Origin of the sequence: Vibrio sp. Vb1755, from assembly GCF_033338635.1 — a bacterium.
Classification (GTDB): domain Bacteria; phylum Pseudomonadota; class Gammaproteobacteria; order Enterobacterales; family Vibrionaceae; genus Vibrio; species Vibrio alginolyticus.
The window spans coordinates 115,343-173,013 of record NZ_JAWOTA010000007.1; the positions used below are offsets into that span (position 1 = coordinate 115,343).

Here is a 57,671-nt window from a genome sequence, read left to right on the forward strand (position 1 = left end):
GAATTACATGTGATGACAATGAGCTTCGTGAGACTCTTAACTTAGAAGATGCATCCAAACTTCAATCTAGTGATCTGGATTTTAGTGTTTTATTCGATAATGTCCGTGGGTTGGTTAAAAGGTCTAAATACAATGAAAATATAGCGGATTCTTTAAAGACTGGGCCTAAAAAATTCTTTATGTATAACAATGGCATTACTTTAATTGCAGAGGATATAAAGTCAAAACCGCTCCCAGGAAATAAGAGTATAAAACTTGAACTATCCGGCATACAAATTGTTAATGGGGGGCAAACCCTAAGAACTATTCATAAATTCAATCAAGATGATGAAGATAATTTAGAGAGTTATCTTTATGATGCTGAAGTTTTAGTCAGAATGTTCATGCCAGATAATGAGTTAAATGAATCACATAAAATAGCAGAATATACGAATAGTCAGAACCCAATTAAATCAATTGACTTAAAATCGCTAGCCTCTGAACAAATAGAGATTGAACGTTACTTAGATGAGTTCAATATAGCATATGCTAGAAAGTCTGGCGATACAGGGCCTAAAGAAGACAAAGACTATAAATACACTGTAAATATGGAGCTTCTCGGTAAACTGCTAAAAGCTAAGTCTGGTAACCCAGATAAAACAACAAGTAGTGTGAAAGATATGTTTGAAGGAGGATATAAAAAATTATTTATAACTGACTTCGAGATGACCGAAATACCTATGCTTATAGAATGTTATTTTAATATTGTAAAAGAATTTAAACTTCTTAAGATTAAGGGTAATCAGCTTAAATATTACTATGTTATATATTTGAAATATCTAATGCCAGAGTTATCAATCTCTGAACTTATTGATAAGTTAGAAAGTTCTTTGGCTAAGTATTTGGAGGATCAACCAGAAATTACTCCCGTAAAAGCACTGGGCTCAGCTCTATTTAAAAAGTCACTACTTAATAGTTTAGAGTTACAACCTTAATTCTTCATTTAAGAAAATAAGCTCCTCAGGGGAGGAGCTTATTATTATTTACTACACTGAAGATGCAACACCAGTTAAGCTGCGATGATTTCTAATGGACGCTATTCCATCCTCAACATGTGCAGCCCAAGCTTGTTGATACGCTTTCGTATCTAGCTTTGGGTAGTACATCTTCAGCATTAGTTCAGTTACATCACTAGTCTCACCAAGCCAAGTGTACTTATCTAGTACAAGTGAGCCATCTAACTTAGCTTCTTGGCCTTGGTATCGAAAATCACTTTCAATTGAACGGAAGAAAGCAATACGTGCCGATACGTTTGGAGTGATACCAGTATAGCCCTTCAACTTTTTAAGCTGTTCTTCAGTAGTGCGAGTCAGGTTCATACGATTAGGTAGCATTACACAGCCTCCTTAGTTGTTTCTCTCCAGAAGTAACCTTCCTTCAAGGTTGAAGACTTAGTTATACCGTCAAAGCAGATTTCGTAAGTGCGCGCAATATCGTCTTGAATAAGGCTGGTGTAGTTTCTATCGATCTCTGTATCTGTCGATAGGATCACAACTTGGTGGCTTGCTGTTGGGAAGTAGTTCTCAACCAGCTTATCACGGTGGTGAGAGTCTAAGCGACCTAGTGGTGTATCAATAATAATTGGCAGCCTACGACCAGATGTACGGCCTAGTGCTTCCAGAATCGAGATTGCGTAGATCTGTTTTTCGCCCGCAGACATTGCTTTGCGATTGATCTTGATACCGTATTCATCGACTAGTTCAACATCAAATGACGCAGGGTTAATTGAAGCGGATAGCTGCAAATCTTCTTTACGAGCTAGCTTCTTGTAGGACTTGACGAACTCGTTTTCTAACTGCTTGACGCGAGCTTTAGTTAGTTGCTCACCAAATTTCTCAAGCAATAAGATTGAGTTTTGGGCATTGCTAATACTCTGATCTTTATTGGATTGATCTTTATTCTTATCGTGTAGCTTCTGAATTTGACGAGCTGTCTCTAGTGCTTGGCGCAATTCACGTTTTGCTTCTTCGAGCAAAGCATGGTATTCGATAATCAGCTTTTCTTTTTTCTTATCTAATGCGCGGACGTCCGAAAAAAGCTCTTGCACCTGCTCTTGCTCAGGGGCTCGTGCAATATTGTTTGAAGCGTTGTCTATCTCTTCTTCGACTTTTTGAAGACGCACTCGTGCTTCATCGAAACGTGAAAAAGATTCTCGAGCCAGATTTGAGAGTTGATAGTCAATAGTATTTGCTTGACGGTCGGAGATATCCAAAAGCAGCTCGGCAGAATCAAACTCACCTACGTGTGCTTTAAAGCTATCAGCAATCGCACTTTGAGCCATCTCTGTATCAAAACTTGGGTACTTTGAACGCAGTGTTTCTAAGAATGAGTCCAGTTCATTACCAAAGTTCTGTTTCTTCTTAATCTGTTGTTCTTGCTTGATCTGAGTTTGAAGGCGCTGCATTGCACTAGGTGCTAGCGCGAATGGAAGACTTGTCTCCATCTCCATACGGATTTGCTTTTCAAGCTCTACTTTCTCTTTAAGCAAGCTATCTACTTTTTGCTGCTCATCTTCTCTGGTTTTTGCCCAAGCCCCACCATTCTGTGACAGCTTGTTCTCTAGACTAAGAATATCGCGTGATACGAGCTCAATTTGTGCGTCAACGATGTCCGCTTCACCGCGAAGTTTCTCTGCATTGCGCTCGTGGCTGATACGTTTCTCATCAAGAGAATCCATTTCCTTTTTTAACGATTGACTTAGTGCGCTAGAACCTTGTTTTTTCAAGAAGATATTTAAGTCACTCTTGAGCTTTGCGATAACATCTAAGCCCAATAGACGACGAACTGCAGTCTTTAGCACCGTGCCAGACTCATCTTCAGCAAGTTCTGCGATTTTTTCGCCGTCGAAAAAGAATAAGTCAGCGATGCCTGTTGGGATTAATTCGTTTAGAAAGCCCTGACACTGATCGTAATTGAGCTCGGGAATTTGAACTCCGTCTTTTTCAAGGCATAGATTATCTTTCTTACCGCGTTTCCAGCCGCGAATCACTTTATAAGTGTTTTCTTCGCCGTTTTGGCTGTATTTAAACTCAAGTTCAATCGATGCGTTATCTTGAACTCCACCATGACCGACGCCTTTATGGATAAGGTCGGAAAGCGCATCAACGTACTCACCATTTGACAACACTTGGCTAAATGATTGACGGCCAAAAAGAGCAAGTCGTACAGCTGTCAGAATTGATGTTTTACCAGCACCGTTAAGGCCACCAAACAGAATGATTGGTCGTTCGGTTCCTTCAATAGGGCCATTTTTACTCAGACGAGCAGGAGCAGGGCGCAAGTCGATTTCATGTACGCCACGGAACACTCGAAAGTTGTTTAGAGTTAGTTTTGTAATTAACATTTCAGTATTTAAAACTCTTTTTGGAGCAGCTTATCTAGCTCGGCAAGTTGGTCGTTGTAGCGCTCGATCTCTTTTTGGTGAATATCAAACTCAGCTTTACTCTGCAGAGAAGCATGCTTTTGTTTGATCTCTTCCAAGCTACCCCAGTCTCGCTTCAATAGTGACGCGATTTTATTTGAAATACCGCTACGACGGCTTAACCCTTCCATCGAGACTTCTAGCTCGATAAGCTTCATGATCATCTCTGGTTCAATATCAAAGTTGTCACAAAGCTCATGAATGAGCTGTGCGTCATCTTTACCAAAACTTGCGTTATCGTCATATACCCAATCAAGGTCGTAACCATAAACTTCTTTGAAAATAGTAGGCAGAGAGTCGTCCCAGTCTGGCTCATTTGGATCGTGAATCCACTCTTGGCGAATAGCATGAAGTTCAGGTACTGTGATCAGCTCTATCTCTCTTCCTTCAGCTTTAAACTTCTTATCCAGTTCTAGCAACTCGCGCAACCACTGACGACGATATTTCAGCCAGTAAGGTCCCGGAACGTGCTTACGTTCGGTTGCGATGTCCTCGCCTTCTTTTGCGTATTGGTAGCTAACTTTACCTGTGCGACGCTTATGATTTCGGTATTCTTCTTTGTTCGCAGGATCGGTTGTCATTGACAGCTTATTACGAAACTCAAGAAGAGGGGCCATCCATTGCTCACCATTTTGGATAAGACTTTCCATTGCACGGTCTTTCGTTACGACAGTACAGGTCCAGCAACCAAAGCGAGAGTTACCACAAGATGGTGTTGTCTCATCAATGACCATTGGGCATTCGCCTTGACCAGAAGAGTCTTTGTAGAGATTCCACAGCACAAGGTTTTTGCCACCCCACGGATTTTCCCATTCAAGATCATACTCATCGATCCAAATGTTCTTAGGTCCGTACGGGGTTTGTTTAGTTTCTAGGTGGCAAAGACGCAGTAGCTTCCAAACATCATCTACACCCCATGTATCGATAGGGGTAAAAATAAACGCATTTGCAAGTGTTGTGTGGCGGGCTAATCGTGAGCCATCAATTTTGTGTTTCGCGATGACCTGCGCACGTGAGGCACTTTCTTGGCTACGAGAGCCAAGTACTACAATCACTTCATCAAACTGTGAGACTTTAGACTTGATAAAGTCGCTCACAGGATCAATTTTCATTCGTTCTGTACACCAACGGAAAGAACGTGTTGGCGCTGGGTAGCCTTTACCAAGCAAGTTTGCCCAAAATGTTTGATTGTCTTTAGGGACGACTTTATGGCAAGTGATAGGTAGGTTATCGCGCTTCGCGCCTTTCTCGATAGCAGCCAACGAGTCTTTGATGTGGTTAACAACAACAGGTGTTTCAACAAGTGTGTCTGAAGATACAACAAAAACCGGTTTCTGGCGGTCTTTTGGCTCTAAGCCAAGTAGTGCCAAGTAAACTAACGACATTACTGCTGATGAGTCTTTACCACCGCTGTAGCCAATTACCCATGGGCGTTTGTCTGCACAGTAGACACGCTGCACATCTGCAATGTAGTGGCTTAGTTTGTTATTTGCGAAGTCTTCTGCGTTGATAAAGTCTTCGTATTCGGCTAGGTCTTCTGCCAGTTTTAGCTCGTGTATCATGATAACTGCTTCTCTAGAGCTTTCTCTTCTGGGGTTAGTGGTAACCCAAGTTCAATTTTTAGTGCGTTGGCAGTAAGTTGAATGTTCTGTGTCGACTTACTTAGTTTGCCGTGGTTCATGCTTCGTTTGATCCAGTCCGGATTGGTTTTTAACCAGTTAACTTTGCCCAACTGCTGAAGCTTTTCTTTCCATTGTTTCGGTTCTTGGCACAGTAGGTGTTTACCTAGGACACCGATGGCATGTAACCCGACGCCATGCGCATGTATATATTCTTGGCGAAGTTGTGCTGGTGATACTTCTTTATCAATAACCAATTGCCAATCTTTTATGTGGCGAGTCACTTCTTCCCAGAATTCAGCTGCAAGTTGCTTTTCTTCTTCGTTAAAGCCGTCCTTGGGACCTTTGCTCAAGAGTGCGCGAGTCGATTGTTTGATGCTACTTAAAGTAAATAGCTTGTTCGACTTAGGGCTAATATTGGATTTCTCCATTTCAGTTAAACCGATGAAAGGCTTAACTTTAGTTGCCAATTCGCGAGCAAGCTCGGAGCTTTCATCTCTATGGTCATACAGCGTACCCAGAGACGGGCTAGGCTTTACCGCGTATTTGTTGAGATCAGCAAACATCTGTTGGCTGCGTGTAAGTCCTTCATCAATGAAGAACAACACAGGGATATTGTCCTGACCTAAGTCCGGGTTTTCCCTTAAGGCTTCTTCGATTGCTTTACGACGATGTTGCCCATCATTGATCAAGATTTGGGCATCCATAGGAACTTTTAGAGTTCCTAAATTCGGTGCACCATCATGATCTTCAAATGATATATCGACACCTACAGATACTGTTAGTGCAGAAAAAACATAATCTTTTGGGTTATCAAGAAGGTACTTAACCATTTCTGGAATACGAGTTTTATTCAACGTTCGTTGAGCTCTTAGCTCAGGCGGAACGTCGTCTTCGTTGTAACTGAAAATTTTAGGAATGATCCTAAGAGGGCACGTTGCAATGTAAAAGGGACGTCCTGCTTGAATACCTCTAACAGCAGGAAAGGAGTAGCAATAGCCTGAATCTTGATTTTGCATGTGAAACCTTAGTTAGTTTGTTATTTTTTGACGTAAAAACTAAAAGTAAGCAAAGTTAATAGTTTTTAGTTTGTCAAAAAATGACATACTTTCGATCTAGTTTGTTATGCAGTCATTTCAAATTTGCGAAATATTGCATTGGTTTGCCAAAATAGGTCGAGTATTTTACAGGGATAGACGTTAGATTTCCATGGCAAGGTCTGTTTTTTCTGAAGGTTTAAGTGGATGCTTTCTTATTTACTTTAAACCCTCTGATTTCCTTATTGTGTTTGCCTAAAAGCACCTCAAATTCTGCTCGAACCATCTGAGTCTCTTCAGTTGGTTCAAACTCCATTAACTTCCCTAATCGCTTATCAAAGCTCTGCTGCTTTTTGTAGTTCTCGTGTTCGGATGGCATATAAAGATGCTTGTTGAGCAGTGGTGGTCTGCGCTTCTCATCTACGTAGTCAAAGAAGTCTATATCTTGTTCAGCCATTTTTATTTTGATGCGCTCGACCAGAAATGGTACAGAGTGCTCGAAGTTGTCATAAGCAGTTAAGGTTAGCTTGCCTGACGTGATATGGATTTTGATTAAATCGATTTCTTCATCCAGTTCGCCATACATTTGTAAACCCGCACCTACGTATGTGCGCAGTAAGAGTGGTAAATCATCGATGTAGTCACGATGTAGGATAAGAGAGTGTCCCTCATTCAATAAACTTGCAGGTAATTGCTTGTGGGCCTTTTCACATTGCGTGTTGATTAGGTCTGTATCGGCTATCGCAAACAGCAATTCTGCAGCGAGATTAAGTGCGGTTTTATAATCATCAAATAGAGCTTTAATATCGCGCTTGAGTGATTCTGGTTGTTGCGTATAAGGCTTTCTCTTCTCAAACAGTCCCATCGTAAAGTAAAGCAACAGGTCTTCTTTACGGCGCTTTTCTGCTTTTTCGAATTCTTTGGTGTCGAACATTTCTTGCAACAGACCAAACACTTTTTTGTGTGAGCCGATAAGTGCTCTTGTTTTGTCTGATTGCTCAAACTCTTCGTTAGCGGGTATGCGACCTAGCGTTAAGCATGTGTTCCAAAATGCGTCGAAAAGTTCTTGGTTTTGAGTGATCAGAAGCTTGGCTTTGTCTTTTGCTTCGACAGGCTCTGGAGAGGTGAGTTGCTGCCATTTATGGTGGCGCTTGTATTTGCTTTGTAAGTACTGCTGCTCTTCGAGCTTATCTTTGAATATGTAAAAAATGCCGGGTGCAACGGTAATGGCATCCTCTTGCAAGCTGCGTTCAATATAAGCCTTTATCTCAGACTGAGCGTAATACTTTTGAAAGGTATTACGGGAAGTAATCACTCCATCTTTATAGGGTTTGAATTGAGCGATATAGCTTTCGTTAGCAAGCATGACAGAAACAACAAGAAACTTATCCGCTAGCTCCCAAGCACCTAACAAAGCATCTAAACGTTCATCTTGGTCTTCAATCACGTTCAGAACAAAGCCAAGGTTGACGATGTCAGAACTCACTTTGTCGTTATCGGGCTGAAAGTTTGGATCCCACCCAAGAGCATCTAATCCATGAGCTTCCAACTCTCTTAAGTCATCACCACGCCCACAGCCATAATCAAAAATAGAATGATTGCCTTCTAAATATCCATATTTTACGAGACTTCTCATAGGAGCAGACAACGCATGCCTGACTAAAGCTGTTCGGTGTCGTTCTACTCCTATCTCGGCTAACTGCGGCACAGCTGAGCAACGAAACAAACGACCATCAACTAGCGCATAACCATGACGTTTAATTATATTCTCCCATGATCGTTTGAAACCAATAATACGACTGTTTACATAAAGGCCTGCATTTTCACCTTCTTGCGTGAGGGAAAAAAAGTGTTCGTAATATTTGCTTTCAGGCAAGACCATGGTTTCTTTACGATGTAAAATCGGCGGGTTATCGGAGTCATTGTAACTCATGGTTTTATGGCTGAGTTTTGATAAGTCGACATTCATGCTTTGCTGTAGCGCAGGGTAGGAGTCGCTATAGAAATCAGGATAGTAAAGTAAGGACAAGCGGAACTCTTTTTTAAACAATTTAACTAGATTCCAACTTTCGTCATCAAGGCTTACCGCTTTTGCTACCGCAGGGATAAACTGAGCTAAGGTGTTAGGCAAAGCACTGAATGCGTCTCTATGAAGGTAAACCGCGTTTGGAAGCTGTTTTCCTATTTTGATTTGTGACACTAGTTTTAAAAAAATTTTTTCATTCATAGCATTGCTCTAGCTGCGTTTTATGAGGGGTAAGTATATGCCATGTGATTTTACTCAGCCGCTTCAACTAACAAAAAAGCGCTGGTTAACCAGCGCTTTTGCATTTATTAAGGGCATTACATCTTTTTAAAGATGATGGAGGTGTTGATGCCGCCAAAGGCGAAGTTGTTACTCATCAAATATTTCACGTCCAGTTCTCGGCCTTGTCCGGCGATGTAGTCTAAATCGCCACATTGCTCGTCGAGGTTTTCTAGGTTGAGCGTTGGGTTAAACCAACCTGTGTGCATCATTTCTAAACCTAGCCACGCTTCAATCGCGCCACAGGCGCCTAGTGTGTGGCCAAAGTAGCTCTTGAGTGAACTTATTGGCACTTTGCCCAGAGCATTCGCTGTTGCGTTGCTTTCCGCAATATCGCCGCGGTCGGTGGCAGTGCCGTGAGCAGATACATAGTCGATCTTCTCAGCAGGAATGCCCGCGTTTTGCAAAGCCATTTCCATACAGATTTGCATGGTTTCCATCTGTGGTTGAGTGACGTGTGCGGCATCACAGTTGCTGGCAAAACCGATGATTTCTGCATAGATTTTCGCGCCACGAGCGACGGCGTGTTCGTACTCTTCCAGAACTAGCGTTCCCGCACCTTCACCAATCACCAAACCATCGCGATCGGAGTCATAAGGTCTTGGTGTGCTTTTCGGGTCTTCATTCTTCAGACTGGTGGCAAAAAGGGTATCGAAGACAGCGGATTCCGTTGGGCACAATTCTTCAGCGCCACCAGCAACCATGACCGTTTGGTAGCCATGTTTGATCGCTTCGTAGGCGTAGCCGATTGCTTGGCTGCCAGAGGTACATGCACTGCTGGTTGGGATCACTCGGCCTTTCAAACCAAAAAATAGACCAACGTTCACTGCTGTGGTATGCGGCATCATCTGCACGTAAGTCGTTGCGGTGATCGCTTTGGTGGTTTTCTCATTCAGCATGACACCAAATGCACCGATTGCGTCAGTACTGCCTGTTGATGAGCCGTATGCGATACCCGTTTGACCATTGGTGAGTACGTCGTTACCAATCAAACCTGCTTGGCTCAGTGCGTTTTCTGTTGCGACGGTCGCCAATTTAGAAACACGCCCCATGCCGCGTACTTGCTTGCGCTTGTAGTGCTTTGGCAGTTCAAAATCTAAAATTGGTGCCGCGAGCTTGGTGTTCAAACCATCATACTGTTCGTAAGAAGGCATGTATTGCGTCGCGTTCTGGCAGTCACGCAGTTTTGGTTCGACAGATTGCCAATCGTTACCAAACGCAGTCACGCCCGACATTCCGGTTACAACGACTCGACGGTTCATACTAGGCCTCCGTTTACCGAAATGACTTGGCGAGTTACATAGCCTGCGATGTCAGACATAAGGTAACTGACTAAACCAGCGACTTCTTCTGGTTCTCCCATGCGGCGCAAAGGAATTTGCGGCATCGCGTGTTCTTTTACGTGTTCGTCTACCATGCCTGTGTCGATAAGTCCCGGTGCAACGCAGTTAACGGTGATTTTGCGTTTTGCCAGTTCAAGTGCGAGTGATTTTGTCGCACCAATTACACCCGCTTTTGCTGCGCTGTAGTTGGTTTGACCACGGTTACCCATCAGGCCAGAGACTGATGCAAGGGTAACAATTCGACCACCTTTACGCCTTTGCACCATTGGCATAACACAAGGGTGAAGAACGTTGTAGAAGCTATCTAGGTTGGTATGAATCACGCCATCCCATTCTTCTTCGGTCATCGCAGGGAAAGCGGTATCTTTTGTGATGCCAGCGTTGTTTACGACGCCATAGTAAGCGCCGTGTTCGGCGATATCGGCTTCGAGCTTCTCACGACAATCTGCACGGTCACTGATGTCGAATTGGATAAGACGACCGCTACCACCATGCTGTTCGATGGTGTTTAGGGTGTCTTGCGCGCCTTGTTGATCGCCCATGTAATGGACAATGATTTGGAAACCATCTTTGGCTAATTGAACGGCAATGGCTTTACCGATGCCTTTGCTGGCACCTGTAACGAGGACTTGTCGGGTCATTGTTGACTCCTGATTTTCATTTCTTGTAATTTTTCTTCTGATGGAACGTAAACGTTCAATTGGCAAGTCGCTACAACAGTTCCTTGTAGCTCAATACGGGCTGAAAAAACCGCCATACCGTTATCTTCCATGATTTTTTCGGCATACACATCGAGCATTTGTCCGCGAGAAAACGTATCGCATTCAGACGTGTATCGACGGCTACCAAGCAAAAAGCCAATCGGTGGCGCTTGTTCTTTCATTAATGCGTGGTAACCAGACCACGCCGCGACAGATTGCGCCATAAACTCAATGCCAACGTAAGCTGGCACAGTTTGAGAGGCCGAGTCGAAGAACGGGTTGTGTTCTCCGATATCAACCTGGCAGTGAATCGTATCTTGTTGAACATCCAAAGCACGATCAACCAAGATCATTGGTTTGTCGTGTGGCAAAAGTTGTTCGATGGGAGGAAGTTTAGTCATGAGCGTAACCAAAAATAAGACTAATATTATTGCCACCAAAAGCAAAAGAGTTGCTGAGAATCGCTTTGTTATCCAGTTTGGTTGGCGTCTCAACTAACGATATATGGATATCGTCTGCTTTGGTTTCGCAGTGTTGTATTGGCAAATCAAGGTTGTACTTGAGAATATGCCAAGCGATCGCGGCTTCCGTTGCACTTGCTGCGCCTAATGTGTGTCCGGTAAGTGGCTTTGTCGAGCTTACGGGAACGGAGTCACCAAAGCAGCGATGAATGGCTTTGCTTTCCATCGCATCGTTTAACGGCGTTGCTGTGCCATGCGCGTTGATGTAACCAATGTCTTGCGCTGTAAGTCCTGCATTGGCCAACGCTTTTTTCATCGCTTCTTCTGCGCCTAACCCTTCTGGATGTGGTGCGGAAATATGGTGTGCGTCTGAGCTGTCGCCAGCTCCGAGAAGAGCAACGGGCGCAGGTGTTTTGCTTAGCAACATTAATGCTGCGGCTTCACCGATATTGATGCCGTTGCGATGTTGGTCAAACGGCTTACAAAGGCTATCGGATAGAGCTTCTAAACCGTTAAAGCCGTTTAGTGTGAGGCGACAAATGGTATCCACACCACCCACAATAACCGCATCAACAATGCCAGAGCGAATCAGGCGTTGCGCGGTTAAAAAGACACGGCCACTAGAAGAACAGGCGGTTGAAACTGAGTAATGTGGGCCGCTCAAATCAAAGTAGGCGGCAATAAAATCGCTGCAGTTGCCAAGCTCTTGTTTGGTGTAATGGTAGTCGGCAGGAAAATTACCCTTTGCCAGCTTTTCACCAAATGCGATTTCGCCATCTGAAATGCCAGATGTGCTGGTGCCGATCACGACTGCGATACGGTCACGACCATATTTAGCAATGGCGTCACGCACGTCGCCTTCGATTTGCTGCAAAGCCGAAAGTGCGAGGCGGTTGTTTCTCGTATCAAACTGGCTGAGTGCGGGTGGTAATTGCGGTAACGTCTGTGCGATTCGACCGATTACTGTTTGGCGGCCTGAATTTAAAATATCTCGGTCAACCACCATGTTGGATGGCTTCGCTCCCGATAAACACTGGTGGATGAGCGCATCATCTTGTCCCATGGCAGAGTGAAAGCCACAGGCCTGAATATACAAAGGTTGAGAAGAGCGAATAGGCATATTGTTATTCTAAATTGTTCTTAATTAATCTGATGTTGCAGTGTTTGAATAGAAATTGAAAACTGATGTTTGAGGTGATGAAAATCAATCTTACCCTCTAACTTGTTAGAAGAGCTGTATTGAATCTCAATGATCTTTTCACCGTCGCTATCAAAGATGGCGCGAGAATTATTTTTATCAATAATTCGCCACCTTACCTCATTTAACGATCCTTCCCAAGCGGAACTCGGCCAGAGCGTGATCATCAGGTTAAATAATACCTGTTCTGGCTGCGGTAGCGAACCTTGTAAACCGTTGAGCACTTCGGTTTGAATTTGTTCTCCATCGTAAGACAGTGAGAGTACTCTTGTCCCCCAGGATGAAAAGCCTGCCAACACCACTTCGTTGTTGGTCACTTGCAGTTGTACCGGAAGTTGCTCAGATGTGGTTTTACCATCTATTGCCCAAGAAGCCGTAATTAACTGACTGGCAGACAACTGATAGCCCAAGCTTGCGGGAGTGGGTAAGCTAACTTGGGTGTGCTCGTCAATGTCGACCTGAGGCGTCGATTGGTGAGGTACCAAGCTGCATGCACTTAATAACAGACTCAGTGCGAATAACGTCGCGCAGCGAAAGGCGTGATTGAAAATCATGACGTCGTTTCCTCTGTTTTAATTGCAATCGGAGAGAGCAGCCAAGCGACAAAAATACCACTTAATACCGTAATGCCGAAACTATGAATCGCGTGAGTTTGGCTGAGTGACAGCAACCCAAATGACAACACAGTGGTCATTGCCGAAAGGGTGATCGCCAATAGTGTACTCACACTGCGGGCTTTCTCGGCAAAGAACAGAGTGTAATCGATCCCGATACCAAGAATGAGCACCAAGCCAAGCAAGTTGAACAGGTTTAATGTTGTTCCCATCGCGACAGCAGTTGCCAGACCGCAGGCGCAAGCAATCAATGATGGCAGTAAAACTCGCCAACTGTGTTGCAGACCGTACCGCTTGATTAACACCAGAAAGATCACAGTACTGGCGGCTGCCAACAGCTCCATGATTTTGATTCGGTATTCACCAAATAGGGCGGAAATTTCTTCTGCTTTGTTTAGGTAGACAACGTCAGGCTGCGATTTGGCAAAAGACTTAACAACGGCGGAGTCTTGCAATTGGTTTAACACCACTACCGTTGCCGATTTTCCTTTAATTTTACCCAAATGGAGAAAACGCACAGGCGCTGATACTGGGTTTTGCAAGTACTGATCAACCGTGACAGGGATAAAGTCGGCGTCCATTTTCGGCTTTTTATTTAAGCCCAGTCCGGATGCAAGTGGGCTGGATTGTGTCGCGTAAAGGTCGTGAATCAATTGATAGTCGTGTTGCTGACGTTCAACTGAGCTCAAGTAGCGGCTCAGACTCTGGTAGCTTTCGATGGTGCTGTCCGCTTTCCACGCTTCTAATGTTGGCGTCAAAGACTCCAGTTTTTTCATTAGGTTTTCGTCATCGTCGGCGGTAACGACCAACATTTGCTGCGAAGATTGCATGCCACTGAGCGTCGTAATCAAGGTTTCTTGCTGCTTGAGATCGTTCGGCATCGTTTGCAGCAGACGAATGTCGTCATCGTAGTTCAATTGCAGCAAGAAAAAGCCACTCGCAACCACACATAACATCGGTAATCCGACTTTAATTCGAGGTTGATTCCAAAGCGTTAACCATTTCGCCAACAGTGATTGTCCCGGTAAATTCGAAATGGAGCGCGATGGGTTACGAGCCAGTATCGGATACCAAGCCACCACTGTGATGTAAGCGGCAATCAGACCAATGGATGAAAACAGCGCAAGCTGCTGCAAACCAGGAAACGGTGCCACTAACATGCCCAAATAGCCGATCAAACTGGTGATTAAGCCCAGTGTGATAGCGATGAAAATATGCTTTAACCCTTGCTCGCTATCCCATTCATTTCCCGCCGCAAGACGTTCCGTTAGGTAGTGGAATGCGTAGTCGATAGACACACCGATTAAACTTGCGCCAAACACTAAGCTGAACAGATGGACTTTTCCAAAAATCCACGTCGTAACGGACAGCGCAACGAGCAAACCAATGGTGATGGAAAGCAGTGCCAGAGACAGTGGCATCACACTACGAAAGACCAATACGAACAATGCAATGATACCGAGCAGAGAGAACACACCGATGGTACTGATCTCCGATTTGGCACTTTGCGTACCAAAGTCGGCGTAAAATAGAACGCCAGTATGTGCGACTTCAGCGCCATATTTCTGCGCGACGCTTTGTTCTAGCGCTTGAATATCAGGGACGGCAAGCTGCCCAGTTAGGCTATAAGGCGAGTCTTTTAGCTCGGCAGTAATAAGCAAGTATTGAGCACCGTCTTTTTCGACGGATAGATAGCCGTTATCCAATCGGAAAGAGGACGATTGCTGAGTAACTTGGCTTAAATAATCACGAAATAGCAAGAACGGGTCATTTTGTAACTCTTGCCCAGTCACCCCAGAAAACGGGTTGTACAGAGACTGAATCACATGCTGCACTTGCTGTTCTGGATTTTGGCTTAAACGCTCTCGTTGTTCAGGCGTCAGCAATTGGAAGCGGTGCTTAAAGTAGTAACTCGCCCAAGCTTGCTGTTCTTGAGGTGAGATTTTCCCCACCACATCGCGAAAATGATTACTCTGACGCAAACCCTTATCAAATTCAGCGGCCGTTGCAAAAAGGGCGTTTTTGTCTGGCGCTGTGATCACGAAAATGACTTTGTCGCTCATACTTGCCGAGACCGACTCAAAGGCTTGCTCAGCCACCGGGTTTTGTTGGTTCTTAGGCAGCAGTTTTAAAATGTTGGTCTCAATCGGAGACTCTGCACTCCAAACCCATTGTTTGAGTAGCAACGCGCCCGCTAAAACAACGAGATTGAGCCAAACAATAGCAAAGGTGTGAGTGCCGAGACTGAGTTTAGAAACGGAATTGAGCGTCTTCGGCATCCGTGAGTTCCTGAGGTAGAGAGGTCTGGTTCGTAAACGTGATTTCGGTCTTATCGCCACGCAGCTCTTGTAGGGTTAGGCGATCAATGTGCGTTTTACCGGAAAGAGTGATGGATTGAAACACCGCATTTAATGGCGACTGTTTGGGCACTAAAACGAGCTGCCACTGATTGTTCTCAACTGAAAAATCGAGTGTGAATTGTTCTTGCAGTGCAGAAGTATCCCCGTGGAACACGGATAAAAACACATGGCTAAAGTAGAACGCCATTGGGTTTTCTTGTGCAGAAATCGTTTTCGGAGCTTGGTCGGCAAAAGTCTGACGAAGTTTGTTTTCCGTCAATACCAAATTGACTGCGAAAGGTTCAGTTTGTTGCCACAACAAGCCATATGTTTTGCTCAGTGTGAACTGACCTTTAGAGGTTAAAGGTTGACTAAACATTTCCAGATGACGCTGCTGCGTAAAATCTCCGCGTACGATTTCATGCTGAGACAACTGCTGTTGAAGCGATGCCAAATCCGTTACATTTGCTGTAGGTGTGGCCAGTGCTGGAACAGAAAATATCAGCAAAAAAGAGAGTAACCACTTTTGCATTAGTTCAGGCTCCCATGGTTGTGCCATTGCTCTACTTTATCTAAAAAGACTGCTGGAGACACAAAGCACATCTCTTGCTTTTCAATGGATACGGCGACTTGCGTTGTATGCGCTTTGCACATACGTTGATTCGTTTCGGCGTCGTAAATCACGTAATCCACACGTAAGCGGTTTTCCCACTCAGTGAGTTGCGCGGTAATACGAATGGTGTGATTAAACGGAATCGCCTTCACGTATTTAACGCGCGTGTCGATGATCGGCCACATGAACCCAGAGTCTTGCATATCGCGATAGCTGTATTGGATCTTCTCCATCAGCACACGACGCGCTTCTTCAAAATACCGAAAGAAGTTGCCGTGATAAATCACGCCCATCGGGTCAGCATCTTGAAAAGAGGTGACCATAGTCACCTCCGCTTCTAATGGGTAGAGAACCTGCTCTTGCATTATACCTCCACGTAGAGTGGCCAATGACGTTGCTGAATGCGTTCAATGAAATGACGCAAATCTTGTTCCAATGGGCGATCTTCAATCACAACTTCAAACTCGCTCAGTACGGCGTCACGAATTACTCGCAAACTCTGACTCATGTGGTGTTCGTCCAATTCGTTATGACGGCGACGAATCTCAACCGCTTGAACGCTTGCTAGGAGTGAAGCCGCAGCAACTTGCTCTGTTAACTCAAGTACGCGTAAGCAATCACGAGCCGCAATGGTGCCCATGCTCACTTTGTCTTGGTTGTGACACTCGGTTGAGCGAGAAAAAACGCTCGCTGGCATGGTGTTTTTCAACGCTTCTGCCGTCCAAGCTGAGATACCAATCTGAACCGCTTTAAAGCCGTGGTTGATCGGTTTACGCTCGCCTTCTGCACCGGTTAAGTTAAACGGCAGGCCGTTATTGAACTTGTAATCCATCAATTGCGCCATCTGACGATCCAGCAAATCAGCTAAGTTGGCAATGTTCACTTTCAACGTATCCATCGCCATTGCGATATGACCACCGTAGAAGTGACCGCCGTGCAGAACGCGCTCGTTGTCGCCATCGATAATTGGATTGTCGTTGGCACTATTTAGTTCATTCTCAATCAATTGACGTAGCCAAGGCAGTGAGTCTTGCACCATGCCAATTACGTGTGGCGCACAACGCAGCGAGTAACGATCTTGCAGTCGGTCGCTATTGCGTGGCGGACGTTCAGCATTGAGATCATCACGCAGCCAAGCCGCAACTTGCTGTTGACCAGGGTGAGGTTTTACCGCAAACAACGCTTCATCAAAGTGGAAGTCATTACCTTGCATACCCACAGAGACCATCGCGGTAATCTTGGTGCAAAGCTGCGCTAGGTATTCTGCGCGTTTGTAGGCAAGACAGGCGAGGGCAGTCATCACGGATGTACCGTTCATTAACGCCAAACCTTCTTTTGGTTTTAGGCGAATTGGCTCAATGCCCAGCTCTGCAAACACTTCTTGTGTTGGTCGCACATCGCCTTTGTAAAGCACTTCACGCTCGCCAATTAAGGTCGCCGCTAGGTAAGACAGAGGCGTTAAATCGCCACTTGCACCCACCGAGCCTTCTTGTGGAATACGCGGCGCAATGTCGTGGTTGATAAGCGTAACGATTTGGTTCAACAGATCGTGAGACACGCCAGATACGCCTTGCGACAATGAACATAAACGTGTCGCCAACACCGCACGAGCTTGCTCATGAGAAAGGATTTGACCTAAGCCACAGCCATGGAAGCGCGTAAGGTGCAACGGAAGTTCATCCACAAGAGCAGGTGGAATCGCCACAGTACATGAATCGCCGTAACCCGTAGTCACGCCGTAAATAACGCCTTCTTCTTTCAGTAATCGTTCCAGAAACGCCACGCCACGATCAATTTTCGCGGTAAATTCTGGCGAGGTGTTCATGTTTGCCTTTGCACCTTGAGCAATGGCAACGACATCTTCGATGGTTAAAGATTGGGCACCAAAAGTGATGTTGTGATTATTGTTGTTTGTCATGTGGCTGATTACTTAAAGTCCAGAAGTTAAAAAAGTTGTACCACTGTAACGGCGCTTGCAGTGTGTGGTGTTCTAATCTTTGTGCGTACTGTTGAACAACGTGTTCTAGTGCCTGCTGACGCTCCTTGCGCGGTAGCGTGATTTGGTCACTAAAGTGTTCAAAGTACACATTAAAATGCGGAGTGTTCGCTTCATCGTCGCGTAGGCCGAAGAGTAGATAGACCGGCGCTTTTAATACCGAGGCCAGCATGAATGGGCCTTGCGGGAATGGTGCAGGTTTACCAAGAAAATCTGCCCAAACGACACGATTTTCTTTGCTGGTAGAAGTGCGATCGCCAACGATCACCACCCATTCGCCTTGCTCGATTTTTTGTTGAAGCAGAATCGCGGTGTCTGGTCCCATTGAGCTGACTTGAATCAGATTCAGTTCCGAATTTGGGTTTACCGCCTTCATTACCGCATTAAATTGTTCAGCGTGTTGGGTAAATACCAAGGCATTGATTTTGACATGAGAGTGTCGACGACCAAGCGCACGGCAGAGTTCGATATTGCCAAGGTGCGAGCCTAAAATGAGTACGCCTTGTTTTTTCTGCGCCATCTCTTCGAAATGATGCTGGCCGTGAATGGTTAGGTTATCGACGTTAAAGTCACCTTGCCATGCTGCCAGTTTGTCGAGCATGGTTCGCCCAAAAGAAAGCAGATGATGATAGCTGTCCAACTGTTTTGGTAGTGCGATGCTCTGCTGCGTTGCGTAGTACTGCAAGTTTTGCAGGTAAATCTCAGACGCTTCACGGGCAGATTTACCCGTGAAGTGGTAGTAGCGCATGACTAATTTTAAAATCAGGTCAAACGCTTTTCTGCCGAACAAGCGGTAAACCGCGAGTAAGGTTTTGATGCCTAAAATCGTGCCTTGTTCTTTTCGTTTCGACCAGTGGGCATTACTGTCATCTGTGTTTTGGCGCTTTCTGGCGAGTAGCGAAGGAATGCGCGGCAACATGCCAAAAAATAGGCGAGTGTGCATCCAGCTTATCTTGACGTTATCCCACAATGCGTCGAAGTGGGAAATGCCACCTTCAGGGTAGATCACGCGCGTTGGAACAAAATCAATGTCGACGCCTTCCCAGTACATTCGCACTAGAATTTCGATATCAAAATCCATGCGTTTGCCGATACTGTACTTGTTCAACACGGCGACCGTTTTCGCCACTGGGTAGGCGCGAAAACCGCACATGCTGTCTTTGATAGACAGTGACAAGGTTTCTATCCACACCCACACGTGCGTAGCGTAGCGACCATACAAACGGGATTTAGGTACGCTCTCGTCGTATATCGGTTGGCCCGAAATCAGGTTATCTGGTTTTGTTTCGCTGGCGCTGAGCAATTTCGGCAATGCTTCTAGGTCGTGTTGACCGTCTGCGTCGATTTGAATGGTGTGCGTAAAACCAAGTTGGTGAGCTTGATGTAGGCCTGCCATCACCGCGCCACCTTTGCCTTGGTTTTCACTCAAACTAATCAGTTTTATCAGCCCTTGTTCACTCAAAGCAGAAAGCGCTTGTTTGGTGTCTTCATTGCTGCCGTCGTCCACGACCAGCACTGGCAAAGCGAAAGAGGATAACGATGCCACCACGTCTGCAATTGTGCTGCCGTGGTTGTAGCAAGGAATTAAAAAGCAGGGGCGATAATCACTCACGTGACTCACCCAGTTTCATTTTTCCTGACGAGTGAGTCACCAAGGTTTCACCGTTTGTCGATGTGTACTTAAAGGTCAATTTCTCGCGCTCATTGTCCCAAGAGAGTGAGAGGCAAACGTCGGCGTTTGGCAGAATCGGCTCTTGAAATTTGATGACTTCCATTCCTTTAAATACCTTGGGAGTATTCAAATGTTGAAGGGCGTAGAACAGCGCCCAATCAATTTGAGTGACGCCGGGTAAAAGAGGGAAGTGATTGAAATGACCTTGGAAATCTAAGATGTCAGCATCCACTCGCAGCGACAGCTCTGTGGTGTGGTCACTCACTTCAATATTCTGAATAGTTGGTTTTCTTTTTTCCATGTTACTAGCTTTATTGGAATAGTTTTTCAATTTCAGCAACTTGGCGTTTGCCTTGGCTGTTCAATGGAATTTCGTCGACCACTCGGAATTTTCTCGGGATAGCGATCGGTTCTAGCCAATTACGCAGTGCCTTGCGAAGCTCAAGCCAAAATTTGCCTTTACCAAGTTCATTAAGCACATCGCTGCCTTGATCGTTAAGTACGATGATCGAGACTAACGTGAGGCGACCAGATTCTTCCATTGGGATCACCACGCTTTCTTGAACCCACGGCAATTGCTCTAAACGTTTTTCCACCTCGACAAGGGAAATACGCTTTTCTTCGACTTTGACGATTCGGTCAGTGCGTCCACGCAATTCAAAAGAAATACTATCATGGAAATAGCATTCATCCGCAGTTTGGTACCAAGTGTTTTCATCAATGTGTGGCGAGCGGAGCTTTAAACAATTTTCATGGTTAAGCTCGGCTTCAACACCAGGGAATAACGTCCAGGGAGTACTGGCTTCGTGCTGCTGACGGTAAGCGATGCCGCCGGTTTCTGTGCTGCCAAAAACTTCAATAGGAAGTGACCCAAACAACTGCTGGCTGTGCTGCGCCGCTTGGTTTGGCAAGGGGCCACCAGAAGAAAATACACACCGAATCGCAACCGGATCGTGCTCTTCACTGAGTCGTTTAAGTAACGCAGGGCTACTTACTAGCGTGGTGTCAGCATCGGCGTGATGGACAATTTGCTCTGGGAACTCTAGGTTGTGTGCTGAAAATGGACGTGCAGAGCACAAAGGCCACAATACGCGGAACAGCAAGCCGTAAATGTGTTGATGAGAAACGGTGCTTTCAACGCGTGTGTTGGCAACTGTGTCGCCCCATAGGTTATCTAGAATAGAAACTTCGATATCGAGCTGTTTAAGCGTTTTTGCAATGGCTTTTGGTGTGCCGCTTGAACCCGAAGTGAATAGCGTTACCGGTATTTCCGCTAGGTTTAATTCTCGCCAAAAATAAGGTTGTTTGGCCTCTGGCTCGTTAATCACGGTGGTTTCTAGCAATGATTGAGCTTCGATCAAAAGCGAGCTCACCAGTTCTGGAACCGAGACATCGGCATCATGCAGCAACAAATCGTAGTGCTCACTGAGCTCTTTGAGTGCTTCTGGTTGGTAATTACCAGGTAATACAATGGATTTTCCTGCATAACAACAAGCAAAAAAGCCAACGGCAAACAGGTAGCTGTTGCCAAAACACAACGCAATGTTTTGCGTTGGTTGGGTTTCTAACTGCTGAGCAAGTGTTGCGACGTGCTGCTGGAAATCACCCCACGTGATAACCGTGTCGCGCTCGTAAGAGACAGGGGATTGCTCAGACCTCTCTGCGATGAACAAGGTCGCTAGGGAGGTAAAGCTCGAATACGTTGTATTCATACGATTAGTGTTCCTTTCGAACAAATTGACGCACGATCCATTCTCCAGCGAACAAGCCACCAGCAAGTAAGTAGCTGATGAGGCCGTTATAAAGCGTCCATATTTTTACTGGTAGGAAACTGGTATAGAGTGCAACAGCAGCGTTGAGCGTAAAAAAGGCGCACCAAACCATCGTCACTTTGCGAGTGTAAGTCACGCCACTAGCCGGAAGGTCGGGTTCTTGCAAGCGAGCAAGCCTCTCTATGATCGATTGCGGCTGTTTTAAGCTCAGTCCAAATACACACAGCATACATACATTGACAACGACAGGGTAAAACTGAAGCCACCCATGTTGTTTAAACACCATGCCAAGCGTAATTAGGACAATGCCAACAGCGCCCGTAACGAGCGCCAAGAACTTAAACTCTTTTAGTGGGGTCTTATTTGCGACGAAAACACGCAAAAGTAACGCAGCAATTAACAAGCCCCCAACTAAGTTCAAGCCAAATTTATCTATACCGAAATAGACGGCGAAGGGGTAGGCAAACAGTACAATTGCAGACAGACCAGTCAGCAATTGGCGCATTAACTTTCCTTCAATAACTCAGTAACAGCGTTAACCACATCGTCGACGGTTCTTACTGTACTAAACTCTGCCGGCTTGATTTTTTTGCCAGTGACATTCTGTAGGTGTACGACCAAATCAACGGCGTCAATGCTATCAAGATCGAGATCTTGGTATAAGTGCGCATCTGATTGAATGTCGGCTGCATCAATTTCGAACAGCTCAACAAGCGCATCTTTAACTTGTTCAAATACTTGATCTTTATTTACATCAGTCATGAATATACCTACAACTTATTCATTAGTTTGAGAAGAAACGTATTTCGCTAGATTTGCTACAGACGCAAAGTGTTCGCGCGTATTTGAGTCGTCGGCATCAATAACGATGTTGTATTGTTTTTTTATTGCGAGTCCAAGCTCAAGCGCGTCGATAGAATCTAAGCCAAGTCCATCACCAAAAAGTGGTGCATCCGTTTCAATATCATCTACGGTTAAATCTTCAAGGTTTAAAGCATCAATAATAAGTTGCTTAATGTCGTTGTGTAACTGTTCCACTGGGACCTGCTTATTAATAAAAGTTTTCTGGAAAAATGTTTTCAGCTAGGTGCTGTTGTAAGCGTCGCGCCGCTATTGTCGGCGACGTAGTTTGCTTTATAAAGGGGGTAATCTCAACTTTATCCTTAACTTCAACCCTGAAAAAGGGCTTTGTTGCCGGTACTTGATACCATTTTTTCTCTTTTGTGAGGAAACTTGGCGTTACCGTAATATGGACAACTCTTAAATCTCGTTCTGTTCTTACCGCAATTTGTGCTGCACCGCGTTGTAATTTCGGCTCTACACCTGGTGTTGTTCTTGTTCCTTCAGGAAATATAAGCAACACGTTGCCTTTGTTAAATCGTTCATCACAAAGTGCTAATAAATCATCCGGTGCTTCATTGGGAATATATCCGGCTGCTTTTACGATGTGCTTCATAAAAGGATTCGACCATATTGCCGATTTTACTAAACAGTCGCAGCGATTTAATTGTGAAGCAATGAGAACGTAATCGATTAAACTAGGGTGGTTGGCAACAATTAAACAATTACGATCTTGTTGAAGAATATCGGCACCAATAATTTGATAATCGATTGCGCCACTTAGCTTCATCAATTTACAAAATGTGTTGAATGAATATCGAATCGCACCCTGAACTTTATATTCGCGTTCCGTTTGGTCTGAAACAAAAATACGAATGGTCGGAATAACAATGAAACTCAGTACTAAACCACCTAACCCAAATACTGAAAAACAAAAGCCTGTTGCTAGCACACGCCAATACTGATTTAAGCGAGTCATTTTTTGTGCCATTCCCAAGCTTGTTGCGGAGCGAAAATAGTCCACTGGCTTTTATCTAACAAGTATTGTTGCAAAAATACTAAACCTTGAGGAAGAGGATGACCGGAACGTTCTGCGTTTATGGAGCTTTGTATCGCGAACTTGTCTCCATGAGAAAGTATTAAACCAAGTCCAAACCCTTGGTATTGTTGGTTTTCATATTCTAAATAAGAGTCAGGCATAGGCTCATCAAAATCAACAAGCAGTACTTTTTTGTCAGGATTGTCGGACAAAAACAGCCATGCTTCTAATATTGCGCTTTGGAATGTGTTTTCTGCCGCAGCGATAGAAGTTAGGGGAATGGGTTGTTTAGTTGCGATAGTGGCAAGCCCTGCGGCGGTATTGTGCACCGATTGAGAAAAAGCCATCGGAGACGCCTCTTCTCCATTAATTATATCTTCAACTAGTGCGACGCTGCGATGCAGTTCACCATGACGGCTTGAAAATACAAGGTAATCAACTTGATGTTGATTAAGCATTTCGATTGCAGTTTGTACCGCCAGTTTACTGAGTGGGCTCATTCTTCTGCGCATCATCGCAGGAATATTTGCAACATTGATTTTGCCATCTTCTGGCCATTTTATCTCTGTTGCCCATTGTTTCCATTCATTGGATTCGGATAAACCGAATGAATTCGCTGTCCACGCATCAATATTGAACGAAATGTTGATCTTCGAGTTTGGCATATTGGGTTAAATTGTTTATTTTACAGCTCGATACAAATTGGGGTTGACCCAAATTCACAATAAAAAGGAAATTATCATGTCGCGTTTTAAGCTGTATGTCTCGTTATTATTAACTTTGCTTCTTGTTGGTTGTGGACGAGTACAACCTGTAATGAATGTGGAGGATACTCCAGTTGCTTATGATCTTCAAAATAAACAAGTAAAAATGGCCATAGTGCAATCAGCAACTAACCGAGGCTGGACGATCGAAGAAGTAAGCCCTGGTGTTCTTATTGCAAAAATCCACGTTCGTAAACACTCTGCAGAAGTAAAAATCCCATACAATAATAAATATTACTCAATTATTTATCTCAACTCAGTAAATCTCAAAGCAAGTGATGGCAAAATCCACCGCAATTACAATCGTTGGGTAAACAACTTGAATGTTGATATTCAGCGAGCTATTGCATTGTTGGGCAATCAATCTCAACAATAAAACTATTAATTGCAGTTAGGTTTTTCCGTGTTAAATCAAAATAATGACCCTTTTAATGCTTTTGAGGCGAAGACAGAAGCTCAGAAGTTATCTTTTGCACCAATCGTGTTCCAGACTGCTAGAACGCTTCGAGATTTAGGTATTTTAGCCGCTTTAGACAGCGCTGGCGCACAAGGCATGAGTGCCACAGATATTGCCGAGAAAACGGGAGTATCAGAATATGGTGTTAAAGTACTGTTGGATATGGCGATTAGTGCGCATATTGTTTTATGGGAACGACCTAACTATTCGCTTGCAAACCTTGGTTTTTACCTTCTTCATGATGGTATGACGAATGCAAACATGGATTTTACGGCAGATGTTTGTTACGCCGCGATGATGCATTTGACGGAAGCAATTCAAGAAGGTAAACCGTCAGGTTTGAAAGAGTTGGGCAATTGGGAGACCATTTATCAAGGTCTATCGACGTTACCAGAACAAGCCAAACAGAGCTGGTTTAAGTTCGATCATTTCTATTCGGATCGCTCGTTCCCACTTCTGCTTAAAGAGGTATTTGCAAGCAAGCCAAAGCATCTTGTGGATATTGGCGGAAATACGGGAAAATGGGCGATTCAGTGTTGTAAACATGACCTTGACGTTCAAGTGACGATTGTTGATTTACCGCAGCAATTAGAAGTAGCGATGAAGAATGTTTCAGAAAACCAGTTCGTCGAGCGTGTACGTCCATACCCTGCAAACATGCTTGATAAAGCACAAACATTGCCTGGACACGCTGACGTATGGTGGATGAGCCAGTTCTTGGATTGCTTTTCCCCAATTGAGATCCTCAATATCCTTAAAAAAGTTAAAGCCCAGTTAACGAAGGGAGATACTATTTACGTATTGGAGCTGTTTTGGGATGCTCAAAAATACGCGGGAGCTTCCTATAGCCTTAATGCCACTTCTCTTTATTTTACCTGTTTAGCTAACGGTAATAGTCGCTTTTATCGCAGTGATGATTTCTTAGAAATTGTCGAAGCGGCAGGTTTATCTGTCGTTGAAAGAACCGACAATATTGGCCTTGGTCATACCTTATTAAAACTACAAGCAAACTAAATTCAGAATGAAAACAGAGCTCAAGCAAGTTGTTGTCGTAGGAGCGGGGCCATCAGGTTCAACCGTTTCTGCGTTATTAAAATCGCGTGGCATAGATGTTGTTGTCTTAGAAAAAGCGACTTTTCCACGTTTTTCCATAGGAGAAAGCCTACTCCCTGCATGTATGGAAGTGGTTGAACAAGCAGGAATGACTCATGCAGTAAAGCAGTTTGGTTTCCAGTATAAAGATGGTGCTGCATTTCGTCGTAATGGCGTATACACCCAGTTCGACTTTACAAACAAATACACACCAGGACCGGGCACGACGTTTCAGGTTCAACGTGCCAACTTTGATAAATTATTGGCAGATAGCGCTGAAGAGCAAGGCGTAGAGATTCGTTATCAGCATGAGCTGCTCAACCTAGTGTTTGAAGGGAAAAAGTCTCGATTAGAAGTGCTCGACTCAAATAAGAAGGCTTATCAAATCGAAGCAGATTTTGTGCTGGATGCAAGTGGCTTTGGGCGTGTTTTGCCACGCTTGTTGGAGCTAGAAGAACCTTCTTGTCTTCCGCCTAGAAAAGCGATCTTTACCCATATCGAAGATCATATCTCTCCCCAAGAGCCGGAATACGATCGCAACAAAATTTTAATTTCAGTTCATCCTGAAAATCACGACGTATGGTACTGGCTAATCCCATTCTCTAATGGTACCTGTTCGTTTGGTGTGGTGGGTGAGCCAGAATTTTTCGAACAATACCCAGAAGATAAGATTGCAGCGTTGCAGCAGTTAGCCAATGAAGAGCCGGGTTTGGCTTCTTTGTTGCGAAATGCGAATTACCCGAATCCAGCAGGCGAGTTGGGTGGCTATTCTGCTAACGTCAAACGTTTAGCGACAGAGCACTACGCGTTGCTTGGTAATGCAGGTGAGTTTCTTGATCCTGTATTTTCATCGGGTGTCACTATCGCCATGAAATCGGCAGAGTTTGCAGCGGACTGCGTGGTTCGTCAGCTGAATGGTGAAAAGGTTGATTGGCAAGAAGAGTACTCGCAACGCTTAATGGTGGGAGTGAACACATTCCGCACTTATGTGGAAGGCTGGTACAACGGCACGTTGCAAGATGTGATTTTCTATCAAAAACCGAACCCACGTATTAAACAGATGATTAGTGCGATTTTGGCTGGATATGCTTGGGATACGAATAATCCTTACGTAAAACAAAGTGAGCAGCGTTTGTCGACGCTTGCAGAACTGGTTCGGGAAGCTGAACTGTAAGAATATACATTCGCTTATCCGAGAATCAGTAAACCTAGGTCTTACCAAAAAATTGGTAAGACCTTTTTAATGCCTCTTTACTTTTACTTCTAGCGTGTTGGAGACACATTGACCACTTACATCGGTGTGTATCGAATTTGAGAATTTTTATGGTGACATTGATCACATCTAGGATTCCTGTTGCTGATATTTATATTAAATTTGTAGGAAATGGATTACATTCTGGGAGTGTTCCCTACATCCGGCTTCGTTGTGAAAACGGTTTATAAGCAACTGTATAAGTTAGTAAAGTTCCAAAAACTACATCAAAAAAAAGACAAGTTTCTTACCAAATCAATTCGCTTGGTGAGTTCGAGCCATCGACTACGCCAAACGCTTCCTCTACTTTCTAAAATTGTCGAAGAACACGACGCATCAACGGTCTCTTCGATTGCAGATCCCGAGAACGCGGTCGCGTGGGGAGGTAAAGTTTCTCCAGAGTTCAAATCTAAAGTCATTCGTATTAGTAAAGAGCTAAAGATCAATCCTAATCATCTTATGGCGTGCATGGCATTTGAAACTGCTGAAACTTTCAGTCCAAGCATCAAAAATGGTTCCGGAAGCGGGGCTACAGGGTTAATTCAATTTATGCCTTCTACCGCAGAGTCATTAGGAGTGAACACAAAGACTCTTGCGAGAATGAGCGCGCTTGAACAACTTGACTATGTGAAAGCGTACTATTGGCCCTATCGAAATAAAATTAATAGCTTAGAAGATGCTTACATGGCCATTCTCTACCCTGCTGCGATTGGTAAACCGCCGTCTTTCGTTTTGTTCAGACAAGGCTCAATTGCCTATCGACAGAATGCAGGTATCGACCGCCACAAAACGGGGAAAATCACGCTTAATGATGTTTCCTACAAAGTGAGGAAAAAATTAGAAAAAGGTTTGCAGCCCAATTTCATGGGCTAAGATTGTGTCATGTTCCTAGTTTTTCGCGCATGAATCCTTCTGTTACTTCACGGGGATTCTGATACACTACGCGCCCATTTCCTCTGTTGAGACCTTTCTATGCCATTTTCTAAGCTTGGTTTAAGCGCATCGATTGCTGATGCAGTAAAAGCGCTAGGTTATGAAAAACCCACTTCTATCCAACAAAAAGCCATTCCAATCGTATTGCGTGGCCGCAATTTAATTGCAGCAGCGCAAACGGGCACAGGTAAAACGGCCAGTTTTGTTCTGCCAATCTTAGAAAAGCTTAGTCGAGGCGAAACGCAACGTAAAAAACGCGCTCGTGCGATTATCCTAACGCCAACACGCGAACTTGCGCTTCAGGTTCATCAAAGTATTGAAGCTTATGGTAAAAACTTACCATTACGCTCAATGGCGATGTTTGGTGGTGTGGATTATGCACCACAAAAACAAGCCTTGATCGAGGGGGTCGATATTGTGGTAAGCACGCCTGGGCGCTTGATTGATCTGTACGGTCAACGCGCGATTCACTTTGATGAAGTGGAAATGCTAGTGCTTGATGAAGCCGACAAAATGTTGGATATGGGATTCATCGATGCGATCGACAAAATCGTCGACTGTATGCCAGAACATGTGCAAAGTTTGCTGTTCTCAGCGACGTTATCTAACCCTGTTCGTGACTTGGCGAAAAATGCGATTATTGATCCTGAAGAGATCACGATTGCAAAGCACAGTGCCTCAAAATCAAATATTAAACAGTGGATCACGACCGTCGATAAAGACATGAAGTCGTCGCTGTTAAGTCACTTGCTTAAAGAAAATGACTGGTCGCAAGTACTGGTATTTATTGAAACTAAACACGGCGCAGCCAAACTGGTAAGCCAACTTGAGAAACGTGGCATTGTGGCAGAAGCATTCCACAGTGGCCGTAATCAGCGTGTTCGCCAGGAATTAATAGAAAAGTTTAAAGCGGGTGAAATCCAGTACTTAGTCGCAACCGGCGTTGCTGCGCGCGGTATTGATATTGATAATCTGCCAGTTGTCATCAACTACGATTTACCTTACCCAGCGGATGAGTATGTACATCGTATTGGTCGTACAGGTCGTGCTGGCGCGAAAGGTGAGGCGATATCACTGGTTTCAAAAGACGACTTTAAGAACCTCTGCATGATTGAAAGTCGTTTAGGGCACTTGCTAGAGCGAGTGGAAATTGAAGGTTTTGCGCCAAGAAAGCCAGTACCAATTTCAATTTTAAATTACGTGCCTAAGAATAAACGTAAACCGCACGATAAGCGCGAATCAAAATAGCCAGTTTATCCCATGATCTAAAAGCCGCATTCTTGCGGCTTTTTGCGTTTTAAGGCATCCAATTATGTAGCCATCGCGACGGTTTCTATTCGGTAATGAGGAAAAAAGTTAATCAGTGTCATACGCTTAACACGTAAAGTGAATCAAGGTGCGTTAAGCTTTTGTCAATTATCTGTCCGCAGGTTTGCACAAGGTAAGGAATGGGCGCAAACTTTTTTGCTTGCTAATGAATGCATAATAAGATGGGGCACAAATGAAAACAGGTGATAAGCAATTCGCCGTTATTGGTCTTGGCCGATTTGGTTTGGCAGTGTGTAAAGAGTTACAAGATTCAGGCGCTCAAGTTTTAGCCGTTGACATCAACGAAGACAGAGTTAAAGAAGCCGCCAGTTTTGTTAGTCAGGCGGTTGTGGCTAACTGTACTCACGAAGAGACGGTTGCTGAGCTCAAACTTGATGATTACGACATGGTGATGATTGCCATCGGAGCGGATGTCAATGCCAGTATTCTTGCGACATTGATTGCTAAAGAGGCGGGAGTAAAGTCAGTATGGGTTAAAGCCAACGACCGCTTCCAAGCTCGTGTTCTGCAAAAAATTGGCGCAGACCACATTATCATGCCTGAGCGTGACATGGGGATACGTGTCGCGCGTAAAATGCTCGATAAACGGGTTCTTGAGTTCCACCCATTAGGCAGTGGCTTAGCTATGACGGAGTTTGTGATTGGCTCTCGTTGGATGGGTAAGACACTAAGTGATTTGGCTCTGTGCAAAGTCGATGGCGTGCAAGTGCTAGGGTTTAAACGGGGCCCAGAAATTACCAAGGCACCTGACCTTAATACCACACTAGAAATTGGTGACCTAATTATTGTGGTCGGCCCTCAAGATGCGCTCGCAAATAAATTAAAATCGCTATGACGTATTTTCATCAGAAAGGTGTTTTTTACGCACCAGATGGTAAACAAGAGAAAGCGAAAGGCAACGAACCGCGAATTATATTGCTCAGTTTTCTCGGTGTTTTACTGCCTTCTGCGGTATTGCTAACCTTGCCAGTTTTTTCTGTCACGGGCCTGTCGATAACGGATGCTTTGTTTACCGCAACGTCCGCTATTAGTGTGACAGGGCTTGGTGTTGTCGATACTGGGCAACACTTTACGCTTGCGGGTAAAATCTTGCTGATGTTTTTAATGCAAATCGGTGGGTTGGGGCAGATGACGTTGTCGGCGGTCTTACTCTATATGTTCGGCGTGCGTTTGAGTTTGCGTCAACAAGCGCTGGCGAAAGAAGCATTAGGGCAAGATCGGCAAGTCAATCTAAACCGACTAGTAAAGCGGATTGTTGTTTTCGCGCTTGTTGCAGAAACGGTCGGGTTTATTTTTCTCTCTATCCGCTGGGTCCCTGAAATGGGCTGGCAGACTGGTATGTTTTACGCCTTGTTTCATGCAATTTCTGCATTTAACAACGCTGGGTTCGCGCTGTTTTCTGACAGTATGATGAGCTTTGTGAATGATCCGTTGGTTATCTTTACACTGGCGGGGCTATTCATTTTTGGCGGGCTTGGTTTTACTGTTGTGGGTGACATCTGGCTAAACTGGCGCAAAGGTTTCCACTTTTTGCATCTTCACACCAAAATCATGCTGATTGCGACACCGATATTGCTCTTAGTCGGAACGATGCTGTTTTGGTTACTTGAGCGAAGCAACCCAAACACAATGGCGTCTTTACCTGCAACAGGGCAATGGTTGGCGGCATTCTTTCAATCTGCGAGTGCTCGAACGGCAGGGTTTAATAGTGTTGACTTGGCGTTGTTTACCCAGCCAGCCTTACTGGTCATGATTGTTCTGATGTTAATTGGAGCGGGTTCCACCTCAACGGGGGGCGGTATTAAAGTTTCCACATTTGCTGTTGCGTTTATGGCTACGTGGACCTTTTTACGCCAAAAGAAACATGTGGTTATGTTTAAGCGAACCATAAATTGGCAAACTGTGACTAAGTCATTGGCAATTATCGTTGTGAGCGGAGCCATCCTGACAAGCGCAATGTTTTTATTGATGCTTACCGAGAAGGCCAGCTTTGATAAAGTTATGTTTGAAACCATTTCCGCATTTGCCACAGTGGGGCTCACCGCCGGTTTGACTGCGGAACTTTCTGAACCTGGTAAATACATTATGATCGTGGTGATGATCATTGGTCGTATTGGGCCGCTCACGCTTGCCTACATGTTGGCACGTCCTGAACCTACCTTGGTCAAATACCCAGAAGACGCCGTTCTTACAGGTTAATATAGCGTTAAACAATGGCTGCGCGACCATTACGAGCATTGATTAATAGCAGTGCTCGTACATTTATAGAATATGTGGAATGTTGCCCAGTTTTACCTATAAATTCGTAGAAGTTCATTTCTTCTTCCTTTCGTTTCGATACTATTCATTCACTCAATTTATATTCTCAGAAGCTACGCTCATAACAGCGTTTTGGAATCCGACGCTTTTGTAGTGTGACACCAAACTACGTCGTGTTATCTGAGCGAATTGATACCAGCCTTCGTCAATAGTCACTCAGTCTTACTCTATGCCCATAGGGTTACTTTGTGTTTGTTGTGCTTGGTATTAATTAACGAATCGAAAAGATGGAGTCGTACTTTGAAATTCAACACACTCGCCATGGCTATGCTAACTGCGCTTCTTGCAGGGAAGAGCATGGCAACTACTCCGCCATCACCGGTTTGGCATACTATTGCGTTGAGCGATGGTAGTTCCAGTGAGGCAATTCTACGTGGAACGGCAGATTTCCACTGGTTTGAAGATAAGCAGGGCAATGCCTTACTTCAGGAAGACGGCGTTTGGTTTTTCGCGCGGATTCAGCGCGAGTCAGACACGCCAATATTGATCTCGACAGGTGTGGTGAAAACGCAGTCGAGTGAGCCACCTGAGTCGGCGAGGTTTCGCCCGGATTTACAAGTTAAACCGCAATTATCTTCTCTAAAAACCATTGAACCGATGGCACGAAAAAACCTACTGCGTCCGGCGCAAGGTTACCAGGCGATGAGCAGTTCAACGGTGAAGCAGCAGCCCCTATTGGTTGTGCAAGTTTCGTTTGATGACCAAGCAATGGTGCACGATTTTGAGCAACGCGTATTTAATACCAATGGTCAAAGCGTTGTGGATTACTTTGATAAAAACTCTCAAGGTAAATTCAAAGTTGTTCCTGCACTTGAGAGTTACGGCACCGCCAATGACGGTGTGATAGATGTGACTGTGGCACAAAGCCACCCTAACTGTCACTCTAGTTCTACTGATAAGACATGCACCGCCAAGTTGAATGCGGTTTTCACCGAGGCTTATCAAAAACTGGATCCATACTTTAATCTTTCGGCCTACGACAGCAATCAAAATGGTACCGTAGAACCGTCAGAACTCTCTGTCATGTTTATTTTTGCGGGGGGCGATCGTTCAACAGGGGTTCTCAACCGTCCTGCTATTTGGCCGCACAAATTCTCTCACGATGATGTCACACTAGATGGTAAAAAGATCACAGACTATTGTGTGTTCGCTGACTATCAAGTTGATCATCAAGCGACCTTGGGCGTGATCGTACACGAGCTTGGCCACTTAATGCTTGGCTTACCGGATTTGTACGCAAGGAACAGTGATGCCTCGATCGGCTCTTGGGGCGTGATGGGTGGCGGTTCATGGGCGCAGAAACCGGGAGATTCATACGCTGGTGACACTCCGGTGAACATGAGTGCATGGAGCAAACACGCTGCTGGTTTTGTTGTACCAACGGTAACTCATGAAAGTCCAGCGCCTATTTCTGTGAACAACGACGATGTCAAGCTGGTGTATCTCGACCCGTACTTGAAAGAGTTTGGTCCACGTATTTACTTGGAAAATCGCACCTTTAGCGGTTACGACCGAGCATTGGCGGCTGAAGGTATCCTAGCGACGTCGGTCAATGTCCAGAACCGCTTTAATGATGTTGGCGCGATGCAGGTTCAAATCATGCAGGCTGATGGTCTGAATGAGTTAGAAAATGATGGTAGGAGTGACGCTGACGATTTGTACCCTAATGGTGGCGATGTCATTTCAGATACATCGGCCCCGGGTCTGAGAACGATCACAGGGTTTGATACTGGGGTTCGTATTTCCAACATTGCCAGCAACACCAACGGTGGTAGTTTTTCTCTTGAACATACAAACGAACCAAATAAGTCAGCATGGCTGAACTCTCTTCACCAAGGTTATGTGTACGCGAGTGGGAGTAACACTCTGGCGGTGTCACTGGACTTGAATAGTGATACAGAGCTTGATGGCCTTCAACTTTATGCGCAAAGAGATAGCGCTCAAAGTGACATGACTTATCGAGTTTGGCGATTCCCATTTTCTGGAAACATTGGCTATCGATTAATATTGAATCAAAACAACGCTGAGCTTTTACAGCAAGGTAACTTCCAAAAGTCATCTCGAATTTTATTCCCCCAATCAAGCCAATTGAGTGCGGGTCAGCACTTATTGGTCGTTGAATTGGAAGGCGGTCAATTTGATGCAAACTTTGACTTCGGCCGCTTGCTAAAAACTGAAAAAGCCTCCCTACCTGTAATGTGGACTGGTGATTACAGTGAGATTGGCACGTTTGGTCTAGAAAAAGCCGGGTTCTCTTATATTCCGTTTGCAGCATTATTAAATGTGGATGCGAGCAACTTGGTTGAAGCGAAATCTGATTCGTTACAAACCAATAAAAATACGCCAATCAAACTGAACCTGATGGACAATGATTTCATGGCGGTAGGGTATCAGTTCAATGTGGACATTGTGCAGAAGCCTGAGCACGGCACCATCTCTGGTAACCAGTACCAACCTGAAGCTAACTTCGTTGGTCTGGACACTTTCCAATATCGTTTGTTGTCGGTTGATGGTGCGTACTCATCTTCAATCGTGAATGTGCAGGTGGAAGTGCTTGGCAGCAACGAAGCGCCAGTGGCTGTGATTGATATTGGTAGTAAAGACATGACGGTTGGGCAGCGAGTCACGTTGTCTGCGTTAAATAGTACGGATGCTGATGGTGATGTGTTGAGTTATAAATGGGAGCAGTTGGCTGGCACTTCAGTTTCTCTTGGCAATGCAACCAGTGTTAGCACAAGCTTTACGGTGCCTCAAGGTGCAAAAGCGGGTGAGGTTCTGACATTCCGTTTAACCGTGACTGACCCTAGTAATGAAACGTCCAGTGCTACCGTCGATTTAACCATGAAAAACGCAGCGCCAGTTACGCTTGCAGATACGGCGACCGTTGCCGTTGGTGAAAGTATTCTGATTGATGCAGCGAGCAATGATTCGGATGTGAACGGCGATAAACTGGTTGTAGAAAGTGTACAGAACGTAACGGGTGTGGGAAGTGCGAGTGTAGAGAAGGGCAAAATCCGTTTTCAAGCACCGGATAGCCCTACTGACGGCATCAAGCTGCAATATACGGTTTCAGACGGTCATGGTGCCACTGCTACGGGTGAAGTTATCGTGACGGTTGTTGCTTCTTTGAAGACAACGACATTCAAGAACTCAGAAGGTAGCGGCAGTGTTTCTTATTGGGCTTTGATGTTACTTGCAACATTAGGCTGGCGACGTCGCGTCTAAAACGGTATTGAATTGCGGTATAAGCCACTCACATTGGGTGGCTTATTTTTTATCTGATTTATTTTGGTTTCGTTCTCATTATCTTATGAGATGTGTTTCTCATTATTTTTAAAGCGATTTTTCTACTCTGCGGTTACCCTAGGGGCCGATTTTTATGAACTAAGGATGTTATATGTCTACCGAGGGTTTTTCTGTTTCGGAAATATGCCGAGAAGCGGCAGTGATGGTCAGAAGGCATCTACTCGCAATTGTTATTGCTTGTATTCCGTTGATTATCGTGCACTCAATTTTTGCTTTTATGTATCCTGAAATGACGGGGCAAGATCAAGCGAACGTTCAAGAAGGCAATGTCTCAGGATTTTATTTCGTCACAATTATTTTGTACCCACTTGTTGCCGCTATGGCGGCTGTGCGTGTGCATCGAATTTATTTAGTCGGTGATTACATGCACTCGGCGTTGGATGTATTTCGTTTGTCAGCTCGAGAATTCCGTTTCATAGGCTGGTGGATACTGTTTGGACTGATGATGATGCTCGTTATTGGTATCCCGATCTTTGTGTTGTCGTTTATTTACATTGCAGAAAGTGGTGAAGCCGACTTTGTTGCTATGGCTATTATCACAACGATTGCAAGCATTCCTGGCTATTGGGTAATGGCGCGATGGTCATTTGTGTTGCCAGCGACTGCAATGGATCATCAACCGCGCAGTTTGCGTCGTTCGTGGAACCAGAGCAGAGCATACAACAAACAAGTATTCATTTTGATGGGACTAATTCCATTGGGTGCGGGCTTGCTCAGTCAGCTGATCTTTAGCCACTTTACGAATCTCTTTATGTTGAGCCTCGTCGGTGTGGCCTATGGTATTTTTGGCGCATACCAGCTGGCATTGTTATCGTTGAGCTATAAAACGGTAGTGGATATCGAACGCGCTCGTTTTGATACGACATCACAGCCACCAAAAACGGGTGAAGAATTTTCCGCTTAACCCTTTGATCGTTTTTACATGCTACCTCCGTTTAGGAGACGGTCTGCGGCAGGTTGATACCTTCCTGCCGCCTTCGCGTTATTCACGCAAAATACCCATGCCCATTTCATGGCTGAATGACAGGGACATTCACACGTATACTCACAACAGTACTTCTTTTTATTAAGGAACCCTACATGTCCATTTGGCAACGGGTCAATTTCACCCATCGCTTTAGTCAATTACCGTCAGCGTTCTATACGTTGGTCGAGCCACAACCCTTGGACAACACTCGCTGGGTCGCTTGGAATGGTGAGTTTGCACAGCAGTTTGGTTTACCAGAAGAGCAAAACGATGAGTTATTGGCGGTTTTTTCTGGGCTAAGTGAATTCGAACAATTTCGTCCTCTTGCGATGAAATATGCAGGCCATCAGTTTGGCGTTTACAACCCAGATTTGGGCGATGGACGTGGATTACTGTTGGCAGAAATTGAGCATCAGGATGGTACTTGGTTTGATCTTCACCTCAAAGGTGCAGGGCTAACGCCTTACTCGCGAATGGGAGATGGGCGAGCGGTATTACGCTCAACTATCCGTGAGTACTTGTGCAGTGAAGCCATGGCGGGCCTTGGGGTTCCCACGACACGTGCTCTTGGTATGATGGTCAGTGATACACCTGTTTATCGAGAAAAAACGGAATCGGGCGCTTTGTTACTTCGAATGGCTGAAACCCATGTTCGATTCGGTCACTTTGAGCATTTCTTTTACACCAACCAGTTAGCAGAGCAGAAGCTGTTGGCGGATAAGGTGATTGAGTGGCACTTTGCTGATTGTGCATCGGCGGAGAAACCATATGCCGCGATGTTTGACGCCATCGTGACTAAAACAGCCGAGATGATCGCATATTGGCAAGCTTTTGGTTTTGCGCATGGTGTGATGAATACCGATAACATGTCAATTCTTGGGCAAACTTTTGATTATGGTCCGTTTGGCTTTCTTGATGATTATGAGCCGGGATACATTTGTAATCATTCAGACTACCAGGGTCGTTACGCATTTGATCAACAGCCTAGAATTGCGCTTTGGAACCTGTCAGCACTGGCGCATGCGCTATCGCCACTCGTTGAACGAGAAGATTTAGAATCGTCGTTGAGTCAATTTGAAGTTCATTTAAGCCAGCAGTTCAGCCGCCTCATGCGTGAGAAGTTGGGCTTAAAAACCAAGATAGCGGAAGATGGGCGTTTGTTTGAAGCTATGTTTGAGCTTCTTCACCAGAACAAAACGGACTACACTCGCTTCTTCAGAACGCTTTCAAACCTTGATAATGCGCCTTCCCAAGCCGTAATCGATTTATTTCTCGACCGAGAAGCTGCGCGAGCTTGGCTTGATCTGTACTTAGCTCGGTGTGAGCTAGAGGTTGATGAACTAGGGGGCCTGATTTCAACCGAACAGCGTTGCAAACAGATGCGTCAAGCCAATCCCAAATACATCTTGCGTAACTACTTGGCTCAGTTGGCGATTGATAAAGCGGAAGAAGGGGACTTTAGCGAATTACACCGATTGGCCGAACTGTTAAAACGCCCATTTGATGAGCAACCCGAGTTTGATGATTATGCGAAATTGCCGCCGGAATGGGGGAAGAAAATGGAGATAAGCTGTTCTTCATAAATGGGTCATTTCCCACCCATTTGTATCTTTTTCTTGGGTGGAATTCACTCGTTACACTTCGGATTCATGTTAATGGGCTATGTTAATTTATTGAAACACATATAAATTTTAACATGGTCCATTAATTGCTCTTTGTTGAACATCCGTACCCATCGCCTAACACCTAGTTACTCATGGACGGGATGGGATGTGATTCAACAAGGAGAATAATAATGTTTAAGCCTCTAACTCTACTATCTGTCTCTGCACTTGCTGTTACCAGTTTTAATGCTGCCGCAAATTGTGACCCGGGTGAAACGGTCATCAAGTTTAGCCATGTAACGAATGCGGACAAACACCCTAAAGGCATCGCGGCTTCGTTACTTGAAAAGCGCGTCAACGAAGAGATGAACGGTAAAGTCTGTATGCAGGTGTTTCCTAACTCAACACTTTATGATGATGACAAAGTGTTGGAAGCGCTACTGAATGGTGATGTTCAACTCGCTGCTCCTTCTCTTTCTAAGTTTGAGAAATTCACCAAGAAGTACCGCCTTTTCGATCTCCCTTTCTTGTTCGATGATGTCGACGCGGTTGACCGTTTCCAAAACTCGGAAGCGGGTGAAAAGCTGAAAAATTCAATGAAACGTCGTGGCCTACAAGGCATTGCGTTTTGGCATAACGGCATGAAGCAAATGTCAGCCAACAAGCCGCTCATTTCTCCAACTGATGCTGAAGGACTTAAGTTCCGTGTTCAAGCGTCTGATGTACTCGTTGCTCAGTTTGAGCAGCTAGGTGCTAACCCACAAAAAATGTCGTTCAAAGAAGTTTACGGCGGCTTGCAAACTAAGGTTATTGATGGTCAAGAAAATACTTGGTCAAACATTTACGGCAAAAAATTCTTCGAAGTTCAAGATGGCATTACGGAAACGAACCACGGAATTCTGGATTACTTAGTTGTGACGTCAAACGACTTCTGGAAAAACCTACCAGATGATCAGCGCGAGCAGTTAAACACCATTATTCAAGAGGTAACTGCTCAGCGTAATGCTGAGTCAACCAAAGTAAACCTTGCGAATAAGAACAATATCATCGAAGCCGGTGGTGTGGTTCGTACTCTAACGCCAGAACAGCGCCAAGAGTGGGTCACTGCACTTCAACCAGTATGGAAGAAGTTCGAAAAAGACATTGGTTCTGACCTAATCGAAGCCGCTTTGGCGTCTAACCAAAAATAATAACACCTAGCACATTTAGCCCTCTCAAACTGAGGGGGCTCTTTCCCCCTACAGACGACGTGATGTAATTATGGAACAGACTTTTTTTGCCAAGGCTGGACGAATCACTGATGCCATTGAAGAGACTTTGATTGCTTTCTTCTTGGGTGCCATGACCTTGCTGACCTTTGCCAATGTCATCTTTCGTTATGTCTTTAACGACAATATTCTTTGGGCGCTTGAGCTCACCGTTTTCATGTTCGCATGGATGGTGTTGGTTGGCGCATCTTATGGTGTGAAAAAACACTTTCATATTGGTGTCGATGTCATTATTAACATCGTTCCGGAAGGTAAACGAAAAGCCCTGGCGCTTTTTGCAGCAATGTGTTGCTTAGCCTTCTCTATTTTGCTGTTAATTGGCGCTTGGAACTACTGGTATCCGTTCGCTACTGACCGAGCGTGGTATGAAACGGACGATATTCCGATGCCTGAAATACTCCAGTTCATGGCCGACTGGCTAAATGAGGGAGAGCGTTATGAAAAGCTGCCACGTTTTATTCCTTACTTCGCTTTGCCACTTGGAATGGCGCTACTAACGTTTAGATTTGTTCAAGTCACGTGGCAAATCGCTACTGGTAAGCTCGATCGCTTGATTGCAGGACATGAAGCGGAGGAAGAGCTCGAATCTCTTAAAGCTGAGATGAGTGACGCTGAAGACGTAATGGCTCCAAAGGCCTCGCAAGACGCTAAAAACAAGGAGCAATAAGCCATGGATATCTTATTTCTATTTTTGATGGTAATTGGCTTTATGCTGGTTGGCGTGCCAATTGCTATTTCGCTGGGCCTTTCCAGTGTTCTTTTCCTTTTAATGCATTCGGATGCCTCTTTAGCGTCAGTCGCTCAAACGCTGTTTAATGCATTCGCGGGCCACTACACGCTATTGGCTATTCCATTCTTTATATTGGCTTCAAGCTTTATGTCGACGGGTGGCGTAGCAAAGCGGATCATTCGTTTCGCCATTGCCATTGTAGGCTGGTTCCGCGGCGGTTTGGCGATGGCTTCGGTTGTAGCGTGTATGATGTTTGCCGCGTTGTCAGGTTCCTCACCTGCAACGGTTGTTGCCATAGGTAGTATTGTTATCGCAGGCATGATCAAAAACGGTTACTCAAAAGAGTTTGCCTCTGGGGTAATTTGTAACGCAGGTACGCTAGGGATTTTGATCCCACCTTCGATTGTGATGGTGGTGTATGCAGCCGCAACGGATGTGTCAGTTGGACGTATGTTCCTTGGTGGTGTGATTCCCGGTTTGCTGGCGGGTGTCATGTTGATGATCGCGATTTACATTGCCGCGAGAATCAAGAACCTTCCAAAGCAACCTTTTGTCGGTTGGAAAGAAACTTTTGATGCCGCCAAGGATGCAAGCTGGGGCTTGTTGTTGGTCGTCATCATTCTTGGTGGTATCTATGGCGGTATCTTTACGCCGACAGAAGCCGCTGCGGTTGCTGCTGTGTACTCATTCTTTATTGCTAACTTTGTATACAAAGACATGGGGCCATTTGCAGACAAGAAAAACACTAAACCTGCGCTCGTTAAAATCTTCCAAACCTTTGTTCATAAAGACACCAAACACACCCTGTATGAAGCGGGCAAACTCACCATCATGCTGCTGTTCATCATTGCTAATGCCTTAATTTTGAAGCATGTTTTAACGGAAGAACGCATCCCGCAAATGATCACCGAGTCGATGCTCTCGGCTGGTCTCGGACCAATCACTTTCTTGATTGTGGTGAACGTCTTGTTGTTGATTGGTGGTCAGTTTATGGAGCCATCAGGCTTGTTGATCATTGTTGCGCCGCTCGTGTTCCCAATTGCCATTGCATTAGGCATAGACCCAATTCATTTGGGCATAATGATGGTGGTGAATATGGAGATAGGAATGATAACGCCGCCCGTGGGTCTTAACTTATTTGTGACCGCTGGTGTTGCCAAAATGTCGATGATGAACGTAGTGAAGGCAGCATTACCCTGGGTTGGAGTGATGTTCTTATTCCTAATTATCGTCACATATGTACCATGGGTTTCGACTTGGTTGCCTACTACCTTGATGGGGCCGGAGATCATTACCAAGTAATGGAAGCCAGAAAGTAGAAAGAGGTGTGAGAATTCACACCTCTTCGTCTATCGACTTGTAACAAGTTTTGCGCGGGTCTGAATTAATTCGACGTTCATAGTGTCGCCACCTCTTTTTATTTTTGCGACGCTCTTCACCGAATCTTCTCTCTTCTTGATAGCAACCGTCTACGAGCACGGTATCTGTAACAATCGGTATTCTCACTTTTTCGTTCATATCTATAACAACCATGATAAATCCGTTGTTAAAAATTATGATTCAAGTTGAATATAATGCCAGCTATTTGAACGTGTTTTATTTGTAAAGGTCTTTATTTATTTGGTAGCGCTGCATCTTGTCGTAAAGGGTTTTTCTTGGCACATTCAATTGGCACATTGTCTGTTTAATACTACCGTTGTTTTCTAATAAAGCGCCTTCAATGGCTGCTCTCTCAAACTCCGCCACTTGCTCTGCAAGGCTTGAGGAAGACTTAGCAACTGGGTTCGATTCTCCCAACTGAATTAACTTACCCAATAGCACAAAACGCTCTGCAGCATTTCTGAGTTCTCGAACATTGCCAGGCCAGTCATGGCTCATCAGTTGCGCTAGATCTTGGGGTGACAAGCTAGGTGAGCTTTTGCCATAACGTGAAGCTGCTACCAACAGAAAGTGGTGAAAGAGGGCGGGAATGTCTTCTTTTCGTTCGCGTAGTGGCGGGAGATCCAAGGTCACGACATTGAGCCGATAATAGAGGTCCTGACGGAAAGTACCTTCTTCAGCTGCGTGTTTTAAATCGACCTTTGTTGCGGCAATCACTCGAATATCTAAAGGCAATAATTCATTGGAACCGACACGCTCAATCACGCGCTCTTGTAATACCCTCAATAAACGAATTTGGGCTTGGATAGGCATCGACTCGATCTCATCCAAGAAAAGTGTGCCGCCTTGTGCAAACTCAAATTTACCGATACGACGGCTTTCGGCGCCAGTGAATGCGCCTTTTTCATGGCCGTAGAGTTCACTCTCAATTAAGTTCTCTGGAACCGCTCCACAATTTACGGCGACAAAGTTTTGGTTCCGGCGAGAGCTTTGCTCATGTAAAGAACGAGCGATTAACTCTTTCCCTGTACCGGTTTCACCAAACAATAAAATATCGGCGTCGGTATCGGCGATTTGGGTGATGGTCTCTCGTAATATTTGGATGCTAGAGGTTTCACCAATAACTCGTGGACCAAGGGTTTTACTGGCTTTAAGTGACAGGCGCAGTTTTTCATTTTCATTGGTTAGTTTGCGCTTCTCAATCGCCCGCTTAACCGTTTCAACCAAATGCTCTGGCGCAAAAGGTTTCTCAATAAAGTCGTAAGCGCCTTGATGAAGGGCTTGCACTGCCATGGAAATATCACCGTGTCCAGTGATCATGATGACGGGTAAGTTTGCATCGCGTTGAGTCAAAGTTGTTAGCATATCCATACCAGAAATGCCCGGTAAACAGATATCAGTGACCACGACGCCAGCTTCTTCTCCTTGCTGCATCGCTATTAAAGCCGATTCTGCATCCACAAAAAACTTGGCGTCGATATCCGCCAGTTCAAAGGTCTGTTCTATAGCGATTCTGAGATCGGCCTCATCATCAATAAAAAACACCTGACACATGATCTTATCCTTTTGATGGTTCAGTGTTGTAAGAAGTGATAGGTAAACACAATGAGAATCGAGCGCCGCCTTGTTCTCGATTATGGGCACATAATTTTCCATTCATACTGGCTAAGATTTGTTGCGAGATAGAGAGACCCAAACCTAAACCGTTCAGTTTAGTGGTTAGAAACGGCTCACATAAATCAGAAAGTGAGAAAGAGCCAAGTCCTGGGCCATTATCATCAACATGAATCCAAACTAAATCAGTGTGCTCATCGTGTTCTACAGATAATTCTACCTGTTTGTCTTGTTGTTCTTTGAGTGCTTCTATCGCATTAGTCAGTAAATTGACCAACACTTGCTCCAGTTGAATAATATTGATCTGCACTTCAACATCATGCTCTGGCAAATTTGTTTCTAACGTGACGCGCCCTGATTTAAATGCGGGCTTCATCAGTTCTTTTACAGAGGCTATCACAGGGAACAATCGAGATTGAGCCAACTCGTCACCACTGGTTTTTTTGGCGAAAGAGCGAAGTTGCTGACTGATATTTGCCATACGGTCAGTGAGAGCAGAAATGCGAGTGAGATTATCTTCCACTCGCTCATATTTTTCTTTTTTTAGAAACAGCTTGCCGTTCTCCGCAAAGCTACGAATTGCTGCAAGTGGATTATTCAGTTCATGGCTGATACTGGCCGACATTTGTCCTAACACCGCGAGTTTCGCTGCTTGCACCAATTCATCTTGAGTAACGCGTAAAGTTTGCTCGGTATCGATACGCTGTGCGATCTCCGCTTGCAACTCGGCAGTCCGTGCCATGACTTGATATTCCAACTTTTGATTTGCTTCTTGTTGAATTCGTTCAAGTTGCAAGTGACGCTGTTGACGGTGATAGATAAGCTGACCAATTAAAAACAAAACCATGAGTGCTAGAGTGAGTACAAAGATGTAACCCATGGTGAACCAAACGATCGACTGTTTAGGAGACAGCACACGAATTGTCAGTTTGAGTTCGGGAAGGGGCAGCGAAGAGACCACCAAGGTTCCTTTATTGTATGGGTAACCCTGTTTAAGCTCAGAATGCACCTCGTCCAAACTACCCACTAATCCAAGCGTTTCAATTGGCGCATCAAGATATTGTTGGCTTGCCCAAACTTGCTTTTTCTCTTTTTTTGTCAGTGGTTGTAAGCTTTTGAGTAGCCATTCACTTCGGCTACTCATGAAAACAATTCCGTATGGGTCGCTGGCGACAAAAACACTGTTTGGTTGCTGCCAGTTGTCCTCTATCTTACTTAGGTCCATCTTCACCACGACGACACCAAGTACACCGCCAGCGTATATGATGGGATAAGAATAGTAGTAGCCACGTTTACCAGATGTTGAGCCCAGTGCGTAGTATTGGCTTCTTTTGCCTACAATGGCTTGTTTGAAATAAGGGCGAAATGCAAAATTTCGCCCGATAAAGGAGCGCTGTTTACGCCAGTTGCTGGCCGCGATCGTTGTACCCCATTGATCGATTAAGTACGTATCCGCTGCTTCAATCACGCCATTAACGGATTCTAAATACCGATTAGTGATTTCCAGTTGCGCACTGTTGTTGGGGTGCAGAAGCGCTTGATAAAGTGGATCATCTTTAGCGAGAAGATTTGGGATATGGGCGTACTTATCGAGTTTATTTTTTATATGGCCAGAAAATTGCTCAAGCTGTGATTGGTGTTTATCAAGTAGAGATTGATAACTGGTCTGCCAAACCCAATGGCCACCGATAATTGCGCACAGGAAATAGAAAGCAAAAAATGTCAGCAGAATCCGTTTTTTTTGCGACATCCTTACACTCCTTACAACTTCCTTTGGTCACGTAAGAAAATGTTAATAGTTTGTAGGAAGGATTAGGGATTTAGTTTTCAACTCTGTGGAGTAAAACAAGAGCAAGATCTCTTTTTAGGCTTTTCGATAAAAAAACCGGTCGATTCTCTTGAAAAAGTCGCTATTGTCCCCATTCTAGATATGCTGGCGATGCTTAGACGGTGTCTGAATCGCATTTTTGAAGAAAAAATGGGTCAGCATTCGAGAATTTAGCGCAGACAATGTCCACATAGTGGCTATTGGCTCGACAGGGTTGCGACAGATCGCTAGAATGTCGCGTCTAAAAATTCTGTCCTGAGGCTAATAGGAGATACCTTTGGTTATTTTATCGAAGATATCACTGATTAGTCCGGTACTGACAACCAGTATCGATACTCGATTTTAAATTAGGTGTTCGGACAGAACACTACACAAGGATGAAGCGTAAGCTCCTCTGAGTTTCGCTCATACGCTCGGAAAACCGAGCCACTTTAGAGGTTTATATATAATGCAAGTTACTGTTGAAACGCTAGAGGGCCTAGAGCGCCGTCTAAACATTACTGTTCCAGCTGCAAACATCGAAGACGCTGTAACAGCTGAACTACGCAACATCGCTAAAAACCGTCGTTTCGATGGTTTCCGTAAGGGTAAAGTGCCTCTAAAAATGGTTGCTAAGATGTACGGCAAAGCAGTACGTCAAGACGTTCTTGGTGAAGTAATGCAACGCCACTTCATCGAAGCTATCGTTAAAGAGAAAATCAACCCAGCTGGCGCTCCAACTTTCGCTCCTGTAGAGAACAAAGAAGGTTCAGACCTAGTTTTCACTGCAACTTTTGAAGTTTACCCAGAAGTTGAGCTTAAAGGCCTAGAGAGCATCACTGTTGAAAAACCACTAACAGAAGTTAAAGATGCAGACGTAGAAGAGATGATCGATACTCTACGTAAGCAACAAGCAACTTGGGTTGAAGTTGAAGAAGCAGCAGAAGATGGCAAACGCGTAAGCATTGACTTCGTTGGCTCTATCGACGGTGAAGAGTTCGAAGGTGGTAAAGCTGAGAACTTCCCTCTAGAAATGGGTGCTGGTCGCATGATCCCTGGTTTCGAAGACGGTATCGCAGGTAAAACTGCTGGTATGGAATTCGACATCGACGTGACTTTCCCAGAAGATTACCACGCTGAAAACCTAAAAGGTAAAGCAGCTAAGTTCGCAATCAAAGTGAACAAAGTTGAAGCTCGTGAACTACCAGAACTAAACGACGAGTTCGTTGCTAAGTTCGGTGTTGTTGAAGGTGGTGTTGAAGCACTTAAAGCTGAAGTTCGTAAGAACATGGAACGCGAACTTAAGCAAGCTGTTAAGAACCGCATCAAAGAGCAAGCGATTGACGGTCTAGTTGAGCAAAACGACATCAACGTACCATCAGCGCTTATCGAGCAAGAAATCCAAGTTCTACGTCAACAAGCTGCACAACGCTTCGGTGGTAACCCAGAAGCTGCTGCTCAGCTTCCACGTGAACTGTTCGAAGAACAAGCTAAACGTCGCGTAGTTGTTGGTCTTCTACTAGGTGAAGTAATCAAATCTGAAGAGCTAAAAGCGGACGACGAGAAAGTTAAAGCGCTAATCGAAGAAATGGCTACTGCATACGAAGATCCATCAGAAGTTATTGCTTACTACGAGCAAAACGAAGAAATGATGAACAACATGCGCAACGTAGCTCTAGAAGAGCAAGCAATCGACGCGATCATCGCTAAAGCACAGGTTTCTGAGAAAGAAGTAGGCTTCAACGAGCTACTTAACCAACAACAACCTGCTGCTTAATAAGCAATATCTTGCGTAGAAGGTTGACTTAACGTTAACTATTCTGCTAACAATGGTCCGTATGATAGTCATCATCCGGGCCATTTATTTTAGGGACATAAGAATATGAGCTACCAAGAAAAAAATGCAATGTCGCCAATTATGGACGCGCTAGTACCAATGGTGGTTGAACAAACTTCCCGAGGCGAACGTTCTTACGACATCTACTCACGTCTGCTGAAAGAGCGCGTGATTTTTTTAACGGGTCAAGTGGAAGACCACATGGCAAACCTTGTCGTGGCTCAGCTACTTTTCCTAGAATCTGAAAATCCAGATAAAGATATTTTCCTATACATCAACTCACCAGGCGGCAGCGTAACAGCAGGTATGTCTATTTACGACACCATGCAGTTCATTAAGCCAAATGTGAGCACAGTATGTATGGGTCAAGCATGTTCAATGGGTGCCTTCCTGCTTGCAGGTGGTGCGCCAGGTAAGCGTTACGTACTGCCTAACTCTCGTGTAATGATCCACCAACCATTGGGTGGTTTCCAGGGTCAAGCTTCTGATATCCAAATCCATGCTCAGGAAATCCTGACGATTAAACAGAAGCTAAACAAGTTGTTAGCAGAACATACAGGCCAACCTCTTGAAGTCATTGAGCGCGATACTGATCGTGATAACTTCATGTCATCAGAGCAGGCTGTGGAATACGGTATCGTGGATGCAGTGTTAAGCCACCGTGGCGAGTAATTTGCCAGCGCATTTTGGCAAAAATTGATATACACTCATTCATGAAGAGTAAAGGCTAAGAGGTTAGCGAATGACAGATAAAAGCAAAGAAAGTGGCAGCGGTAAATTGCTGTACTGTTCTTTCTGCGGCAAAAGTCAGCACGAAGTTCGCAAGCTAATCGCAGGTCCGTCAGTGTACATTTGCGACGAGTGTGTCGACTTATGTAACGATATTATTCGCGAAGAAATCAAGGATGTTCTCCCTAAGAAAGAATCTGAAGCGTTACCAACGCCAAAACAGATCCGTGAACACCTTGATGACTATGTGATCGGGCAAGATTACGCGAAAAAAGTGCTCGCAGTTGCGGTATATAACCACTACAAGCGTTTACGCAATGGTGATACAACGAGCGAAGGTGTGGAGCTTGGTAAGAGTAACATCCTTCTAATTGGTCCTACAGGTAGCGGTAAAACACTACTTGCGGAGACATTAGCTCGATTCTTGGATGTGCCATTTACAATGGCAGACGCGACGACACTAACCGAAGCCGGTTACGTAGGTGAAGACGTTGAAAACATCATCCAAAAGCTTCTGCAAAAATGTGATTACGATGTAGCTAAAGCGGAACGCGGCATCGTTTACATTGATGAAATTGATAAGATTTCACGCAAAGCTGAAAACCCATCTATTACGCGTGACGTATCTGGTGAAGGTGTTCAGCAGGCGCTACTAAAACTTATCGAAGGTACGGTTGCATCGGTTCCACCTCAAGGTGGTCGTAAGCATCCTCAGCAAGAATTCCTACAAGTGGACACATCTAAGATCCTGTTCATTTGTGGTGGTGCTTTTGCTGGCTTAGACAAGGTGATTGAGCAGCGTGTTGCAACAGGTACAGGTATTGGCTTTGGTGCTGAAGTTCGTTCGAAGAATGAATCGAAGACGGTAGGTGAGCTATTTACTCAAGTTGAACCTGAAGACTTAGTGAAGTACGGCCTCATTCCAGAATTCATTGGTCGTCTACCTGTAACAACAACACTGACTGAGCTTGATGAAGAAGCGTTGATTCAGATCCTATGTGAACCGAAGAACGCACTGACCAAGCAATATGCAGCATTGTTTGAGCTAGAAAACGCCGAACTTGAATTCCGTGAAGATGCGCTGCGCGCTATCGCGAAAAAAGCAATGGAGCGTAAAACAGGTGCTCGTGGCTTACGCTCGATTCTTGAAGGCGTGCTACTTGAAACCATGTACGAATTACCATCTGCAACAGACGTTAGTAAAGTCGTGATTGATGAGTCCGTCATTAATGGCGAGTCAGAGCCACTGCTTATTTACAGTAACGCAGACAATCAGGCAGCTGGAGCAGAGTAAATTCAGCCATAATGAAAAAGGAGGTAAGTAATTACCTCCTTTTTTTATTTCTCTTATTGAATCCAAACAATTAGCCCCCATATACTGCCTTAAGTAATACGTTAAACGTGAAAGCGGAAGAGAGAATTATATGAACTTGGAACGTTCCGAGCGTATCGAGATCCCGGTACTACCTCTACGTGACGTAGTGGTCTACCCACACATGGTTATTCCATTGTTTGTTGGTCGTGAGAAATCGATTAGCTGTCTAGAAACGGCGATGGAAACCAACAAACAAGTTCTTCTTGTGGCACAAAAGCAAGCGGATACTGACGAGCCTACGGTTGACGACCTATTTGACGTAGGTACGGTAGCCACCATTCTCCAGCTCTTGAAGCTTCCGGATGGCACAGTAAAAGTATTGGTCGAAGGCCAGCAGCGAGCAAAAATCAATCACTTTAAAGAGAGTGACTTTTTCCTAGCGGAAGCTGAATTTGTTGTTACGCCAGAATTGGATGAGCGTGAGCAAGAAGTGATTGTTCGCAGCGCGATTAATCAGTTTGAAGGGTTCATTAAGCTAAACAAGAAGATTCCACCAGAAGTGCTAACGTCACTTAATGGTATCGACGAAGCCGCACGCTTAGCGGATACCATTGCGGCTCATATGCCGTTAAAGTTGGTGGATAAGCAGCAAGTGCTTGAAATTGTTGACGTCACTGAGCGTCTGGAATTCCTGATGGGCCAGATGGAATCAGAGATCGACTTGCTGCAAGTTGAAAAACGAATTCGTGGTCGCGTTAAAAAGCAAATGGAAAAATCTCAGCGTGAGTATTATCTGAATGAGCAAATGAAAGCGATTCAGAAAGAACTTGGTGAGATGGAAGACGCACCAGACGAGTTCGAAACGCTACAGAAGAAGATTGACGAATCAAAAATGCCTCAAGAGGCACGTGAAAAGACAGAGCAAGAGCTGCAAAAGCTTAAGATGATGTCTCCAATGTCTGCTGAAGCAACAGTGGTTCGTAGCTACATCGATTGGATGGTCAGCGTTCCTTGGGCTAAGCGCTCAAAAGTTAAGAAAAACTTAGCGAAAGCAGAAGAGGTTCTTAATGAAGATCACTACGGTCTAGAACGCGTCAAAGAACGTATCCTTGAATACCTGGCTGTTCAAAACCGTATCAACAAGCTAAAAGGTCCTATCCTTTGTCTTGTTGGTCCTCCTGGTGTAGGTAAAACGTCTCTTGGTCGTTCAATTGCTTCAGCTACAGGCCGTAAGTATGTTCGTATGGCGTTGGGTGGTGTGCGTGATGAAGCGGAAATTCGTGGTCACCGTCGTACTTATATCGGCTCATTACCAGGCAAATTGATCCAGAAGATGTCGAAGGTTGGTGTGAAGAACCCGCTGTTCTTATTGGACGAAATCGACAAAATGTCTTCCGATATGCGTGGTGATCCGGCATCGGCTCTACTAGAAGTACTTGATCCTGAACAGAATAACTCGTTCAACGATCACTACCTAGAAGTGGATTACGATCTCTCTGACGTTATGTTTGTTGCGACATCGAACTCGATGAACATCCCGGGTCCATTGTTAGACCGTATGGAAGTTATTCGTTTATCTGGTTACACCGAAGACGAGAAGCTGAACATTGCAAAACGTCACCTTGTTGATAAACAAGTGAAGCGTAATGGCTTGAAAGCGGATGAGATCGTCATTGAAGATTCTGCGATTATTGGCATCATTCGTTACTACACGCGTGAAGCGGGTGTCCGTAACTTAGAGCGTGAGATTTCTAAGATCTGCCGTAAAGCGGTGAAGAACATCTTGCTGGATAAGGACATCAAGTCAGTAACGGTAACGATGGACAACCTAAAAGAGTACTTAGGTGTTCAACGTTTCGATTACGGTAAAGCGGATGAAAGTAACCGAATTGGTCAAGTAACTGGCCTAGCTTGGACCGAAGTGGGTGGCGATCTATTAACGATTGAAACTCAATCAATGCCAGGTAAAGGTAAGCTGACACAAACGGGTTCTCTTGGTGATGTGATGCAAGAGTCTATCCAAGCAGCAATGACAGTGGTTCGCTCTCGTGCAGAAAAGCTAGGTATCAATACTGACTTCTACGAGAAGAAAGATATTCACGTACACGTCCCGGAAGGCGCGACACCAAAAGATGGCCCAAGTGCGGGTACAGCAATGTGTACAGCATTGGTTTCTTCTCTAACAGGCAACCCTGTGAAAGCAGAAGTAGCGATGACGGGTGAAATCACACTGCGTGGTGAGGTTCTACCTATCGGCGGCCTAAAAGAGAAGTTACTTGCGGCACACCGTGGTGGCATTAAGACAGTGCTAATTCCAAAAGATAACGAGCGTGATTTGGAAGAGATTCCTGATAATGTTATCGCGGATCTGGAAGTTATCCCTGTACAGTGGATTGATGAAGTACTGAAAGTCGCACTAGAGCGAGACCCGACGGGCGTTGAGTTTGAGTCTCAAAAATAGTGATGTGTAGCAAAAATAAGTAAAAGTTTACGCTGATAAGCCCAAAAAGGCTTGTCAGCGTTTTTTTTGGGCGCTAAGTTAGTTTCGATAGCTGCCAGCCCTTGATGAATAAGGGGTGGAGCATATTTTCTTAACAATGGAACGAAAGTCATCACAAAAATAATCACAGATGACACAAAGGGGAAATTACAGTGAATAAAACTCAGTTAGTAGAACAAATCGCAGAAAATGCAGATATTTCTAAAGCGTCAGCGGGTCGTGCTCTAGATGCATTCATCGAAGCAGTAAGCGGAACTCTTCAATCTGGTGATCAAGTCGCTCTAGTTGGCTTTGGTACATTCAGCGTTCGTACTCGTGCTGCACGTACTGGTCGTAACCCAAAAACTGGTGAAGAAATCCAAATCGCAGAAGCAAAAGTACCAGCTTTCAAAGCTGGTAAAGCACTGAAAGACGCTTGTAACTAATCACGGCGTTATTTCTGTAACCGGCCATTTGCTTAACTTTTGCTCAAACAATAAGTTTCGAACAAAAATTTACAAACTTCGAGCCGAACTTTCTTAAATTATGCGCATCATACTGATGCGCATTTCTTTTTCTGATATTATTGCGCCATTATTTCTATTAGATAGAAGCAGTAGGCTTCAATTGTGGAGAGCAGTTAAATTATGATGGATCGACTACGCGAAGGCGTGAATAGCATCGCGGTCAAAATTATCCTTGGACTTATCATCCTGTCTTTCGTATTTGCAGGTGTAGGTAGCTACATCGTTGGTGGTAGCAACAACTCTGCAGCGAAAGTCGGTAACACTGAGATTCCTCGTGGTGAGTTCGAGATGGCATACCAAAATGAGCGTAACCGTATGCAAGCTCAGTTGGGTGACTACTTCTCTCAAATGCTGGCTGACCCTGCATATGTTGAATCTTTCCGCAAATCCGTTTTAGATCGAATGATCAATGACGTGTTGCTTGACCAACAAGCTGAAGCTTTGGGTCTGCGAATCAGCGACACTCAAGTGCGTAGCATGATTCTAGACATGCCTCAGTTCCAATCTAATGGTCAGTTTGATCAAGAGATCTATCAAGCTTCTTTGCGTCGTGCAGGCTTTTCGCCAGACTCTTTTGCTGAGTACATGCGTCGTGAATTGGTTCGTGAGCAACTGCTGAATGCGCTACAAAACAGTGAATTTATTCTGCCGGGTGAAGTACAAGCAGAAGGCAAGCTGTTCACTCAAACTCGTGATATTCGCACGATTCAGATCGACTTAGCGGAGTTTGCGAAAAATATTGAATTGACCGACGAAGAAATTCAAGAGTACTACAAAGCAAACCCAGACAACTTTACACGCCCAGAGCAGGTTAAAGTCTCTTACATCGAACTGTCAGCTGAAGCGCTAAAGGAACAAGTTAATGTTTCTGATGCTGAGGTGAAAAAGTACTACGACGAGCACTTAAACAAATACTCTTCAGAAGAGCAACGACGTGTCGCTCACATTCTTGTAGAAGGGGACGATGAAGCAAAAGCGCAAGCTATCCTAGATGAGCTAAACGCGGGTGCAGATTTTGCGACGCTTGCTCAAGAGAAATCTGACGATTTTGGCAGCGCTGAAAACGGTGGTGACCTAGGTTGGATTGAGCGTGATGTGATGGACCCTGCTTTTGAAGAAGCGGCATTCGCACTGAAGAATCCTGGCGATACGTCGGGTCTAGTAAAGTCGGACTTTGGCTATCACATTATCAAGCTTGAAGAGCTAAAAGATTCTGTGGCGAAGCCATTTGAAGAAGTCGCTGCTGAAATCAAACAAGAGATGGTCGACCAACAAGCGATCGATCAATTCTACGAGTTGCAAAATGAGCTTGAGCGCGTAGCGTTTGAATACCCAGACTCATTGTATGATGCTTCTCAAGCGGTTAACCAAGAAGTGAAGACAACGGACTTTATTTCTCAGGTTGATGCACCTGAAGTGCTTCGTAGCCCTGCGGTAATGCAAGCTATCCTAAGTCCTGAAGTTAAAGAAGATGGCCTAAACTCTGAAGCTATCGAAGTTGCGCCTGAGCATATTATCGTTGTTCGTGTTGAAGATGCGCGTGACGAGACAGTTCTTCCACTAGAAGAAGTGAAAGATCAGGTTGTTGCAGAGCTATCTCGTGTTAAAGGTGAGCAAGAAGCGATGGAACTTGGAACACAAGTCGTTGCGGCATTGAAAGAAGGTAAGACGAACGTGCTTGCTGAAAACAATCTTGCCTTTGGTGAACAAGAGACAGTAGATCGTCGTTCTCCGTTAGCAACAACGGTATTCGCGATGGCAAAACCAGTCGATGGTAAACCAGTATACGGTCAGTCTAAAGATCTTGAAGGTAACATCATTATCATCGAGCTTGATGCTGTAAACGCAGAGCTAGATAGTGAGTTAGAAGATCAAGTTGCGATGCAAATGCAGCGTGCATCTTCTCAGCAAGATTTATCATCTGTACTAGCCGTACTGCGTGCAAATACTGACATTGAGTACTTTGTTGTGAGCAACTAAGCACAATTAGTGTAATTTGTATGTTGAATAAAACGGACCGCATAAGCGGTCCGTTTTATTTTTGTCTTTATGAACTTCAATCATCAATAGGCATTACTTAAATTAGTGCGCGTTTAAGTGATAGCGGCCGTTGTGAATTCCGGGTCATCTCAGTTTGTTAAATGCATAACCATATTGCTTTCCATTGCAAACTTGATAGTGACTCGCTCTCGACGACTGTTTTTAGCCTACTATTTTGGAGATTGTATGTTCAATATGAAATGGATTTTGACATTGTGCTTATTTGTTTTTGCACCTTTTAGCATGGCTGCGGATTCAGCCACTGACAAATATGAAGGAATTGAAATTACTGTAAATATCAACACGGCCACTGCTGAAGAAATTGCGACCATGTTGAAAGGTATAGGTGAGAAGAAAGCGCAGAGTATAGTGGACTACCGCGAGGAACATGGCCCTTTTAAAACGGCAGCAGATTTGAAGAGCGTAAAAGGCATAGGTGAAGCGACAGTTAAGAAAAACGAAGACCGCATTTTACTGTAGCTTGATGTATTGCAGATATTGAGTCTGAATTCAGAACAATATCTGTTTCCCTATTACTGCTTTCCCGAACCAGCCCCTCTTTCGTGGTTCGGGATTTTTTATCCGAATAAACGACGGCGAAGGCCTTTTTCCAGTAAAGCCATTACTAACCCACCGAGTGCGCCAAACATATGAGCATCAATAGCAACGTTTGCACCGATAAGCTCAGCAGTACTGCTGGATGGGCCATAGACCTGCTCCCATGCTACTTTGGCGATTAGTCCTCCAACTAACAACACACTGCTTCTTCTGCTTTCAAAGACTTCTCTGAGCGCCCAAAATCCAAACAATCCGTGTAATACGCCGGATAAACCCACGTATACCGACATGTTGGTAAACAAATTCAGCGCACCAACACATGCACATAAGATTGAAAAAACGATAAGGAAGTTACGAGTGCTTGGGCGAAAAATAAAAGTAATGATCCACAATCCGGCGAGGTTCATTCCTAAGTGCGCAAAGTTGGTATGTGTGAGATTTCCTGTTACGATTCGCCACCATTCACCATGGCGTATATTGTAGCTGTGCCACTCGGTTAGGCTTGCCATTGGTTCAAATTGAAGTATCAAACAGATCACGCTGATAATACTCAGCAAGGTATAAAGGTTCACTCTATGTCTCGTTATTGTTCTCGTTGTGGAAAATCGCAAAAAGCGTGTATTTGCCAATGGATTGTACCGCTGGCAAGCGAGGTAGAACTTATCATTCTTCAGCACACGAGTGAAGAACATCGTCCGCTTGGTACGGCACGGATTCTCAATTTGAGTTTAGATAACTGTATTTGTTTGATAGGAGAGGACTTTTCTTGTGATGATGCCTTAAATCACTTATTAGCGGATGAGTCATATCAACATTTTGTTCTTTACCCATCAGAAGAGTCACGATGCATTTCTGAAATCACTCAAGCGAGTCATAGTGTATCTAAGAAAATACGTTTGATTTTGCTCGATGGTACGTGGAAAAAAGCGTACAAAATGTGGCAACTCTCAAGCAACTTACATCCACTCCCAACCGTGCAGTTGCCTAAGCAACTACAAGGGCACTACACCATTCGTAAGGCGCCCTCTGAGAATAGCTTATCGACAGTCGAGGCTGGTTATCATTCGCTTCGCTTGCTTGAACCCGAGCGAGACTTTACACCGCTGATGCGTGCGTTTGAAAAGATGATCGAATTCCAAATCGCCCAGATGCCTCCGGGCGTTTTTGAAAAGAATTACTTGAAAGGTTGAGTGTTACTAAAGAACGATGGAAGAGAAAAGTTGGCGGTGTAGCTTTTGCGCGTGACCATCGGTCATTGCAGAAATATAATCGGCGATGACCCTCATTTTATTGCTCTCGCTCTTCGCCTGACACCACAGATCTCTTGTATGAACGGGTAGTAATCGCTCTGGGTCTGCTGTTAACGCTTCAAAAATATCCATAATAATTTGCTGACCCTTATACTCAACGATCTGGACCTGCGGGACTTGGATAACGAAGGTGCTGACAAAGTGCTTGAGTACGTCAAGTGCACGTGCCATCTGTGGTTCTAAACACGCATTCCAAGACAGTAACGGGTTATTAAACGGCTCATCCACCGTTTTGATTGAAATGCTGGTCAGTAGCGCGTTAACCATACCACCGATAGCATCTTTCCGCTCATGGTGCTTACCGCTAAATAGCATCTGTCCGATGGAATCGATATGAGCTTCAAACCACGGGTCGCCACAGTCCGCTAATTGACTTGCTGCGCCTTCTTGCCATTGCTGACGTGTCACCATACCAAGTACGATTGCATCTTCTAAATCATGAACACCGTAGGCGATATCATCTGCTAGCTCCATGATTGAGCAATCGAGTGATTTAAAACGCGTTTTACTGTGCTCAAACTCCGATTCTGGCGTTGAACGCATCAGACTAAGCAATGCCTTGTCGTTGTCAGAAAGCGGTGCAATTACCCAATCAAATAAGTCTTTATCACAATCATAAATGCCTTTAGCTGGGCTCCAATCTTTTGCTTTTAGTTTACGTTGATGCTCGGCTGGTTGAGGCAACTTGACGGAGCGTGTTTGACTAATGAGGGCAGGGTACTTAATCAAACCAAGCAGTGTGCGGCGTGATAAATTCATTCCGAAATGCTCAGTATAAGGCTCTAACTTAGTGACGATACGAAAGGTTTGGGCGTTCCCCTCGAAGCCGCCATGTTCGCGCATTACGTAGTTTAGAGCGACTTCTCCCCCATGACCGTATGGAGGATGCCCGATGTCGTGAGCCAAACATAATGAATCAATTAAGCTGTCTGATGGTAATAGATCGCGGAACTCTGGCTGTTTTTTCTTTAACTGGGCGACGATACCGGTCCCTAGTTGCGACGCTTCTAAGGAGTGTGTTAACCGACTGCGGTGAAAGTCTTCCAAGCTATTGCCGTGTACTTGGGTTTTTGCTTGTAGGCGTCGAAATGCAGCCGAGTGAAGAATGCGCGCTCGGTCTCGTTGGTACGGGCTCCGATGGTCGTCTCGACGGATTTTATGCTCATCATCATGGCGCTCTTGCCATTGCGGGTGTAATTCAAACGACACGATTATCTCCGTAAGCTAACTGATTTCATCTAACGATAATTCGAAACTTGGGGCAAAGGTATTGAGAAAGTAATCCATTTCAGGCGTTCTGCGTTCTTGCAAAGTGACGTCTAAGCGTTTTTTTGCCAGAGCGAACTCATGGTTGCCGGCGCTTAGTTCTTCAAGACATTTTAAATAGGCACAGATGGAATCGGCTTGCTTAACGATTTTTGCGTCCTCTTCGTGTGCAGAGTGAGAAAGAAGATAGGGGGCAAAATCATCGTGGAACTCTTCCGGTAACATTGAGAGTAATTTTTGTTCCGCTGCCGATTCTATCTTCTTATATTCTTTGGCAATTTCAGGGTTGTAATACTTCACTGGAGTTGGAAGATCACCCGTTAATACTTCACTGGAATCATGGTACATGGCAAGAATAGCGATGCGTTCTGGATTAAGGTTGCCGCCGAACTTTTTGTTTTTAATTAGGGCAAGGGCATGAGCGACAAAAGCAACTTGTAAGCTATGCTCTGAAACGTTTTCTGGTGAGACGGACCGCATTAAAGGCCAGCGTTGGATCAGCTTCATTCGAGCCAGGTGGGCGAAAAAATGGCTTTCTTTCATGGCTTCCTCCGTTTCTGGTGTAAAAAAAGGAACTCACTAGGAGTTCCTCTAAGCATATGAGAGATCAGCACTAATTACTACCAGTGATTCATTACTGGCTGTAGGTTGATAGGAATCTTTCAAAACGTCCAATAGCGATTTCTAGATCTTCAACGTGCGGTAGTGTCACGATGCGGAAGTGGTCTGGTTTTGGCCAGTTAAAACCGGAACCTTGCACCAGTAAGACCTTCTCTTGTTTTAAGAAATCTAAAACCATCTGCTGATCGTTCTTGATGTTGTACATTTTAGTGTCGATTTTCGGGAAGAGGTACATCGCACCCTTAGGTTTGACACAAGAAACACCAGGAATCTGATTGATCAGTTCATACGCTCGGTTGCGCTGCTCTAATAAGCGTCCGCCAGGTAAAATCAGTTCATTAATACTCTGGTATCCACCTAACGCGGTTTGAATCGCATGCTGCATTGGTACGTTTGCGCATAAACGCATCGATGAAAGCAGCTCCAAGCCATTCACGTACCCTTGAGCCAGATGTTTAGGCCCCGTTAGGAACATCCAGCCACCACGGAAACCACAAACACGGTAGGCTTTTGAAAGGCCATTGAATGTCATGACTAGCACGTCTTCAGTGAGTGTGGCGACTGAGGTATGTGTTGCACCGTCGTACAACACTTTGTCGTAGATCTCATCTGCGAAAATGATCAGTTTGTGCTGGCGTGCTATCTCAATCACTTCAAGTAGGAAGTCACGGCTGTATACCGCACCTGTCGGGTTGTTCGGGTTGATCAGAACAATGCCACGTGTCTTTGGTGTGATTTTCTTTTTGATGTCTTCAAGGTCTGGGTACCAGTCAGCCTCTTCATCACATAGATAATGAACCGGCTTACCACCAGATAGTGCAACTGAAGCTGTCCATAACGGATAGTCTGGTGCTGGGATCAGCATTTCGTCGCCATTGTTTAATAGCGCTTGCATGGCCATTACGATCAACTCAGACACGCCGTTACCTACATACACATCTTCGACATCTAGCGAGCGTATACCTTTACGCTGATAGTGTTGGACCACAGCTTTACGAGCAGAGTAAATACCTTTGGAATCACAATAGCCTTGAGAAGTCGGCAGATTACGAATCACGTCGACTAAAATCTCATCAGGGGCGTCAAAACCAAATGGGGCAGGGTTACCAATGTTTAGCTTTAGGATTTTATGCCCTTCTTCCTCCATGCGCTTAGCAT

Annotated in this window: 51 protein-coding genes (2 of these 51 running past the window's edge); 22 read left to right on the forward strand and 29 right to left on the reverse strand. The window is 44.7% G+C overall.

Going from position 1 to position 57,671, the window contains the following annotated elements; all coding sequences use genetic code 11:
- A protein-coding gene (locus tag R7E00_RS09035) for an AIPR family protein (protein ID WP_213917105.1) crosses the window boundary here: on the forward strand, positions 1 to 974 show its 3' portion. The gene continues 733 nt to the left of window position 1, outside the view; the window shows 974 of its 1,707 coding nt (coding positions 734–1,707); its start codon lies beyond the left edge, outside the window; the stop codon is at positions 972 to 974.
- Between the two features lie 51 nt (positions 975 to 1,025).
- On the opposite strand, the gene dndE is transcribed toward R7E00_RS09035, so the two are convergent.
- The 22 genes from dndE to R7E00_RS09145 form a co-directional block, all read right to left on the reverse strand.
- Positions 1,026 to 1,373, reverse strand: coding sequence for a DNA sulfur modification protein DndE (dndE, locus tag R7E00_RS09040; RefSeq protein ID WP_213917106.1), 348 nt, complete (start codon positions 1,371 to 1,373; stop codon positions 1,026 to 1,028).
- Positions 1,373 to 3,382: a DNA sulfur modification protein DndD gene (gene dndD / locus R7E00_RS09045; RefSeq protein ID WP_262606278.1), complete on the reverse strand. Its 2,010-nt coding sequence runs from the start codon at positions 3,380 to 3,382 to the stop codon at positions 1,373 to 1,375. Before dndD ends, dndE begins: the two co-directional genes overlap by 1 nt.
- Before the next feature lie 8 nt (positions 3,383 to 3,390).
- The gene (locus R7E00_RS09050) at positions 3,391 to 5,022 is read right to left on the reverse strand and encodes a DNA phosphorothioation system sulfurtransferase DndC (RefSeq protein WP_021453027.1); all 1,632 of its coding nucleotides are present in this window, start codon (positions 5,020 to 5,022) and stop codon (positions 3,391 to 3,393) included.
- Positions 5,019 to 6,098 carry a DNA sulfur modification protein DndB gene (gene dndB, locus R7E00_RS09055; RefSeq protein ID WP_053320519.1) on the reverse strand — a complete coding sequence of 360 codons (1,080 nt, stop codon included), beginning with the start codon at positions 6,096 to 6,098 and terminating at the stop codon, positions 5,019 to 5,021. Before dndB ends, R7E00_RS09050 begins: the two co-directional genes overlap by 4 nt.
- A gap of 217 nt (positions 6,099 to 6,315) precedes the next feature.
- Positions 6,316 to 8,343 carry a DNA phosphorothioation-associated putative methyltransferase gene (locus R7E00_RS09060; protein ID WP_262606279.1) on the reverse strand — a complete coding sequence of 676 codons (2,028 nt, stop codon included), beginning with the start codon at positions 8,341 to 8,343 and terminating at the stop codon, positions 6,316 to 6,318.
- A gap of 116 nt (positions 8,344 to 8,459) precedes the next feature.
- On the reverse strand, positions 8,460 to 9,683 hold the full coding sequence (locus R7E00_RS09065; RefSeq protein WP_021452981.1) for a beta-ketoacyl-ACP synthase: 1,224 nt from the start codon (positions 9,681 to 9,683) through the stop codon (positions 8,460 to 8,462).
- Positions 9,680 to 10,405 (reverse strand): 3-oxoacyl-ACP reductase FabG, encoded by a 726-nt coding sequence (gene fabG / locus R7E00_RS09070; RefSeq protein ID WP_262606280.1) that lies wholly within the window; start codon positions 10,403 to 10,405, stop codon positions 9,680 to 9,682. The genes R7E00_RS09065 and fabG overlap by 4 nt, the downstream gene beginning before the upstream one ends.
- Positions 10,402 to 10,866, reverse strand: a complete 465-nt coding sequence (locus R7E00_RS09075; RefSeq protein ID WP_158173732.1) for a hotdog family protein — start codon at positions 10,864 to 10,866, stop codon at positions 10,402 to 10,404. The genes fabG and R7E00_RS09075 overlap by 4 nt, the downstream gene beginning before the upstream one ends.
- Entirely contained in the window at positions 10,859 to 12,046 is a 1,188-nt protein-coding gene (locus R7E00_RS09080; protein ID WP_262606281.1) for a beta-ketoacyl-[acyl-carrier-protein] synthase family protein, read from the reverse strand. Before R7E00_RS09080 ends, R7E00_RS09075 begins: the two co-directional genes overlap by 8 nt.
- 20 nt (positions 12,047 to 12,066) lie before the next feature.
- The gene (locus R7E00_RS09085; protein WP_158173734.1) at positions 12,067 to 12,678 is read right to left on the reverse strand and encodes a DUF3261 domain-containing protein; all 612 of its coding nucleotides are present in this window, start codon (positions 12,676 to 12,678) and stop codon (positions 12,067 to 12,069) included.
- Complete coding sequence (locus R7E00_RS09090) at positions 12,675 to 15,017, reverse strand: MMPL family transporter (RefSeq protein WP_136976364.1); 2,343 nt, start codon at positions 15,015 to 15,017, stop codon at positions 12,675 to 12,677. The genes R7E00_RS09085 and R7E00_RS09090 overlap by 4 nt, the downstream gene beginning before the upstream one ends.
- A complete protein-coding gene (locus R7E00_RS09095) occupies positions 14,989 to 15,609 on the reverse strand; it encodes a LolA family protein (protein WP_069494696.1) in 621 nt (206 codons plus the stop codon). Before R7E00_RS09095 ends, R7E00_RS09090 begins: the two co-directional genes overlap by 29 nt.
- The gene (locus R7E00_RS09100) at positions 15,609 to 16,055 is read right to left on the reverse strand and encodes an acyl-CoA thioesterase (RefSeq protein ID WP_262606282.1); all 447 of its coding nucleotides are present in this window, start codon (positions 16,053 to 16,055) and stop codon (positions 15,609 to 15,611) included. Before R7E00_RS09100 ends, R7E00_RS09095 begins: the two co-directional genes overlap by 1 nt.
- Positions 16,055 to 17,608: a histidine ammonia-lyase gene (gene hutH, locus R7E00_RS09105; RefSeq protein WP_262606283.1), complete on the reverse strand. Its 1,554-nt coding sequence runs from the start codon at positions 17,606 to 17,608 to the stop codon at positions 16,055 to 16,057. Before hutH ends, R7E00_RS09100 begins: the two co-directional genes overlap by 1 nt.
- Positions 17,592 to 19,298 (reverse strand): glycosyltransferase family 2 protein, encoded by a 1,707-nt coding sequence (locus R7E00_RS09110; RefSeq protein ID WP_182039297.1) that lies wholly within the window; start codon positions 19,296 to 19,298, stop codon positions 17,592 to 17,594. The genes hutH and R7E00_RS09110 overlap by 17 nt, the downstream gene beginning before the upstream one ends.
- Positions 19,291 to 19,659: a 3-hydroxyacyl-ACP dehydratase gene (locus tag R7E00_RS09115; RefSeq protein ID WP_262606284.1), complete on the reverse strand. Its 369-nt coding sequence runs from the start codon at positions 19,657 to 19,659 to the stop codon at positions 19,291 to 19,293. The genes R7E00_RS09110 and R7E00_RS09115 overlap by 8 nt, the downstream gene beginning before the upstream one ends.
- A gap of 10 nt (positions 19,660 to 19,669) precedes the next feature.
- Positions 19,670 to 21,070 (reverse strand): AMP-binding protein, encoded by a 1,401-nt coding sequence (locus R7E00_RS09120; protein WP_213893655.1) that lies wholly within the window; start codon positions 21,068 to 21,070, stop codon positions 19,670 to 19,672.
- A gap of 4 nt (positions 21,071 to 21,074) precedes the next feature.
- Positions 21,075 to 21,635: a hypothetical protein gene (locus tag R7E00_RS09125; protein ID WP_256896796.1), complete on the reverse strand. Its 561-nt coding sequence runs from the start codon at positions 21,633 to 21,635 to the stop codon at positions 21,075 to 21,077.
- Entirely contained in the window at positions 21,635 to 21,892 is a 258-nt protein-coding gene (locus tag R7E00_RS09130; protein WP_025766966.1) for an acyl carrier protein, read from the reverse strand. The genes R7E00_RS09125 and R7E00_RS09130 overlap by 1 nt, the downstream gene beginning before the upstream one ends.
- Positions 21,893 to 21,907: 15 nt before the next feature.
- Complete coding sequence (locus tag R7E00_RS09135) at positions 21,908 to 22,168, reverse strand: phosphopantetheine-binding protein (RefSeq protein WP_005382278.1); 261 nt, start codon at positions 22,166 to 22,168, stop codon at positions 21,908 to 21,910.
- 13 nt (positions 22,169 to 22,181) lie between these two features.
- Complete coding sequence (locus R7E00_RS09140; RefSeq protein WP_005388305.1) at positions 22,182 to 22,949, reverse strand: lysophospholipid acyltransferase family protein; 768 nt, start codon at positions 22,947 to 22,949, stop codon at positions 22,182 to 22,184.
- Positions 22,946 to 23,674: a beta-ketoacyl synthase chain length factor gene (locus R7E00_RS09145; protein ID WP_017819930.1), complete on the reverse strand. Its 729-nt coding sequence runs from the start codon at positions 23,672 to 23,674 to the stop codon at positions 22,946 to 22,948. The genes R7E00_RS09140 and R7E00_RS09145 overlap by 4 nt, the downstream gene beginning before the upstream one ends.
- A gap of 76 nt (positions 23,675 to 23,750) precedes the next feature.
- Between R7E00_RS09145 and R7E00_RS09150 the strand changes: the two genes are divergently transcribed.
- The 13 genes from R7E00_RS09150 to R7E00_RS09210 all read left to right on the forward strand — a co-directional run bounded on the left by R7E00_RS09150 (position 23,751) and on the right by R7E00_RS09210 (position 40,332).
- Positions 23,751 to 24,149, forward strand: coding sequence for a hypothetical protein (locus tag R7E00_RS09150; RefSeq protein ID WP_005382272.1), 399 nt, complete (start codon positions 23,751 to 23,753; stop codon positions 24,147 to 24,149).
- A gap of 27 nt (positions 24,150 to 24,176) precedes the next feature.
- A complete protein-coding gene (locus R7E00_RS09155; protein ID WP_182039293.1) occupies positions 24,177 to 25,244 on the forward strand; it encodes a class I SAM-dependent methyltransferase in 1,068 nt (355 codons plus the stop codon).
- Positions 25,245 to 25,251: 7 nt separating this feature from the next.
- Positions 25,252 to 26,496, forward strand: a complete 1,245-nt coding sequence (locus tag R7E00_RS09160) for an NAD(P)/FAD-dependent oxidoreductase (RefSeq protein WP_262606285.1) — start codon at positions 25,252 to 25,254, stop codon at positions 26,494 to 26,496.
- A gap of 210 nt (positions 26,497 to 26,706) precedes the next feature.
- A complete protein-coding gene (locus R7E00_RS09165; protein WP_080960101.1) occupies positions 26,707 to 27,447 on the forward strand; it encodes a transglycosylase SLT domain-containing protein in 741 nt (246 codons plus the stop codon).
- A gap of 99 nt (positions 27,448 to 27,546) precedes the next feature.
- Positions 27,547 to 28,755, forward strand: coding sequence for a DEAD/DEAH box helicase (locus R7E00_RS09170; RefSeq protein WP_005382264.1), 1,209 nt, complete (start codon positions 27,547 to 27,549; stop codon positions 28,753 to 28,755).
- A 253-nt stretch (positions 28,756 to 29,008) separates the two neighbouring features.
- Positions 29,009 to 29,671 (forward strand): potassium channel family protein, encoded by a 663-nt coding sequence (locus tag R7E00_RS09175; RefSeq protein ID WP_005388291.1) that lies wholly within the window; start codon positions 29,009 to 29,011, stop codon positions 29,669 to 29,671.
- Positions 29,668 to 31,035: a TrkH family potassium uptake protein gene (locus R7E00_RS09180; protein WP_203346033.1), complete on the forward strand. Its 1,368-nt coding sequence runs from the start codon at positions 29,668 to 29,670 to the stop codon at positions 31,033 to 31,035. The genes R7E00_RS09175 and R7E00_RS09180 overlap by 4 nt, the downstream gene beginning before the upstream one ends.
- 360 nt (positions 31,036 to 31,395) lie before the next feature.
- Positions 31,396 to 34,380 (forward strand): M6 family metalloprotease domain-containing protein, encoded by a 2,985-nt coding sequence (locus R7E00_RS09185; protein WP_318124427.1) that lies wholly within the window; start codon positions 31,396 to 31,398, stop codon positions 34,378 to 34,380.
- A 172-nt stretch (positions 34,381 to 34,552) separates the two neighbouring features.
- Positions 34,553 to 35,365 (forward strand): sugar transporter, encoded by an 813-nt coding sequence (locus R7E00_RS09190; protein WP_262606287.1) that lies wholly within the window; start codon positions 34,553 to 34,555, stop codon positions 35,363 to 35,365.
- A 176-nt stretch (positions 35,366 to 35,541) separates the two neighbouring features.
- Entirely contained in the window at positions 35,542 to 37,011 is a 1,470-nt protein-coding gene (locus tag R7E00_RS09195) for a protein adenylyltransferase SelO (protein ID WP_053303268.1), read from the forward strand.
- Between the two features lie 212 nt (positions 37,012 to 37,223).
- Positions 37,224 to 38,222 carry a TRAP transporter substrate-binding protein gene (locus tag R7E00_RS09200; protein ID WP_017634784.1) on the forward strand — a complete coding sequence of 333 codons (999 nt, stop codon included), beginning with the start codon at positions 37,224 to 37,226 and terminating at the stop codon, positions 38,220 to 38,222.
- Between the two features lie 70 nt (positions 38,223 to 38,292).
- The gene (locus R7E00_RS09205; protein ID WP_005384308.1) at positions 38,293 to 38,967 is read left to right on the forward strand and encodes a TRAP transporter small permease; all 675 of its coding nucleotides are present in this window, start codon (positions 38,293 to 38,295) and stop codon (positions 38,965 to 38,967) included.
- Positions 38,968 to 38,970: 3 nt separating this feature from the next.
- Positions 38,971 to 40,332 (forward strand): TRAP transporter large permease, encoded by a 1,362-nt coding sequence (locus R7E00_RS09210; protein ID WP_005382255.1) that lies wholly within the window; start codon positions 38,971 to 38,973, stop codon positions 40,330 to 40,332.
- A gap of 33 nt (positions 40,333 to 40,365) precedes the next feature.
- On the opposite strand, the gene R7E00_RS09215 is transcribed toward R7E00_RS09210, so the two are convergent.
- The 3 genes from R7E00_RS09215 to R7E00_RS09225 all read right to left on the reverse strand — a co-directional run bounded on the left by R7E00_RS09215 (position 40,366) and on the right by R7E00_RS09225 (position 43,774).
- Positions 40,366 to 40,548 (reverse strand): hypothetical protein, encoded by a 183-nt coding sequence (locus tag R7E00_RS09215; protein ID WP_021034161.1) that lies wholly within the window; start codon positions 40,546 to 40,548, stop codon positions 40,366 to 40,368.
- 78 nt (positions 40,549 to 40,626) lie between these two features.
- A complete protein-coding gene (locus tag R7E00_RS09220) occupies positions 40,627 to 41,964 on the reverse strand; it encodes a sigma-54-dependent transcriptional regulator (RefSeq protein ID WP_005382254.1) in 1,338 nt (445 codons plus the stop codon).
- 4 nt (positions 41,965 to 41,968) lie between these two features.
- Positions 41,969 to 43,774, reverse strand: a complete 1,806-nt coding sequence (locus tag R7E00_RS09225; RefSeq protein ID WP_206954011.1) for an ATP-binding protein — start codon at positions 43,772 to 43,774, stop codon at positions 41,969 to 41,971.
- A gap of 526 nt (positions 43,775 to 44,300) precedes the next feature.
- On the opposite strand from R7E00_RS09225, the gene tig reads away from it, so the two are divergent.
- From tig to R7E00_RS09260, 7 genes are all read left to right on the forward strand, one after another.
- Entirely contained in the window at positions 44,301 to 45,608 is a 1,308-nt protein-coding gene (gene tig / locus R7E00_RS09230) for a trigger factor (protein ID WP_005382251.1), read from the forward strand.
- Between the two features lie 105 nt (positions 45,609 to 45,713).
- Positions 45,714 to 46,340, forward strand: coding sequence for an ATP-dependent Clp endopeptidase proteolytic subunit ClpP (clpP, locus tag R7E00_RS09235; protein ID WP_005382347.1), 627 nt, complete (start codon positions 45,714 to 45,716; stop codon positions 46,338 to 46,340).
- A gap of 70 nt (positions 46,341 to 46,410) precedes the next feature.
- A complete protein-coding gene (gene clpX / locus R7E00_RS09240) occupies positions 46,411 to 47,691 on the forward strand; it encodes an ATP-dependent protease ATP-binding subunit ClpX (RefSeq protein ID WP_005382345.1) in 1,281 nt (426 codons plus the stop codon).
- A 130-nt stretch (positions 47,692 to 47,821) separates the two neighbouring features.
- Complete coding sequence (lon, locus tag R7E00_RS09245) at positions 47,822 to 50,173, forward strand: endopeptidase La (RefSeq protein ID WP_005382343.1); 2,352 nt, start codon at positions 47,822 to 47,824, stop codon at positions 50,171 to 50,173.
- Between the two features lie 191 nt (positions 50,174 to 50,364).
- Positions 50,365 to 50,637, forward strand: a complete 273-nt coding sequence (locus tag R7E00_RS09250; RefSeq protein ID WP_005382341.1) for an HU family DNA-binding protein — start codon at positions 50,365 to 50,367, stop codon at positions 50,635 to 50,637.
- A gap of 201 nt (positions 50,638 to 50,838) precedes the next feature.
- Positions 50,839 to 52,698 carry a peptidylprolyl isomerase gene (gene ppiD / locus R7E00_RS09255; RefSeq protein WP_005382334.1) on the forward strand — a complete coding sequence of 620 codons (1,860 nt, stop codon included), beginning with the start codon at positions 50,839 to 50,841 and terminating at the stop codon, positions 52,696 to 52,698.
- Between the two features lie 255 nt (positions 52,699 to 52,953).
- Entirely contained in the window at positions 52,954 to 53,238 is a 285-nt protein-coding gene (locus R7E00_RS09260) for a ComEA family DNA-binding protein (protein WP_031777211.1), read from the forward strand.
- A 98-nt stretch (positions 53,239 to 53,336) separates the two neighbouring features.
- Here the strand turns inward: R7E00_RS09260 and rrtA are convergent, their stop codons facing one another.
- On the reverse strand, positions 53,337 to 53,888 hold the full coding sequence (rrtA, locus tag R7E00_RS09265; protein ID WP_005382331.1) for a rhombosortase: 552 nt from the start codon (positions 53,886 to 53,888) through the stop codon (positions 53,337 to 53,339).
- A 3-nt stretch (positions 53,889 to 53,891) separates the two neighbouring features.
- On the opposite strand from rrtA, the gene R7E00_RS09270 reads away from it, so the two are divergent.
- Entirely contained in the window at positions 53,892 to 54,506 is a 615-nt protein-coding gene (locus R7E00_RS09270) for a tRNA-uridine aminocarboxypropyltransferase (protein WP_025766956.1), read from the forward strand.
- A 6-nt stretch (positions 54,507 to 54,512) separates the two neighbouring features.
- Here R7E00_RS09270 and R7E00_RS09275 read toward each other — a convergent pair whose 3' ends face one another.
- The 3 genes from R7E00_RS09275 to R7E00_RS09285 all read right to left on the reverse strand — a co-directional run.
- The gene (locus R7E00_RS09275; protein ID WP_017634779.1) at positions 54,513 to 55,835 is read right to left on the reverse strand and encodes an anti-phage deoxyguanosine triphosphatase; all 1,323 of its coding nucleotides are present in this window, start codon (positions 55,833 to 55,835) and stop codon (positions 54,513 to 54,515) included.
- 15 nt (positions 55,836 to 55,850) lie between these two features.
- Positions 55,851 to 56,435, reverse strand: coding sequence for a 5'-deoxynucleotidase (gene yfbR, locus R7E00_RS09280; RefSeq protein ID WP_017634778.1), 585 nt, complete (start codon positions 56,433 to 56,435; stop codon positions 55,851 to 55,853).
- A 91-nt stretch (positions 56,436 to 56,526) separates the two neighbouring features.
- A protein-coding gene (locus tag R7E00_RS09285; protein WP_005384283.1) for a pyridoxal phosphate-dependent aminotransferase crosses the window boundary here: on the reverse strand, positions 56,527 to 57,671 show its 3' portion. Its footprint extends 70 nt past the window's final position; only the last 1,145 of its 1,215 coding nucleotides appear in the window; its start codon lies off the right edge, out of view; its stop codon occupies positions 56,527 to 56,529.

Bases quoted from the DNA above. Each gene is read 5' to 3' on its own strand.
- dndE (WP_213917106.1), bottom strand. From the start codon at position 1,373: ATGCTACCTAATCGTATGAACCTGACTCGCACTACTGAAGAACAGCTT.
- dndD (WP_262606278.1), bottom strand. From the start codon at position 3,382: ATGTTAATTACAAAACTAACTCTAAACAACTTTCGAGTGTTCCGTGGC.
- R7E00_RS09050 (WP_021453027.1), bottom strand. From the start codon at position 5,022: ATGATACACGAGCTAAAACTGGCAGAAGACCTAGCCGAATACGAAGAC.
- dndB (WP_053320519.1), bottom strand. From the start codon at position 6,098: ATGCAAAATCAAGATTCAGGCTATTGCTACTCCTTTCCTGCTGTTAGA.
- R7E00_RS09060 (WP_262606279.1), bottom strand. From the start codon at position 8,343: ATGAATGAAAAAATTTTTTTAAAACTAGTGTCACAAATCAAAATAGGA.
- R7E00_RS09065 (WP_021452981.1), bottom strand. From the start codon at position 9,683: ATGAACCGTCGAGTCGTTGTAACCGGAATGTCGGGCGTGACTGCGTTT.
- fabG (WP_262606280.1), bottom strand. From the start codon at position 10,405: ATGACCCGACAAGTCCTCGTTACAGGTGCCAGCAAAGGCATCGGTAAA.
- R7E00_RS09075 (WP_158173732.1), bottom strand. From the start codon at position 10,866: ATGACTAAACTTCCTCCCATCGAACAACTTTTGCCACACGACAAACCA.
- R7E00_RS09080 (WP_262606281.1), bottom strand. From the start codon at position 12,046: ATGCCTATTCGCTCTTCTCAACCTTTGTATATTCAGGCCTGTGGCTTT.
- R7E00_RS09085 (WP_158173734.1), bottom strand. From the start codon at position 12,678: ATGATTTTCAATCACGCCTTTCGCTGCGCGACGTTATTCGCACTGAGT.
- R7E00_RS09090 (WP_136976364.1), bottom strand. From the start codon at position 15,017: ATGCCGAAGACGCTCAATTCCGTTTCTAAACTCAGTCTCGGCACTCAC.
- R7E00_RS09095 (WP_069494696.1), bottom strand. From the start codon at position 15,609: ATGCAAAAGTGGTTACTCTCTTTTTTGCTGATATTTTCTGTTCCAGCA.
- R7E00_RS09100 (WP_262606282.1), bottom strand. From the start codon at position 16,055: ATGCAAGAGCAGGTTCTCTACCCATTAGAAGCGGAGGTGACTATGGTC.
- hutH (WP_262606283.1), bottom strand. From the start codon at position 17,608: ATGACAAACAACAATAATCACAACATCACTTTTGGTGCCCAATCTTTA.
- R7E00_RS09115 (WP_262606284.1), bottom strand. From the start codon at position 19,659: ATGGAAAAAAGAAAACCAACTATTCAGAATATTGAAGTGAGTGACCAC.
- R7E00_RS09120 (WP_213893655.1), bottom strand. From the start codon at position 21,070: ATGAATACAACGTATTCGAGCTTTACCTCCCTAGCGACCTTGTTCATC.
- R7E00_RS09125 (WP_256896796.1), bottom strand. From the start codon at position 21,635: ATGCGCCAATTGCTGACTGGTCTGTCTGCAATTGTACTGTTTGCCTAC.
- R7E00_RS09130 (WP_025766966.1), bottom strand. From the start codon at position 21,892: ATGACTGATGTAAATAAAGATCAAGTATTTGAACAAGTTAAAGATGCG.
- R7E00_RS09140 (WP_005388305.1), bottom strand. From the start codon at position 22,949: ATGACTCGCTTAAATCAGTATTGGCGTGTGCTAGCAACAGGCTTTTGT.
- R7E00_RS09145 (WP_017819930.1), bottom strand. From the start codon at position 23,674: ATGCCAAACTCGAAGATCAACATTTCGTTCAATATTGATGCGTGGACA.
- R7E00_RS09150 (WP_005382272.1), top strand. From the start codon at position 23,751: ATGTCGCGTTTTAAGCTGTATGTCTCGTTATTATTAACTTTGCTTCTT.
- R7E00_RS09160 (WP_262606285.1), top strand. From the start codon at position 25,252: ATGAAAACAGAGCTCAAGCAAGTTGTTGTCGTAGGAGCGGGGCCATCA.
- R7E00_RS09165 (WP_080960101.1), top strand. From the start codon at position 26,707: ATGGATTACATTCTGGGAGTGTTCCCTACATCCGGCTTCGTTGTGAAA.
- R7E00_RS09170 (WP_005382264.1), top strand. From the start codon at position 27,547: ATGCCATTTTCTAAGCTTGGTTTAAGCGCATCGATTGCTGATGCAGTA.
- R7E00_RS09175 (WP_005388291.1), top strand. From the start codon at position 29,009: ATGAAAACAGGTGATAAGCAATTCGCCGTTATTGGTCTTGGCCGATTT.
- R7E00_RS09180 (WP_203346033.1), top strand. From the start codon at position 29,668: ATGACGTATTTTCATCAGAAAGGTGTTTTTTACGCACCAGATGGTAAA.
- R7E00_RS09190 (WP_262606287.1), top strand. From the start codon at position 34,553: ATGTCTACCGAGGGTTTTTCTGTTTCGGAAATATGCCGAGAAGCGGCA.
- R7E00_RS09195 (WP_053303268.1), top strand. From the start codon at position 35,542: ATGTCCATTTGGCAACGGGTCAATTTCACCCATCGCTTTAGTCAATTA.
- R7E00_RS09200 (WP_017634784.1), top strand. From the start codon at position 37,224: ATGTTTAAGCCTCTAACTCTACTATCTGTCTCTGCACTTGCTGTTACC.
- R7E00_RS09205 (WP_005384308.1), top strand. From the start codon at position 38,293: ATGGAACAGACTTTTTTTGCCAAGGCTGGACGAATCACTGATGCCATT.
- R7E00_RS09210 (WP_005382255.1), top strand. From the start codon at position 38,971: ATGGATATCTTATTTCTATTTTTGATGGTAATTGGCTTTATGCTGGTT.
- R7E00_RS09215 (WP_021034161.1), bottom strand. From the start codon at position 40,548: ATGAACGAAAAAGTGAGAATACCGATTGTTACAGATACCGTGCTCGTA.
- R7E00_RS09220 (WP_005382254.1), bottom strand. From the start codon at position 41,964: ATGTGTCAGGTGTTTTTTATTGATGATGAGGCCGATCTCAGAATCGCT.
- R7E00_RS09225 (WP_206954011.1), bottom strand. From the start codon at position 43,774: ATGTCGCAAAAAAAACGGATTCTGCTGACATTTTTTGCTTTCTATTTC.
- tig (WP_005382251.1), top strand. From the start codon at position 44,301: ATGCAAGTTACTGTTGAAACGCTAGAGGGCCTAGAGCGCCGTCTAAAC.
- clpP (WP_005382347.1), top strand. From the start codon at position 45,714: ATGAGCTACCAAGAAAAAAATGCAATGTCGCCAATTATGGACGCGCTA.
- clpX (WP_005382345.1), top strand. From the start codon at position 46,411: ATGACAGATAAAAGCAAAGAAAGTGGCAGCGGTAAATTGCTGTACTGT.
- lon (WP_005382343.1), top strand. From the start codon at position 47,822: ATGAACTTGGAACGTTCCGAGCGTATCGAGATCCCGGTACTACCTCTA.
- ppiD (WP_005382334.1), top strand. From the start codon at position 50,839: ATGATGGATCGACTACGCGAAGGCGTGAATAGCATCGCGGTCAAAATT.
- R7E00_RS09260 (WP_031777211.1), top strand. From the start codon at position 52,954: ATGAAATGGATTTTGACATTGTGCTTATTTGTTTTTGCACCTTTTAGC.
- R7E00_RS09270 (WP_025766956.1), top strand. From the start codon at position 53,892: ATGTCTCGTTATTGTTCTCGTTGTGGAAAATCGCAAAAAGCGTGTATT.
- yfbR (WP_017634778.1), bottom strand. From the start codon at position 56,435: ATGAAAGAAAGCCATTTTTTCGCCCACCTGGCTCGAATGAAGCTGATC.